General features: G+C 63.1%; 43 protein-coding genes, 1 other RNA gene, 3 pseudogenes and 1 riboswitch (2 of these 48 running past the window's edge). Of the genes and pseudogenes, 34 read left to right on the top strand and 13 right to left on the bottom strand.

Annotation, left to right across the window (positions count from 1 at the left end):
- The 3 genes and pseudogenes from XALGPE39_RS13120 to XALGPE39_RS13110 all read right to left on the bottom strand — a co-directional run.
- Positions 1-1,208, bottom strand: partial view of an FAD-linked oxidase C-terminal domain-containing protein gene (locus XALGPE39_RS13120; protein WP_045728560.1) — the 5' portion only. Its footprint begins 178 nt before the window's first position; only the first 1,208 of its 1,386 coding nucleotides appear in the window; the start codon lies at positions 1,206-1,208; the stop codon falls past the left edge of the window.
- Between the two features lie 156 nt (positions 1,209-1,364).
- Positions 1,365-1,733 carry a YraN family protein gene (locus XALGPE39_RS13115; protein WP_045728559.1) on the bottom strand — a complete coding sequence of 123 codons (369 nt, stop codon included), beginning with the start codon at positions 1,731-1,733 and terminating at the stop codon, positions 1,365-1,367.
- Positions 1,723-2,778, bottom strand: a pseudogene (locus tag XALGPE39_RS13110) (penicillin-binding protein activator); the annotation flags it as partial. The pseudogene XALGPE39_RS13110 and the gene XALGPE39_RS13115, both read right to left, overlap by 11 nt.
- Before the next feature lie 248 nt (positions 2,779-3,026).
- On the opposite strand from XALGPE39_RS13110, the gene rsmI reads away from it, so the two are divergent.
- The 17 genes and pseudogenes from rsmI (at position 3,027) to lpxC (ending at position 22,370) form a co-directional block, all read left to right on the top strand.
- On the top strand, positions 3,027-3,851 hold the full coding sequence (gene rsmI, locus XALGPE39_RS13105) for a 16S rRNA (cytidine(1402)-2'-O)-methyltransferase (RefSeq protein ID WP_045728557.1): 825 nt from the start codon (positions 3,027-3,029) through the stop codon (positions 3,849-3,851).
- A gap of 82 nt (positions 3,852-3,933) precedes the next feature.
- Positions 3,934-4,377, top strand: an RNA gene (gene rnpB / locus XALGPE39_RS14945) — RNase P RNA component class A.
- Between the two features lie 625 nt (positions 4,378-5,002).
- Complete coding sequence (locus XALGPE39_RS13100) at positions 5,003-5,458, top strand: division/cell wall cluster transcriptional repressor MraZ (RefSeq protein ID WP_152624975.1); 456 nt, start codon at positions 5,003-5,005, stop codon at positions 5,456-5,458.
- 14 nt (positions 5,459-5,472) lie between these two features.
- The gene (gene rsmH / locus XALGPE39_RS13095) at positions 5,473-6,474 is read left to right on the top strand and encodes a 16S rRNA (cytosine(1402)-N(4))-methyltransferase RsmH (protein WP_045728555.1); all 1,002 of its coding nucleotides are present in this window, start codon (positions 5,473-5,475) and stop codon (positions 6,472-6,474) included.
- The gene (ftsL, locus tag XALGPE39_RS13090) at positions 6,471-6,734 is read left to right on the top strand and encodes a cell division protein FtsL (RefSeq protein ID WP_045728554.1); all 264 of its coding nucleotides are present in this window, start codon (positions 6,471-6,473) and stop codon (positions 6,732-6,734) included. Before rsmH ends, ftsL begins: the two co-directional genes overlap by 4 nt.
- Positions 6,731-8,596: a penicillin-binding transpeptidase domain-containing protein gene (locus XALGPE39_RS13085; protein WP_045728553.1), complete on the top strand. Its 1,866-nt coding sequence runs from the start codon at positions 6,731-6,733 to the stop codon at positions 8,594-8,596. The genes ftsL and XALGPE39_RS13085 overlap by 4 nt, the downstream gene beginning before the upstream one ends.
- Before the next feature lie 8 nt (positions 8,597-8,604).
- Positions 8,605-10,077, top strand: coding sequence for a UDP-N-acetylmuramoyl-L-alanyl-D-glutamate--2,6-diaminopimelate ligase (locus XALGPE39_RS13080; RefSeq protein WP_200893925.1), 1,473 nt, complete (start codon positions 8,605-8,607; stop codon positions 10,075-10,077).
- Positions 10,074-11,609 (top strand): UDP-N-acetylmuramoyl-tripeptide--D-alanyl-D-alanine ligase, encoded by a 1,536-nt coding sequence (murF, locus tag XALGPE39_RS13075; RefSeq protein ID WP_045728551.1) that lies wholly within the window; start codon positions 10,074-10,076, stop codon positions 11,607-11,609. Before XALGPE39_RS13080 ends, murF begins: the two co-directional genes overlap by 4 nt.
- Positions 11,599-12,684, top strand: a complete 1,086-nt coding sequence (gene mraY / locus XALGPE39_RS13070; RefSeq protein WP_045728550.1) for a phospho-N-acetylmuramoyl-pentapeptide-transferase — start codon at positions 11,599-11,601, stop codon at positions 12,682-12,684. The genes murF and mraY overlap by 11 nt, the downstream gene beginning before the upstream one ends.
- Positions 12,684-14,006 carry a putative lipid II flippase FtsW gene (ftsW, locus tag XALGPE39_RS13065; RefSeq protein ID WP_045728549.1) on the top strand — a complete coding sequence of 441 codons (1,323 nt, stop codon included), beginning with the start codon at positions 12,684-12,686 and terminating at the stop codon, positions 14,004-14,006. The genes mraY and ftsW overlap by 1 nt, the downstream gene beginning before the upstream one ends.
- Positions 14,003-15,097: pseudogene (gene murG / locus XALGPE39_RS13060) on the top strand (undecaprenyldiphospho-muramoylpentapeptide beta-N-acetylglucosaminyltransferase); the annotation flags it as partial. The gene ftsW and the pseudogene murG, both read left to right, overlap by 4 nt.
- 179 nt (positions 15,098-15,276) lie before the next feature.
- Positions 15,277-16,713, top strand: a complete 1,437-nt coding sequence (gene murC, locus XALGPE39_RS13055) for a UDP-N-acetylmuramate--L-alanine ligase (RefSeq protein WP_045728547.1) — start codon at positions 15,277-15,279, stop codon at positions 16,711-16,713.
- Positions 16,710-17,669: a D-alanine--D-alanine ligase gene (locus XALGPE39_RS13050; RefSeq protein ID WP_045728546.1), complete on the top strand. Its 960-nt coding sequence runs from the start codon at positions 16,710-16,712 to the stop codon at positions 17,667-17,669. Before murC ends, XALGPE39_RS13050 begins: the two co-directional genes overlap by 4 nt.
- Positions 17,666-18,346, top strand: a pseudogene (locus tag XALGPE39_RS13045) (cell division protein FtsQ/DivIB); the annotation flags it as partial. The gene XALGPE39_RS13050 and the pseudogene XALGPE39_RS13045, both read left to right, overlap by 4 nt.
- Before the next feature lie 176 nt (positions 18,347-18,522).
- On the top strand, positions 18,523-19,758 hold the full coding sequence (gene ftsA / locus XALGPE39_RS13040) for a cell division protein FtsA (protein WP_012917280.1): 1,236 nt from the start codon (positions 18,523-18,525) through the stop codon (positions 19,756-19,758).
- Positions 19,759-19,980: 222 nt separating this feature from the next.
- Positions 19,981-21,207 carry a cell division protein FtsZ gene (gene ftsZ / locus XALGPE39_RS13035; protein WP_045728544.1) on the top strand — a complete coding sequence of 409 codons (1,227 nt, stop codon included), beginning with the start codon at positions 19,981-19,983 and terminating at the stop codon, positions 21,205-21,207.
- Between the two features lie 251 nt (positions 21,208-21,458).
- Positions 21,459-22,370 carry a UDP-3-O-acyl-N-acetylglucosamine deacetylase gene (gene lpxC / locus XALGPE39_RS13030; RefSeq protein ID WP_045728543.1) on the top strand — a complete coding sequence of 304 codons (912 nt, stop codon included), beginning with the start codon at positions 21,459-21,461 and terminating at the stop codon, positions 22,368-22,370.
- Positions 22,371-22,519: 149 nt separating this feature from the next.
- On the opposite strand, the gene XALGPE39_RS13025 is transcribed toward lpxC, so the two are convergent.
- Positions 22,520-22,996 (bottom strand): DciA family protein, encoded by a 477-nt coding sequence (locus XALGPE39_RS13025; RefSeq protein ID WP_045728542.1) that lies wholly within the window; start codon positions 22,994-22,996, stop codon positions 22,520-22,522.
- Positions 22,997-23,007: 11 nt separating this feature from the next.
- Here XALGPE39_RS13025 and XALGPE39_RS13020 point away from each other — a divergent pair, with 11 nt between their 5' ends.
- The 4 genes from XALGPE39_RS13020 to XALGPE39_RS13005 all read left to right on the top strand — a co-directional run bounded on the left by XALGPE39_RS13020 (position 23,008) and on the right by XALGPE39_RS13005 (position 28,494).
- Positions 23,008-23,955 (top strand): M23 family metallopeptidase, encoded by a 948-nt coding sequence (locus tag XALGPE39_RS13020; protein ID WP_045728541.1) that lies wholly within the window; start codon positions 23,008-23,010, stop codon positions 23,953-23,955.
- A gap of 162 nt (positions 23,956-24,117) precedes the next feature.
- Complete coding sequence (gene secA / locus XALGPE39_RS13015; protein WP_045728540.1) at positions 24,118-26,859, top strand: preprotein translocase subunit SecA; 2,742 nt, start codon at positions 24,118-24,120, stop codon at positions 26,857-26,859.
- Between the two features lie 139 nt (positions 26,860-26,998).
- Positions 26,999-27,373 (top strand): VOC family protein, encoded by a 375-nt coding sequence (locus XALGPE39_RS13010; protein ID WP_045728539.1) that lies wholly within the window; start codon positions 26,999-27,001, stop codon positions 27,371-27,373.
- 158 nt (positions 27,374-27,531) lie between these two features.
- On the top strand, positions 27,532-28,494 hold the full coding sequence (locus tag XALGPE39_RS13005; RefSeq protein ID WP_045728538.1) for a Nudix family hydrolase: 963 nt from the start codon (positions 27,532-27,534) through the stop codon (positions 28,492-28,494).
- Between the two features lie 326 nt (positions 28,495-28,820).
- Here XALGPE39_RS13005 and metF read toward each other — a convergent pair whose 3' ends face one another.
- Positions 28,821-29,663 carry a methylenetetrahydrofolate reductase [NAD(P)H] gene (gene metF, locus XALGPE39_RS13000; RefSeq protein WP_045728537.1) on the bottom strand — a complete coding sequence of 281 codons (843 nt, stop codon included), beginning with the start codon at positions 29,661-29,663 and terminating at the stop codon, positions 28,821-28,823.
- Positions 29,664-29,848: 185 nt separating this feature from the next.
- Between metF and XALGPE39_RS12995 the strand changes: the two genes are divergently transcribed.
- The 3 genes from XALGPE39_RS12995 to XALGPE39_RS15815 all read left to right on the top strand — a co-directional run bounded on the left by XALGPE39_RS12995 (position 29,849) and on the right by XALGPE39_RS15815 (position 32,409).
- Positions 29,849-30,769: a M14 family metallocarboxypeptidase gene (locus tag XALGPE39_RS12995; RefSeq protein WP_045728536.1), complete on the top strand. Its 921-nt coding sequence runs from the start codon at positions 29,849-29,851 to the stop codon at positions 30,767-30,769.
- Between the two features lie 156 nt (positions 30,770-30,925).
- Complete coding sequence (locus XALGPE39_RS12990) at positions 30,926-31,489, top strand: DUF3228 family protein (protein ID WP_045728535.1); 564 nt, start codon at positions 30,926-30,928, stop codon at positions 31,487-31,489.
- Positions 31,490-31,986: 497 nt separating this feature from the next.
- On the top strand, positions 31,987-32,409 hold the full coding sequence (locus tag XALGPE39_RS15815) for a hypothetical protein (RefSeq protein WP_152624909.1): 423 nt from the start codon (positions 31,987-31,989) through the stop codon (positions 32,407-32,409).
- A 267-nt stretch (positions 32,410-32,676) separates the two neighbouring features.
- Here XALGPE39_RS15815 and XALGPE39_RS14930 read toward each other — a convergent pair whose 3' ends face one another.
- A complete protein-coding gene (locus XALGPE39_RS14930; RefSeq protein ID WP_052690081.1) occupies positions 32,677-32,898 on the bottom strand; it encodes a hypothetical protein in 222 nt (73 codons plus the stop codon).
- Between the two features lie 1,174 nt (positions 32,899-34,072).
- On the opposite strand from XALGPE39_RS14930, the gene XALGPE39_RS12980 reads away from it, so the two are divergent.
- From XALGPE39_RS12980 to XALGPE39_RS12960, 5 genes are all read left to right on the top strand, one after another.
- Positions 34,073-34,468 carry a hypothetical protein gene (locus tag XALGPE39_RS12980; protein WP_152624908.1) on the top strand — a complete coding sequence of 132 codons (396 nt, stop codon included), beginning with the start codon at positions 34,073-34,075 and terminating at the stop codon, positions 34,466-34,468.
- On the top strand, positions 34,465-35,247 hold the full coding sequence (locus XALGPE39_RS12975) for a TorF family putative porin (RefSeq protein ID WP_235429815.1): 783 nt from the start codon (positions 34,465-34,467) through the stop codon (positions 35,245-35,247). Before XALGPE39_RS12980 ends, XALGPE39_RS12975 begins: the two co-directional genes overlap by 4 nt.
- 224 nt (positions 35,248-35,471) lie before the next feature.
- Complete coding sequence (locus XALGPE39_RS12970; protein WP_045728533.1) at positions 35,472-36,155, top strand: sulfotransferase family protein; 684 nt, start codon at positions 35,472-35,474, stop codon at positions 36,153-36,155.
- 569 nt (positions 36,156-36,724) lie between these two features.
- Positions 36,725-37,657 carry a sulfotransferase domain-containing protein gene (locus XALGPE39_RS12965; protein WP_045728532.1) on the top strand — a complete coding sequence of 311 codons (933 nt, stop codon included), beginning with the start codon at positions 36,725-36,727 and terminating at the stop codon, positions 37,655-37,657.
- A 122-nt stretch (positions 37,658-37,779) separates the two neighbouring features.
- Positions 37,780-38,547, top strand: a complete 768-nt coding sequence (locus XALGPE39_RS12960) for a class I SAM-dependent methyltransferase (RefSeq protein WP_045728531.1) — start codon at positions 37,780-37,782, stop codon at positions 38,545-38,547.
- 188 nt (positions 38,548-38,735) lie between these two features.
- Here XALGPE39_RS12960 and ahcY read toward each other — a convergent pair whose 3' ends face one another.
- Positions 38,736-40,181 (bottom strand): adenosylhomocysteinase, encoded by a 1,446-nt coding sequence (gene ahcY, locus XALGPE39_RS12955; RefSeq protein ID WP_045728530.1) that lies wholly within the window; start codon positions 40,179-40,181, stop codon positions 38,736-38,738.
- A gap of 34 nt (positions 40,182-40,215) precedes the next feature.
- A riboswitch (S-adenosyl-L-homocysteine riboswitch) is annotated at positions 40,216-40,315 on the bottom strand.
- A 244-nt stretch (positions 40,316-40,559) separates the two neighbouring features.
- Here ahcY and ppc point away from each other — a divergent pair.
- The 3 genes from ppc (at position 40,560) to XALGPE39_RS12940 (ending at position 47,977) form a co-directional block, all read left to right on the top strand.
- Positions 40,560-43,274: a phosphoenolpyruvate carboxylase gene (gene ppc, locus XALGPE39_RS12950; RefSeq protein ID WP_045729210.1), complete on the top strand. Its 2,715-nt coding sequence runs from the start codon at positions 40,560-40,562 to the stop codon at positions 43,272-43,274.
- Between the two features lie 341 nt (positions 43,275-43,615).
- Positions 43,616-46,399: a TonB-dependent receptor gene (locus XALGPE39_RS12945; protein ID WP_200893884.1), complete on the top strand. Its 2,784-nt coding sequence runs from the start codon at positions 43,616-43,618 to the stop codon at positions 46,397-46,399.
- A 333-nt stretch (positions 46,400-46,732) separates the two neighbouring features.
- Complete coding sequence (locus XALGPE39_RS12940) at positions 46,733-47,977, top strand: histidine-type phosphatase (RefSeq protein ID WP_045729208.1); 1,245 nt, start codon at positions 46,733-46,735, stop codon at positions 47,975-47,977.
- A 137-nt stretch (positions 47,978-48,114) separates the two neighbouring features.
- On the opposite strand, the gene metK is transcribed toward XALGPE39_RS12940, so the two are convergent.
- Entirely contained in the window at positions 48,115-49,326 is a 1,212-nt protein-coding gene (metK, locus tag XALGPE39_RS12935) for a methionine adenosyltransferase (RefSeq protein ID WP_045728529.1), read from the bottom strand.
- A 351-nt stretch (positions 49,327-49,677) separates the two neighbouring features.
- Between metK and XALGPE39_RS12930 the strand changes: the two genes are divergently transcribed.
- The gene (locus XALGPE39_RS12930) at positions 49,678-50,481 is read left to right on the top strand and encodes a UDP-2,3-diacylglucosamine diphosphatase (protein ID WP_045728528.1); all 804 of its coding nucleotides are present in this window, start codon (positions 49,678-49,680) and stop codon (positions 50,479-50,481) included.
- A 95-nt stretch (positions 50,482-50,576) separates the two neighbouring features.
- Here the strand turns inward: XALGPE39_RS12930 and dusB are convergent, their stop codons facing one another.
- From dusB to XALGPE39_RS12905, 5 genes are all read right to left on the bottom strand, one after another.
- Positions 50,577-51,575, bottom strand: coding sequence for a tRNA dihydrouridine synthase DusB (gene dusB, locus XALGPE39_RS12925; RefSeq protein WP_045728527.1), 999 nt, complete (start codon positions 51,573-51,575; stop codon positions 50,577-50,579).
- Positions 51,576-51,659: 84 nt separating this feature from the next.
- Positions 51,660-54,023, bottom strand: coding sequence for a glycoside hydrolase family 98 domain-containing protein (locus tag XALGPE39_RS12920; RefSeq protein ID WP_045728526.1), 2,364 nt, complete (start codon positions 54,021-54,023; stop codon positions 51,660-51,662).
- A gap of 399 nt (positions 54,024-54,422) precedes the next feature.
- A complete protein-coding gene (locus XALGPE39_RS12915) occupies positions 54,423-54,677 on the bottom strand; it encodes a hypothetical protein (RefSeq protein ID WP_235429814.1) in 255 nt (84 codons plus the stop codon).
- An 84-nt stretch (positions 54,678-54,761) separates the two neighbouring features.
- Positions 54,762-55,721, bottom strand: a complete 960-nt coding sequence (locus XALGPE39_RS12910) for a ribokinase (protein ID WP_045728524.1) — start codon at positions 55,719-55,721, stop codon at positions 54,762-54,764.
- 58 nt (positions 55,722-55,779) lie between these two features.
- On the bottom strand, positions 55,780-57,078 hold the full coding sequence (locus XALGPE39_RS12905) for a nucleoside transporter C-terminal domain-containing protein (RefSeq protein WP_045728523.1): 1,299 nt from the start codon (positions 57,076-57,078) through the stop codon (positions 55,780-55,782).
- Positions 57,079-57,271: 193 nt separating this feature from the next.
- On the opposite strand from XALGPE39_RS12905, the gene XALGPE39_RS12900 reads away from it, so the two are divergent.
- Positions 57,272-57,671: the 5' end (the start) of an aldo/keto reductase gene (locus XALGPE39_RS12900; protein WP_045728522.1), read on the top strand. 572 nt of this gene lie beyond the right edge of the window; 400 of the gene's 972 nt are visible here — the first part of the coding sequence; it begins with the start codon at positions 57,272-57,274; the stop codon falls past the right edge of the window.

Below are 57,671 nucleotides of genomic sequence, written 5' to 3'. Positions count from 1 at the left end.
AACAGGCGTGGCAGCGCGGCCTGCGCGCGGGCGCTTTCGTCGGTGTCGTCGGGTGCGTACATGATGTTGACGTGCAAGTTGCCGTTGCCGGCATGGCCGAAGGCGACGATCGGCAGTGCGAATTCCGCTGCCAACGCCTCCACGCCGGCGACCAGATCGGGAATGCGCGATACCGGCACCACCACGTCTTCGTTGATCTTGCCCGCACGGATTGTGCGCAGTGCTGGGGAGAGGGCGCGTCGCGCCGCCCACAGCCGGTCGCGTGCGCTGCCGTCGGCGGCCACATCCAGTGCCATCATGCCATCGCCCTCGGCGGCAGCGGCCAGCGCCTGCAATGCGTAGGGCAGGGTGTCGTGGTCGCCGTCGGCCTCGATCAGCAACATCGCGCCGGCCTCGGGCACGTCGCTGCCGTTCTGACGTAATAGGGCGATGGCGCTGCGGTCCATGAATTCCAGCATCGTCGGTGTGCTCGGCTGCGCCATCAGCCGCGACACGCCCGCCGCCGCGCTGGTGGCGTCGCGGTATAGGACGCGCAGGCCGGCCTGCGCCAATGGCCGTGGCGAGAGTTTCAGGGTCGCTTCCACGATCAGCGCCAGCGTGCCTTCGCTGCCAACCAGTAAGTGGGTCAGGTCGTAGCCGGTGGCATCCTTTGTGTATGCGCCGCCGCAGCGGATCAATTCGCCGCTGCCGGTGACGGCGACCAGGCCGAGCACGTTGTCGCGGGTGGCGCCGTATTTCACCGCGCGTGGTCCGCCGGCGTTGGTCGAGAGATTGCCACCGACGCTGCAGATCTCCGCACTGGAAGGGTCCGGTGGCCAGAACAGGCCGTGCGGTGCGAGCGCTTGTTGCAGGTCGCCGTTGAGCACGCCGGGTTCGACCACTGCGCAGCGGTCCTGCGGACGCAACTGCACGATGTGGTTCATGCGCGCGAACGACAGCACTACGCCGCCGGCGAACGGCACCGCCGCGCCAGCGGTGCCGGTGCCGGCCCCGCGTGCCACCAGCGGCACGCGATGGGCGCGACAGGCGCGCACGATCGCCTGAACCTGTGCGCGGGTCTGCGGCAGCGCGACCGCGTCGGCCAGCGCCCAGCGCCGCGAATCGTCCTCGCCGTAGTTGCGGCGACTGGTGGCGTCGGTGCGCCAGCCTTCGTCACCGAGCAGGGCGGCGAGCGTATCGGTCAAGGTGGCAGGCAGTGACGTGGTCATGGCAGTGACGGCGCAGAAGAGGAGCGGGGCGGCGGCAGTCGTTTCCAGGCGAGGATTGCCAGCCTCAGGGGCTGCCACACTCGGCGCTGTGCTGGCACAAGCGCGGCGGTCTTGAGCGCCAACGGAACCGCCGTGTGCGGGAAGAGGCCGAGCATGTCAGACATCGTCGGCGCGGAAGGCGTCGCGCAGCCAGGTCAGCCGTGGCGGCTCGCCCTCGGCCTCGACCACGTCGAAGCGGCACGGCCATGTCGCGTACTGCGGATGTGCGGCGAGGAATAACTGCGCAGCCAATAACAAGCGGCGGCGTTTACGCAGATCGACCGAGGCCGCGCCGCCGCCGAACGCGGCGTTGCGTCGGTAACGCACTTCGACGAACACCAGGCCCTGTTCCTGCTGCATCACCAAGTCCAACTCGCCGCCACGGAAGGCCACGTTCGCCGCGACCAGGCGCAAGCCGGCACGTTGCAGTTCGGCCCGTGCCGCCGCTTCTACCGCCTTACCGCGCTGGCGCCGATCAGGTTCCATCAGGTAGCGGAGTGGCCTGTCCACCGCTGAAGGTGGACCAGGCCGGGGTACGCAGGATGTTGCCGAGACCGTCCAGATGCAGCACGCCCGTGGCGCCGCGCAAGCTGCTTTCCTTGCCGGTTGCGAGTTTTTCCAGATAGGCGGTGATCTGCCAGGCGTCGTAGCCGAACGCGAACAGGCGCTGGCCCGGGCCGCGTGCGGTCGGCAGCATGTCAGCGACGCTGGTCGCCGCCGGCAGGCCGCCGATGCCGCGCACGTTCCACAGCTCGCTCGGATAGGCGATGCCGTCCAGTACCAGATCGTCCTCGGGTTTGCCGGTACCCAGCACCAGCTGCGAGGTCGCCACCCGGGTCTTGCCAGCGAACCCGGCCAGCGCCAGTTGTGGCGTCAGCGCGCGTGCGGTGTTGCCCTTCACCGCAAGGAAAACCGCGTCGGCGGCGACCGCATTGCGTAGCTGTGGGCCGATATCGCCGGGCGTTTCGGCCACGCTGACGCTGCCGGCGATCTTGCCGCCGCGTTCGCTGAAACGTTCGCGGAACGCGGCCGCCGCGCGGCGACCGTTGTCGTCATTGCTGCCGATCACCAGCGCATTACGACGCTCGTGGGCCAGCAGGTATTCGGCGGCGGCGATGCCGTCGTCTTCCGGCGCCAGCGAGAAGCCGGCGCTGCCACTGGGCGGGGCGCTGCTGCCGCGATTCAGCGCCAGCACCGGCACGGGCAGTGCGCCGCGTCCGAAGAGTGCGGTCACTTCGTCGCGGCCGAGCGGACCGACCACGAAATCGGCGCCGCTGTTGACCGCCTTCTGGTAGGCGGCCAGTGCGCCGGCCGGGGTGCCGGTGGTGTCGATGAAGTCGATTGGTGGCCGTCGCCGGCTCTCGCCGTAGTAGCCGGCGAGCAGCCCGTCGCGCACCGGTGCGGCGGCGATGGCCAGGTTGCCGCTCAGCGGCAGCAACACCGCCAATTTGGCCGGTGGGCGGTAGCCATCGCGTTCGGCCGGTGGCCGCTTGCTGGTGTCCACGCCCCATTGCGCGGCTTGGTTGCGATCGTTGCCGCTCGCACTGGTGGCCTGCGCTGGGGTCTGCTGCGCCGCGTTCCGTGCCTTCGCTGCTGCTTGGTTCGCAGAGGCGCTCGGCGTCACGCTGGTGGTGGCGCAGCCGGCGAACAACAGCGCCAGCAACGACAGGGCGGGAATCCTCGCGAATCGCTTGTTCATTTCTGGTCCATTCGGCTGGGCACGCCGGGCGTGCCGGGGAAAACCGCTACGATTCTACCCTTGACCACGGAACACCGTAGATGAGCGATCAATCCGGAACCCTGCATGTCGTCGCCACGCCGATCGGTAACCTTGCCGACCTGACGCCGCGTGCGCAGGAGGTACTTCGGTCGGTGGCGGCGATCTGTGCCGAGGACACACGCCGCAGCGGGCAGTTACTGGCGCATTTCGGCATCGAACGGCCGTTGCTCGCGCTGCATGAACATAACGAGGAGGCGCTGGCGCAGCGCATTGTCGCGCGCTTGCGCGGCGGCGAGTCGCTGGCTCTGGTCAGCGACGCCGGCACCCCGCTAGTCAGCGACCCCGGTTATCGGCTGGTGCGTGCCGCGCGCGTGGCCGGTGTGCGGGTCAGCCCGGTTCCCGGTGCCTGCGCGGCGATTGCCGCGCTCAGCGTGGCGGGATTGCCCAGTGATCGCTTCGCGTTCGAGGGGTTTTTGCCGGCCAAGGCCGCCGCCCGCCGCGAGCGTCTGGCGCGGCTGGCCGGCGAGGCGCGCACCCTGGTGTTCTACGAGTCTTCGCACCGCATTGCCGAGTCCCTGGCTGACTGCCGCGCCGCGTTCGGTGACGCCCGTCCAGCGGTGATGGCGCGCGAGTTGACCAAGCTGTTCGAGACCGTGCTCGACGGTACCCTGGCCGACCTGCACGCACGAGTGGAGGCCGACGACAACCAGCGCAAGGGCGAGTTCGTGTTGATCGTGCAGGGCGCTGGCGACGATGCCGACGCGCAACTGGCCGAAGGCCGCCGCGTCTACGCCAAGCTCAGCGAACACCTGCCGCCCTCCACCGCCGCCAAGCTGGCCGCCGAACTCACCGGCGCGGCGCGCAAGGCGTTGTATGGCGGATGAGGTGGGCCTGCCAGTGCGCAGGGTTGTCCATATATGCGCAAGAGGCGCATCGTGTTTGCCGACATGCGACAATACGCACGGCGGAGTCGGCCAGACAGTCGCGTCATTCCAGCGCATTTCGGTGCGGTGGGGTGCCGAGGAAAGTCCGGGCTCCACAGGGCAAGGTGCCAGGTAACGCCTGGGCGGCGCGAGCCGACGGAAAGTGCAACAGAAAGATACCGCCTACGTCCCTCGCCACCCCGCTGCCGCTGCTGGAGTGTATTGGCGATGCGCCGCATCGGCCAAGCGCGTTCGGCGACGGCAGCGGGGTGGCGAGGGGCCGGTAAGGGTGAAATGGTGCGGTAAGAGCGCACCGCGAGTCCGGTAACGGACCGGCACGGCAAACCCCACCTGGAGCAAGACCAAATAGGGACCTCATGGCGCGGCCCGCGTCGGGTCCGGGTAGGTTGCTCGAGCGTATCGGTGACGGTGCGCCTAGAAGAATGACTGTCCACGACAGAACCCGGCTTATCGGCCGGCTCCGCCACTTCCTCTCTTTTATCTGAGTCGCCGTCCCGGCCGCATGCCGCTCTCGGGCGTGGCGGCTTTTCGGATCGCCGGCTCATGCCTGCTGGGCGTGGTTGTTCTTTCCCGTCCGTCCTGCGAAATCTCCTGTCCAGCCCGAACCGACGCGCGTGGTTGCCAGCCGTTGGCGCGACCAGGGCGTTCACGCAGATGACGTGACCCTGGCTGTGTTCGCCCTAGAGGCGCATGCGCCACGCGAGTTGCTGCCGTCCCCTGGAGTGCGTGAACCATCAGGCCCATGCGGTCGAGTGCGCGGCCTTTGCGCAGTACGGCAGGAGTGGGCGATCCGCGATGACAGTTCTTCGTGGCGGTCTTAACGCGGCGTGCACAATGCTTTAACGCCACGTACACAGGGCTGAATTTTCGTTCAATATTAAAATTTCATCAGAAACAGTAACTTGTGGATAAGCCTTGAACAATTCTCTAAAGAGTGGCGCAAATCATTGATCCCGCAGGTGATTTGTTGTTCTGGAAGTTGTTGACAACCGGTCGCGCGCTGCTAAGGTGGGGACTTGGGGGGAAACCGGGTTTTTTGTGGTTTTTCATGGTTCAATGACCGCTCCAAGCGGAATCAAAAAGAAGAAGGTATAGGCGCTGTGTTTCAGGGCGAGACCGCGATCACTGTTGACGACAAGGGGCGTATGGCGGTTCCCACCGCATACCGCGACCTTGTTGCGCGCATGAGCGGCAATCGGCTGGTGCTGACCTACAACCCCTTCGAGGCCGGATGCCTGTGGCTGTATGCGGAAAAGGAGTGGGAGCGGGTCCGTGACGAGGTCATGGCCAAGCCCAATACCCAGCGCGTGGTGCGGGTCCTGCAGCAAAAGCTGGTGGGTTCATCCGCGGCGCTTGAGCTGGATGCCAATGCCCGTATCACCGTTCCGCCGAGCCATCGCGCTGCGGTGGGCATTGAAAAGCGCGCCGTGCTGTTGGGCATGGGCGATAAGTTCGAATTGTGGAGCGAGCAGGCTCATCGCGCATTGATCCATCAGACCTTGTCTGACGAGGATCTGGGCGATGGATTGCTCGATCTGAAGTTGTGAGTCGGGGTGTCCGGGTGCGCGGACAGGCGCAGGCCGGTCACCTCGCGGTGTCGCAATCATCGGCAGCGCATGTGCCGGTGTTGTTCGCGCAGGTCATGGACGGGCTGCAGGTGATCGAAAACGGAATCTATCTGGATGGCACGTTCGGGCGTGGAGGACACGCGCGCGGAGTGCTGCACAAACTCGGCCCAGGAGGCCGGCTGCTGGTGATGGACAAGGATCCCGAGGCGATTGCCGAAGCCGAACATGCGTTCGGCGACGACGCTCGCGTGTCCATCCGTCGCGGCAGTTTCGCCGAGTTGGGGCATTGGGATGTGGCAGCCGACCTGGACGGGGTGCTGTTCGACCTGGGTGTGTCCTCGCCGCAGTTGGATGTGGCCGAGCGCGGTTTCTCGTTCGGCAAGGACGGTCCGCTGGATATGCGCATGGATCCGCACGCGGGCGAGAGCGCGGCGCAGTGGCTGGCGCGCGCCGACGAGCGCGAGATCGCCGATGTGCTGTGGAATTACGGTGAGGAGCGGCAGAGCCGGCGCATCGCCCGTGCCATCGTCGCGCGTCGTGTCGAGCTGCCGTTGACCCGCACCGCGCAATTGGCCGAGTTGATCGCCACAGTGATGCCGCGTGGCGATAGCAAGACGCATCCTGCCACGCGCAGCTTCCAGGCGATCCGCATCCACATCAATCGCGAATTGGCCGATCTGGAGAGCGGGCTGGACGCGGCGCTGGCCAGGCTCAAGCCGGGCGGGCGTCTGGCCGTGATCAGCTTCCATTCGCTGGAAGACCGCATCGTCAAACACTTCATGCAGCGTCACGCCAAGGCGCCGCCGAGCAACCGGCGTCTGCCCGAGGCGCAGGCGTTTGTGCCAGTCCTGCGTTTGCACGGCGGCGCGATCAAGGCCGATGCCGATGAACTTGCTGGCAACCCGCGTGCGCGTAGCGCCGTGCTGCGGGTGGCGGAGAAACTGGCGCAGTTCGAGGCGCATGTCCCGGCGTCGCTGCACCGGAGTGGTACATGAGCCGCCTGCTGCTGATCGTGCTGCTGAGCTGCACCATCGCCTCGGCGATTGGGGTGGTGTACATGCGCCATCGGCATCGCCAATTGTTCGTCGAACTGGCGCAGTTGGAGCACGCCCGCGACGATTTGAATATCGAGTTCGGCCGGTTGCAGCTTGAGCAGGCGACCTGGGCCGAGAGCAACCGTGTCGATCAGCTCGCGCGTGAGCGCTTGGGGATGAAGTTCCCCGAAACCGGCGACATCGTGGTGGTGCGCCCATGAGCAAGGCCGGCCGCAACCGTTCCCGCAGCAACTTCAACCTGCGCGGCCGTCTGGCGCTGGTCGGTGCTGCGCTGGGGTTGTGCTCGATGACGCTGATCGGTCGTGCCGCTTATGTGCAGTTGATCAATACCGATTTCTATCAACGTCAGGGCGAGGCGCGGTTTTTGCGCGACCTGCCGATTGCGACTTCACGCGGCATGATCACCGACCGCAATGGCGAACCGCTGGCGGTGTCCACGCCGGTGGAATCGATTTGGGTCAATCCGCAGGAACTGCTACGTAATCCCGACCGCATCCCGCAGCTGGCACAGGCGTTGGAGCTGCCCGTCGATGAGTTGACCGTCAAGCTGTCGCAGAAGGTGGACAAGGAGTTCATCTACATCAAGCGTCGGATCAACCCGGACAAAGCGCATGCGGTGATTGCGTTGGGCATTCCGGGTGTGTTTTCGCAGCGCGAGTTCCGCCGCTTCTACCCGCAGGGCGAAGCGATGGCGCACGTGCTGGGCTTCACCAACATCGATGATCGCGGCCAGGAGGGGCTGGAGCTGGCCTTCGATGAGTGGTTGCGTGGTAAGCCCGGTGCCAAGCGCGTGATTCGTGACCGCAAGGGCGCGATCGTGGAGAGCATCGATCTGGTCAAGCCGGCGCAACCTGGCAAGGACCTGACCCTCAGCATCGACCGCCGTATCCAGTTCCTGGCGTACAAGGAATTGCGTAAAGCGCTGGTGGAAAACAAGGCGGCCGGTGGCTCCATCGTGATCATGGATGTGGTCACGGGCGAGATCCTGGCCATGGTCAATCTGCCGACCTACAACCCGAATGCCGTTACCGGCGTCAATCCGGACGCGCGTCGCAACCGTGCGCTCACCGATATCGTCGAGCCGGGCTCGACAATGAAGCCGCTGACCATCTCCACCGCGCTCAAGGCCGGTGTGGTCACCAAGGACACCTTGATCGACACCAACCCGGGCTACATGGCGGTCGGTCGCTTCACCATCAAAGACGTACCGCACAACAACGGCGTGTTGACCGTGACCGGCGTGATTACCCGCAGTTCCAACATCGGCGCGGCGAAGATTGCAGCCAAGCTGCCGGACCAGACCTTCTACGATCAGATTCACAGCTACGGATACGGCAGTGCACCGCACAGCGGTTTCCCTGGCGAATCGGCCGGTGTGTTGCCGTCGCCAGCGCGCTGGAGTGGTTCGTCCAAGACCACGATGGCGTATGGCTACGGCCTGTCGGTGACGCCGTTGCAGATTGCACGCGCCTATTGCGCGCTCGGCAACGGCGGCAGGTTGGTGACGCCGACCTTCGTCAAGGGCCAGCACGAGGAAACCAAGCAAGTGCTGGACCCGGCCATCGCCAAGGAAGTGGTGGCGATGATGGAGACGGTGGTGACTCAGGGCGGCGCCAAAGGTGCGGCGATTCTGGGCTATCACGTTGCCGGCAAGACCGGCACCGCACGCAAGACCGGCCCAGGTGGCTACGAGCGCGGTCACTACAACGCACTGTTCGCGGGCCTGGTGCCGGCGAGCCATCCGCGCTTTGCGACGGTCATCGTGATCAACGATCCACAGGGCACCAAGTACTACGGCGGTCTGGTGTCGGCGCCGGTGTTCCATAACGTGATGGAAGGTGCGCTGCGGCTGATGGACGTGCCGCCGGACGACATTCAATCGTGGCTGGCGGCGCAGGCCGCCGGCAAGAGTGGGCATGCGCCGCCGCCGGTGCCGACCGAGCCAGACCCGGCCACGGTGCCGGACGCCGCCGCCGAGGTCGATGCCGCACTGCCGAGTGTGCGTGCCACCGCGCCGACGTCGGCCGCGCTACCGACGCCGTTGCAGGAGACGCACCAGTGACCCGCACGCTGGCTTTGTCGCAATTGCTGCCGGACGTGGCGCTGCCGCGCGAGGTGCAGGTGTCCGGGCTGGTGATGGATAGTCGTGCGGTGCGTCCAGGCGATGTCTTTGTGGCGATTGCCGGTTTCGGCGCGCACGGGTTGAGTTTTGTGGAGCAGGCGCGCGCCAATGGCGCCGTGGCGATTCTGTTCGAGCCACCGGCTCCGGCTGATCTGGCGGTGCCGGCAGATGCCATCGCGGTGCCGGGCTTGCGCGCGCGCATGGGCGCGATGGCCGATCAACTGCACGGCTATCCGTCGCAGGCGATGACCATGGTCGGCGTCACCGGCACCAACGGTAAGACCTCAACCGTGCAACTGCTGACGCAGGCCTGGGATTTGCTGGGCACCTGCAGTGGCAGCATCGGCACGCTCGGTGCTGGCCTGTACGGACGCGTGTTGCCGACCGGCTTCACGACCCCGTTGGTGCTGCCGTTGCACGCGCTGCTGGCGCAGTTGCGCGATGCCGGTGCGCAAGCGGTGGCGATGGAAGTCAGTTCGCACGCGCTGGATCAAGGTCGCGTGGACGCGGTGCATTTCGACGTGGCGGTGTTCACCAACCTCACCCGCGACCATCTCGATTACCACGGCGACATGGCCGCTTATGGGGCGGCCAAGGCGCGCTTGTTCGCCATGCCGGGGTTGAAGGCGGCGGTCGTGAACCTGGACGATGCGTTTGGTCGCGAACTGCTGCATGCGCTGGATCCGGCGTTGCGGCGCATTGGCGTCAGTGCGCGTGGTCGCGATGATGCGATGGTGCGCGCCGAGGCGCTGCAATTGGATGCGCGCGGCATCGGTTTCGAGCTGATCGTCGGCACGCAGCGACATGCGCTGCAATCCCCCTTGCTGGGCCGTTTCAACGTGGACAACCTGCTGGCCGTGGCCGGCGTGCTGTACGCGCTGGACGTGCCACCGATCAGCATTGCCGGCACGCTGGCGCAATTGCAGCCGATCCGTGGGCGCATGAACCGTCTCGGCGGTCGCGACGCGCAACCGCTGGTGGTCGTGGATTACGCGCATACGCCCGACGCGCTGGAACAGGCACTGCAAAGCTTGCGAGATCATGCCAAAGGGCGGTTGTTGTGCGTGTTCGGCTGCGGTGGCGAACGCGATGCGGGCAAACGTCCGCAGATGGCGGCGATCGCGCAGCGTCTGGCCGATGATGTGTTCGTCACCGACGACAATCCGCGTGGCGAGGATGGCGAGCGCATCGTTGCCGATATTTTGGCCGGTTTCGACAGCATGGCGATGGTGCAGGTACAGCGCGAGCGTGCGCAGGCGATTGCCGCGGCGATCGCCATGGCTGGTGCCGAAGACATCGTGCTGATTGCTGGCAAGGGCCATGAGCCGTATCAGGAGATCGTTGGGATCAAACATCCCTTTGACGATGCCGAGGTTGCCGCCCAGGCCCTACGCAGACGCGTGGCGGAGGTGGTTCGATGAAGCGCTTGCCGTTGTCGATGATTGCGCACTGGGCCGGCGCCGACCTGCATGGCGATGACGTGGCAATCGATGCGATCAGCCAAGATACCCGTCGTCTGGCTGCCGGCAGCTTGTACGTGGCGCTGCGCGGGGAGCGTTTCGATGGACACAGCTTTGCCGCCGATGCCGCCATGCGCGGTGCCAGCGCGCTGCTGGTCGAGCGGCGGCTGCCGCACATCGAACTGCCGCAAATCGTCGCTGCCGACACGCAATTGGCCTTGGCGCGGATCGCGGCGGGCATGCAGCGCGGTCGCGCCACGCGGGTGGCCGCGATCACCGGCAGCAACGGCAAGACCAGCGTCAAGGCGTTGTTGCTGGCGATCCTGCAGCACGCCTGCCGGCTCGATGGCGGCAGCGTCTACGCCAATCCAGGTAATCACAATAACGAAATCGGCCTGCCGCTGGCGGTGATCGCCGCGCCAGACGAAGCTGATTACGCAGTCTATGAGATGGGTGCCGGTAAACCGGGCGATATTGCCTATCTGACCGACATCGCGCCGCCGCACGTGTCGCTGGTCAATAACATTGCGCCTGCACATCTGGAGCGCATGGGCAGCTTACTCGGTGTGGCGCAGACCAAGGGCGCGATCTACACCGCATTGCCGGCCGATGGGACGGCGGTGATCAACATCGACGATGCCTTCGGTCTGTGGTTCGAGCAACAGCTATCGGCCACCTCGCGGCCGCGCGTGTTGCGCTTTGGCTTGCAGCACGGTGCGCAAGTCACCGCCACGCGCATACGCATGGCCGCAGACCGGACTCAGTTCGTGCTGCTGACGCCGCAGGGCGAGGCCGAGGCCACGCTGCCGCTAGCGGGACGGCATAACTTGCTCAACGCACTGGCTGCGGCGGCGCTGGCACTGGCGTTGGACGTGGCGCCAGCACGGATCGCCGCTGGTCTGGCGCAAGTGCAGCCGGTACCCGGCCGGCAGATTTCGCACACCTTGCCCAGTGGCGTGGTGCTGATCGACGACAGCTACAACGCCAATCCCGGTTCGCTGGCGGCGGCGATTGACGCGCTGGCAGCGGTTGGCGGCGAGCGCTGGTTGGTGTTGGGCGACATGCGCGAACTCGGCGCCGGCGCCGAAGCGCTGCATGCCAGCGGCGGTTCCCGCGCACGCGCTGCTGGTCTGACCCGGCTGTACACCTTGGGGCCGCTCAGTGCGCATGCCGCGCAGGCGTTCGGCGAGAACGCTCGGGTGTTCGACAGTCATGCGGCGCTGGTCGAGGCATTGCAGCGGGATCTGGCGGCAGTGGTCGCCATCGGCACCGGTGAATTGGGGGCCGCGACCGACGCAGCGCCACATCAAGAGCAGGAAACAGAATCGATGTACGAGAACACCGGCGCGCCGACCGTTGGCGCGCTTCCACTGGTCCCGGGTCCCGGGTCCCGGATCCCGACGCTGCTCGTCAAAGGCTCCCGTGGCAGTGCCATGGATAAAGTCGTGAGCGCGTTGCTTGGTCACGCAGAGGAGGCGCCGCATGCTGCTTGAACTGGCGCGTTGGCTGCGACAACTCGATAGCATTTTCGGGTTGTTCGGTTATCTCACTTTCCGCGGCATTCTCGCGGCGCTGACCTCGCTGTTCCTATCGCTGTGGCTGGGACCGGCGGTGATCCGCAAGTTGGCGCAGTTCAAGGGCGGTCAGCCGATCCGCCAGGACGGCCCGCAAAGCCATTTCTCCAAGGCCGGCACGCCGACCATGGGCGGTTCGCTCATTCTGCTGACGGTGTTGCTGTCGGTGCTGTTATGGGGTGATCTGCGCAATCGCTACGTGTGGCTGGTGTTGGCGGTGATGCTGTGCTTCGGCGTGATCGGTTGGTACGACGATTGGATCAAGATCGTGCGCCGCGACCCGAACGGGTTGAAGTCGCGCTGGAAATACCTGTTGCAGTCGATCTTCGGTCTTGCCGCGGGTCTGTTCCTGTACTACACCGCCGACGTGCCGGCGGCGATCACTTTCTACATCCCGATGTTCAAGTCGATCGCGCTGCCGCTGGCGGGGATCAGCTTCGTCACCATCGCCTATTTGTGGATCGTCGGTTTTTCCAATGCGGTCAATCTCACCGACGGCCTGGATGGGTTGGCGATCATGCCCACGGTGTTCGTGGCTTGCGCATTGGGTGTGTTCGCGTATGCCTCGGGCAATGTGGTGTTCTCCGATTATTTGAAGATTCCCACCATTCCCGGTGCCGGCGAGCTCATCATTATCTGCGCGGCGATTGCTGGCGCGGGCCTGGGCTTTTTGTGGTTCAACACCTATCCGGCGATGGTGTTCATGGGCGATATCGGCGCGCTGGCGCTGGGCGCCGTGCTGGGCACCATCGCGGTGATCGTGCGTCAGGAATTGGTGCTGGTGATCATGGGCGGTGTATTCGTCATCGAGACGCTGTCGGTGATGATCCAGGTGGCCTCATTCAAGCTCACCGGCAAGCGCGTGTTCCGCATGGCGCCGATCCATCATCACTTTGAGTTGAAAGGTTGGCCGGAACCACGGGTGATCGTGCGCTTCTGGATCATCTCGGTGGTGCTGGTATTGATTGGTCTGGCGACGTTGAAGGTACGCTGATGAACGACACCGCACGTCAGGCGACAAGATTGGAGGCCATCGGCGGACGCTACGATGCGTGGCTGCTCGGTGCCGCCGTGACGCTGGCGTCGCTCGGCATCGTCATGGTCGGCTCCAGTTCGATCGAGTTGACCACCAGCCCGTTCTACTACTTGAACCGGCATCTGCTGTTCCTCGCCGGTGGTGTTGGCCTGGCCATCTGGGCCATGCGCACCGAGTTGAAGTACATCGAGCACTACAACCAGTTGCTGCTGCTTGCCTGTTTCGGTTTATTGATGGTGGTGTTCGTGCCCGGGCTTGGTAGCACGGTCAATGGCGCGCGGCGCTGGATCAATTTGGGTATCTCGCGCTTTCAGACGGTGGAAGCGGTCAAAGTGCTGTACATCGTGTGGCTGTCCAGCTATTTGGTGCGTTTCCGCGACGAGGTCAATGCCACCTGGCCGGCGATGCTCAAACCCTTGGGCGTGGCGGTGGCGCTGGTCGCGCTGCTGCTGCTGCAGCCGGACTTCGGTTCGTCCACGCTGTTGCTGGCCATTACCGCTGGCATGCTGGTGCTCGGTGGGGTCAACTTGCCGCGCATGTCGATGCCGATTGTGATCGGGTTGCCGGTGTTCGCCTTCATCGCCATCCTCGAACCGTACCGCCTGCGCCGCATTACCTCGTTCTTGGATCCGTGGGCCGACCAGCTCGGCTCTGGTTATCAGTTGTCCAATGCGCTGATGGCGGTGGGACGTGGCGAATGGTTCGGGGTCGGCCTCGGTGCTTCGGTGCAGAAGCTCAACTATTTGCCGGAAGCCAATACCGACTTCATTTTCTCGGTGATCGCCGAGGAGTTGGGGTTCGTCGGTGTGTGCCTGATCGTGGCGCTGTATGCGTTGCTGGTCGGTCGTGCGTTCTGGTTGGGAATGCGCTGTGTGGAGATGAAGCGTCACTTCTCCGGCTACATCGCGTTTGGCATTGGTTTGTGGATCAGCCTGCAGAGCTTCGTTTCGGTCGGGGTCAACCTGGGCATTCTGCCGACCAAGGGGCTGACCTTGCCGCTGATCTCCGCTGGTGGTTCCAGTGTGTTGATGACCAGCCTGGCGATGGGGTTGTTATTGCGCGTGTCCTACGAACTGAACCGTGCTGAGCGTCAGGTCGCGCTGGTACGTGGCGATGCGGCCGCTCCGGTCAAGCAGACTGTGGACAATGCGGCGGACCTGCATGCCGCGCGCGAGGCCAGCGCGCATGCGGTTGCTGCGGCGATTCAGTCCGGTGTGCCGGGGCGCGGTACCAGCCGGATGCAGCCGCGTGTCGAACCGACCTTCGGGAGGTTGGGATGAGCACGCCCGTGTCCGCATCCACGCGTGCAGCGTCGGCCCCGGTGATGATCCTCGCTGGTGGGACCGGCGGGCATATTTTCCCGGCACTGGCCGTGGCCAAGGTGCTGCGTGCGCGTGGCGTGCCGGTGGTGTGGTTGGGCGCGGCTGGACGCATGGAAACGCGGCTGGTGCCACAACATGGGATCGAACTGGACACCATCGAAATCGCCGGCCTGCGCGGCAAAGGTGCCCTGGCCCTGCTGGGCGCGCCGGTGCGGGTGTTGCGTGCGATCCGTGCCGCTGGTGGCGTGCTGCGCCGACGCGCGCCGTGTGCGGTGATCAGTTTCGGCGGTTTCGCCGCTGGCCCGGGTGGTCTAGCTGCGCGTCTGCAGAGGCGGCCACTGTTGGTCCATGAGCAGAACCGTGCCCCTGGCCTGACCAACAAGGTTTTGGCGCGAGTCGCGCGGCGTGTGCTGACCGGTTTCCCAGGTAGCTTCATCAGCCGTGAGGAAGCGGTGGGCAACCCGGTGCGTGCCGAGATTGCCGCGCTGCCCGTGCCGTCGCAGCGCCTGGCCGCGCGCGACGGTGCGCCGCGCTTGTTGGTGCTCGGTGGCAGTCAGGGCGCGCGCGTTCTCAATCAAGCATTGCCGCAGGCGCTGGCTGCGCTGGGGATGCGTGTGGATGTGCGCCATCAATGCGGCGAGGCACTGCGCGAGGAAGCCACGCAGGCGTATGCCGCAGCCGGTGTCGACGCCACTGTTGAGGCTTTCATCGGTGACATGGCGGCGGCCTATGTCTGGGCCGATCTGGTGGTGTGTCGTGCCGGCGCCTCGACCCTGGCCGAAGTCTGCGCGGTGGGAGTCGGCAGCGTGCTGGTGCCGTTCGCCGCCGCGGTCGACGACCACCAAACCCGCAACGCGCAATACCTGGCCGAGCGTGGCGCCGCCGTGCTGTTGAAGCAGGACGACGCCTTGGCCGGCCATCTACAGCGCGTGCTGGGTGAACTGTTGGTGCAGCCTGCGCAGCGCCTGGCCATGGCTGAAGCAGCGCGCCGCCTGGCCAAGCCGGATGCGGCCGAGCGCATCGCGGACATCGTGCTGGAAGAAGCCGGTAGAGCCGGGACGCGGCACCCGGGACCGGGGACGTTGGAAGAGCACACGCAAGAACAAGAACAAGAGCAAAAAAAGATGCACGTAGATGATTTCGGTGGCCAGGCGCGTTGCGCGGCCCCTTCGCTTTCCCCAGGCTCTCAGTCCCGTGTCCCCGGTTCCGGCGCAACAGGAGCCCGTGCATGATTCGTCGGCTTCACGACACCGGTGATCTGATGCGCGCGTTTCCACGCGTGCATTTCGTCGGCATTGGCGGTACCGGCATGAGTGGCATCGCCGAGGTCATGCTGACCTTGGGTTATGAAGTCTCCGGTTCGGACAATGCCGACAATGCCGCGACCCGTCGCCTGGTCAAACTCGGCGCACGCGTGCTGCGTGGGCATTGTGCGGCCAATGTCCTCGGCACCGATTGCGTGGTGGTGTCCAGTGCGATTCGCGAGGACAACCCCGAATTGATGGAAGCGCGCAGTCAGCGCATTCCGATCATGCCGCGCGCGGCCATGCTGGCCGAATTGATGCGCTTCCGTCGCGGCATCGCGGTAGCCGGTACGCACGGCAAGACCACCACCACCAGCTTGACCGCAGCAGTGCTCAGCGAAGGCGGAATGGATCCGACGTTCGTGATCGGCGGCCAGTTGCTTGCCGCTGGTGCCAACGCCAAACTCGGTGGCGGCCAGTGGTTGGTGGCCGAGGCTGACGAGAGCGATGGCAGCTTCCTGCGCTTGAATCCGCTGATCTCGGTCATTACCAACATCGATGCCGATCATCTGGAAAATTACGGTAACGACTTCGCCCGGATCCAGGCCGCCTTCGCTGAATTCCTGCAACGGCTGCCGTTCTATGGTCTGGCGGTGTTGTGCATCGACGATCCCGAGGTCGCCGCGCTGGCGGCGCAGACACCGCGTCATGTGATGAGCTACGGGCTCAGCGAGAACGCCGATGTGCGCGCCGAGGACGTGGTCCAGGATGGTTCGCGCATGCACTTCACTTTGCGCATGCCCGAAGGCAGCAGCACGGCGGTGACGCTGGCCTTGCCGGGTCGCCACAACGTACTCAATGCGTTGGCCGCCGCAGCGATCGGTTGGCAACTGGGGGTGACGCCGGCGGCGATCGCCAGCGCCCTGCAGAGCTTCGCCGGTATTGGCCGGCGCTTCAACGATCTGGGCGAGGTCGTCACCGCCAGCGGTGCGCGCGTGCGCGTGGTCGACGACTATGGTCACCATCCGCGCGAGTTGGCCGCCGTGTTCGCCGCCGCGCGCGGCGGCTGGCCAGACAAACGGCTGGTGGTGGCGTTCCAGCCGCATCGCTACAGCCGTACCCGCGATCAATTCGATGCGTTCGCCGCGGTGTTGTCGGAAGTGGATGCGCTGGTGCTCAGCGAGGTCTATCCGGCTGGCGAGGCACCGATCCCAGGGGCCGACGCGCGTGCATTGGCGCGTGCGATCCGTGCGCGCGGTCGTAGCGAGCCAGTGGTGGTCGGGCAGGTCGCCGAACTCGGCAGTGTGCTGCCGGATGTGCTGCAGGATGGCGATCTGTTGCTGATGATGGGTGCGGGCGACATCGGTTACGTTGCCCAGCACATCGCGCAGGACGGCTTCGCCAGCGGAGCGGGCGTATGAGCACGTCGTCCTTGCCGCCTCCGCGTTACACCGATCCGAGCGTATTTGGCCGCGTTGCGGTGCTGCTCGGTGGCGATTCCAGCGAGCGCGAGGTGTCGCTGACCTCGGGCGCCAACGTGCTTGAGGCATTGCGCAGTCGCGGTGTGGACGCGCAGCCGGTCGATGGCATTACGGCGTTGTTAGAGCGCATCCGTGCCGGTGCGGTTGATCGCGTGTTCAATATCCTGCATGGCGGCGATGGCGAGAATGGCGTGTTGCAGGGGCTGCTACGCGCACTGCAGGTGCCGTTCACCGGTGCGGACGTCCTCGGCAGCGCGCTCACCCTGGATAAGATCCGCACCAAGCAGGTGTGGATCGCCGCCGGACTGCCGACGCCGGGTTTCGCCCGGATCGCCGCCGATGCCGATCTAGCCGCGGCGGCTGCCGAACTCGGCTATCCGCTGTTCGTCAAGCCAGCTTGCGAAGGTTCCAGTGTCGGTGTGTTTCGCGTGCTGTCTCCGGCGGATCTGGCTCCGGTCCGTGCGTTCGCGGCTGATTACGCTGGAGAACTGCTGATGGAGCAGATGGTGCAGGGTGAGGAATACACCGTCGGTATTCTCGGCGATATGGCACTGCCGTCGATCCGCATCGTTCCCGCTGGTGATTGGTACGACTATCACGCCAAGTACATCGCCGAGGACACGCAGTACCTGTGCCCGGGTCTGTCGGGTGAGGACGAGGCGCAGATTCGCCAGCTTGCGTTGCAGGCCTTCGTCGCTGCCGGCTGTTGTGGTTGGGGCCGGGTCGATGTGATGCGCGATCGCGTGCGCGGCCTGCAACTGATCGAGGTCAATACCGCGCCGGGCATGACCAGCCACTCGCTGGTGCCCAAAGCCGCTGCACACCTGGGCATCGATTTGGCTGGCCTGTGCTGGCGGATCCTGGAGCAGACCCTGCCGGAGGTGGTGGCGCGATGAACGCTTCGCTGCGCATTTTCGCCTGGTTGCTGGCGCTGGCCTTGGTCGCGCTGCCGATCGTGGCCGTGCTCAATGGCTGGGTGGGGGCCGAGCGTTGGCCGCTGAGCCGCTTGCAGGTCAGCGGCGATTTCAAGCGCGTGTCGGCGGAGCAATTGCGCCAGGTGGTGCTGCCGTATGCGCGCAGTGGTTTCTTTGCGGTGCGCTTGCAGGATGCGCAGGCTGCGATCCAGCGCCTGCCTTGGGTAGAGAGTGCGCGGGTGCGCAAGCGCTGGCCGGACGTGCTGGAAGTGCGCGTTACCGAGCATCGTCCATTCGCGCGTTGGGGCGAGGATCGCATGTTGTCCGTGCAGGGTCGCATCCTCGCCATGCCCAACGAGTTGCGCAATGCCGCCTTGCCGCGTCTGGCCGGTCCGGATGCCAAGGCTGCGGAAGTGGTCGCGCTATACAACCAATCGCGCGGTTTGTTCGCGCCGCTGCGGTTGCAGGTCGCAGGCGTGGCGATGGACGCGCGCGGCAGTTGGTCGCTGGCCTTGGGCGATGGCGTGCAGGTGGTGATCGGGCGCGACGATGCACGTGCGCGCCTGGAGCGTTTCGCCCGTGTGTTGCCGCAATTGCTGCAACCCGGTCAGCCACCGCTGGAGCGTGCGGATCTGCGTTACACCAATGGATTCACGGTGGCGTGGAAGCCGGAGAGCCGCGCCCCGGAGCCGGGGGCCGGCGGGGCGAAGAAATCGGAGCCTGGAACCCGAAAATCCAAGCCCGAAACAAACTCAAACAATCGGGGCGTTGCATTTGCGCCGTTCCTGGTCCCGGGACCAGGCCCGACCCTTCCCACTCTACGTATTAGTCATACATGAACCGCAAAGGCGATAAATCCCTCATCGTTGGACTGGACATCGGCACCTCCAAGGTTGTCGCGCTGGTCGGCGAATATTCGCCCGGCAATCCGATCGAGGTGATCGGCATCGGTTCGCACGAGTCGCGCGGGCTCAAGCGTGGTGTGGTGGTGGATATCGAATCCACGGTGCAGTCGATCCAGCGTGCGATCGAGGAAGCGGAGCTGATGGCCGGCTGCGAGATCCGTTCGGTATACGCGTCGATTTCCGGCAACCACGTGCAGTGCAAGAACTCGCCGGGAATCGTGCCGATCCGCGATGGCGAGGTGACCTGGACCGACCTGGATCGCGTGCTGGAAGCGGCCAAGGCGGTGGCGATCCCTGCCGATCAGCGCATCCTCCATGCCATCCCGCGCGAGTACGTGCTGGACGATTCGCAGGAAGGCATCCGCAATCCGGTCGGCATGACGGGCGTGCGCCTGGAGGTGCATGCGCACCTGGTGGTATGTGCGCAGTCGGCCGCAGCCAACATCAGCAAGTGCGTGCAGCGTTGCGGCCTGCAGGTGGACGATCTGATTCTGTCCTCGCTGGCGTCATCGGTCGCGGTGTTGACCGCCGACGAACGCGAACTGGGTGTTGTGCTGGTGGATATGGGGGCCGGTACCACCGACCTGGCGGTGTTCGTGCAGGGCGCGATCTGCCACACGGCCTCGCTGCCGATCGCCGGCGATCATGTCACCAACGACATCGCGCACATGTTGCGCACGCCGACCCCGGAAGCCGAACAAATCAAAGTGCGCTACGCCTGCGCGTTGGCGCAGTTGGCTACCGCCGAGGAAAGTATCCAAGTCCCCAGCGTCGGCGACCGTCCGCCACGACGCATGCCGCGCCACTCGCTGGCGCAGGCGGTGCAGGGCCGTTACGAGGAGATTTTCGAGATGGTGCAGGCGGAGCTACGCCGCTCCGGCTTCGAGGAACTGGTGCGCGCCGGCATGGTGCTCACCGGCGGTGCCTCGAAGATGGAAGGCGTGGTCGAGCTGGCCGAGGAAATGGTGCAGATGCCGGTGCGCGTGGGCATTCCCCAGCACGTCACTGGCTTGGGAGAAGTGGTCGGCAACCCGGTGCATGCCACTGGCGTGGGCTTGCTGTTGATGGGCAGTCAGATCGAACACCCGCGTCGGCCATCGTTGCCCACCGGGCGTGCCGGCAGCTTGTTCAAGAAATTGAAAAATTGGTATCGCGGCGAGTTTTGAATGGCCGGGACTCGGGGCCTGTGATCCGGGGCCCGCAAAAGCAGAGAGCGGAAGGTTAAGAGAGAACGTGGGATTAAAGCGGTAGGCGGTAGGTAGTAAGCGGTACGCAACATCCATAAAAACGATTGCCGGTCCGAGTTTCGGGCCGGGTCCCGGGAAGTGGTTTTCCGGGTCCCGGGTCCTGGGCTCCGGGTTCCGGCTCCACACAAGAGGAAAACGGACATGGCGCATTTCGAATTGATTGAAAAGATGGCACCCAATGCGGTGATCAAGGTGGTTGGTGTCGGCGGCGGCGGTGGCAATGCGGTCGCGCACATGGTCAGCAGCAGTGTGGATGGCGTGGAGTTCATCACCGCCAACACCGACTCGCAGGCGATCAAAAACTGCGGTGCCAAGTTGCAACTGCAGCTCGGCACGAACGTCACCAAGGGCCTGGGCGCCGGTGCGAATCCGGAAGTCGGCCGTCAGGCCGCGCTGGAAGACCGCGAACGCATCATGGATGCACTACAGGGCGCGGACATGGTGTTCATCACCGCTGGCATGGGCGGTGGCACCGGCACCGGCGCTGCGCCGGTAGTGGCGCAGTTGGCCAAGGAGATGGGCATTCTGACCGTGGCGGTGGTGACCAAGCCGTTCCCGTTCGAAGGCCGCCGCCGCATGCAGGTGGCGCTGAAGGGGATCGAGGAACTGAGCCAGCATTGCGATTCGCTGATCACCATTCCCAACGAAAAGCTGATCACCGTGCTCGGCCGCAATGCCACCATGATCCAGGCGTTCCGCGCCGCCAACGATGTGCTGCAGGGCGCGGTGCAGGGCATCGCCGATTTGATCGTGCGTCCTGGCCTGATCAACGTCGACTTTGCCGACGTGCGCACGGTGATGTCGGAAATGGGTCTGGCGATGATGGGCACCGGCTCGGCGCGCGGTGATGACCGTGCCCAGGCCGCGGCCGAGGCGGCGATCCAGAATCCGCTGCTGGACGACGTCAATCTTGCCGGTGCCAACGGCATCCTGGTCAACATCACCGCCGGTCCGGATTTCACCATGGCCGAGTTCGACGAGATCGGTCGCACCATCGAGGGCTTCTCCTCGGAGGACGCGACGGTGGTGGTCGGCACCGTGCTGGATCCGGATATGCAGGACGAAGTGCGCGTGACCGTGGTCGCCACCGGTCTGAACCGCACGGTGTCGCGCCAGTCGCAGCGCCCGGAGCAGCGTGCGCCGATCAAGCTGGTGCGCAACGCCAGCACCGGCCAACCGGAGTTCGGCGATTTCGATTATGCCGGCGACGCCGTATCCAAGGCGGTCGGTGGCGCGATGGGGCTTGGGTTGCGCCGTCCTAGCAGCGACGCCATGAGCGGTGGATCTGCCGCTTCGGCGCCGCCTGCGGCGGATCTGCCCAGCGACTACCTGGATATCCCGGCGTTTTTACGCCGTCAGGCCGACTGAGGTTTGCTCTCGGCCGGCGTGCGCGCTGGCTCGTAATATCGTCGTCCAGGACTGTCCACCTGGCCGGCGTGCTGTGTTCCCTTGCTGCCGGGTCGTTGCGACCCGGCAGGTTTTTGCGACCCTGTAAGCCGCATCGGCCAGTGTTGCGCAAATGAAATGCTGTGACCAATTTATGAAAACCACGCTAAGCGCGTGATATTCTTGTGATCTGTTCAGTTCCTATCCGAACAGAGGTTCCCAGACTGTCTGCCATGACCCAGCAACGCACCCTCAAGAACACGATTCGCGCCACTGGCGTTGGCCTGCATAGCGGTGACAAGGTCTACATGACCCTGCGCCCGGCCCCGGTCGACCACGGCATCGTGTTTCGGCGTGTGGATCTGGATCCGGTGGTGGAAGTGCCGGCCGATGCCGAACTGGTGACAGAAACCACCCTGTGCACCGGGCTGAGCCGCGGCCAGGCCAAGATCCAGACAGTGGAACATCTGATGTCGGCGTTGGCTGGCCTCGGCGTGGATAACGCCATGGTCGAGCTCTCCTCGGCCGAATTGCCGATCATGGATGGCTCGTCCGGCCCGTTCGTGTTCCTGCTGCAGTCCGCGGGCATCGTCGAACAAGCCAAGCCCAAGCGCTTCATCCGCATCAAGCGCGAGGTCGAAGTGCGCGATGGCGACAAGGTCGCCCGCTTCGCGCCCTACGATGGCTATCGGCTGGGTTTCACCATCCAATTCGATCACCCGATGATCCCGGCCAAGCAGTCGCGCCAGGAAATCGAGTTTTCCACCATGGCCTATATCAAGGAAATCTCCCGCGCACGCACCTTCGGTTTTATGCGTGATCTGGAGTACATGCGCGAGCGCAATCTTGGCCTCGGCGGTTCCATGGACAACGCCATCGTGCTGGACGAGTTTCGTGTCCTCAACGACGACGGTCTGCGCTATGCCGACGAATTCGTGCGGCACAAAATCCTCGATGCCATTGGTGATCTATACCTGGCCGGCGGTCCGATTCTCGGTGCCTATGAAGGCTACAAATCCGGTCATGCCCTGAACAACAAACTGGTGCGTGCGCTGCTCGCCGAGCAGGCGGCCTGGGAATGGGTCAGTTTTGAATCGCCGTCGGCGCCAGCGCCGGTTGCCTATGCGAATGTGGCCTACGCCTGAGCCAGACGGGCCAGGCATCTCTACCCCAGGCCAGGGTCACGGAATCGGCAATCCGCCGCTCCTTCTTCATTTTTAACTTAAATTTAACTTCGCGATAACGACCTCGCGACGGGCGCCCGTTAGGATGCGTCGGGTCGCGGCGTATTTGTCTACGTGCGTCTACGACTGCGGTCGGAGTCCGTGGTCGTGCCTGGTGTCTTGGAACTGATGTCTTGCAGGGAAGCCAATGCCTCGCGCAGTCCTTTGTGCGTGGCTGCTGACACGGGTGTCGATGGACTCCTGGCCTGCTGCATTGGGGAATGCGCAGGCGTCGTTGCGGTTTTGACGGTCACTTTGGTGGCTTTCAGCCCGATGGAACGGGCGGCGACGAGGATGTCGGCTTCGGCAAGTCTGACCCGGGCGTGCCAGAGCGACGATTCAACCAAAAAAATGAGCTGTTCGCCGTTCACATTGGCCAGCCGGCAACGGGAGGCCAGGGGCGGCGGCAGATGGGGGCGTAATTGCCGGTCCAGCGCGTCGAGCCACAAAGCGCGGCGCAACGGGTTGCCCGCTTTGTCTGCCAGTGCGGCGTCCAACGCCTGCTGGGGCGTGGCGGTATGGGCTTCGCCGGATTTTCGCTTAGACATGAAAACTCGATATGGCGTTCAAGAAAATCGTAATCCGTTCCACTGCAACAGGAATCGAGACGCGGTCGTGGCGATGGCGGCCGTTCGCTGACCGGCATCCACTCGTCGGGCTTGGTGCGGTGCTTGCTATCGGCATGGTACTCGGCCTTGGTGGCGGTGCCGCAATTGGATGGGGCGGTTCGGCCTATCTGCGCGCCAAGCTGGAGCGACAGGACCGTGAGCTGGCGCAGGTGCGCCATGACGCGCAGACACAGGTCAACGCGCTAGCCGCGCGATTGGGTGAGTTGCAGGCGCAGGCGACACGGCTCAACGCGCTCGGCGAACGTCTCACCCGCATGGGCAAGCTGCAGGATGGCGAGTTCGATTTCGAGCAACCGGTTGGTGTCGGTGGTGGTGGCGACGAACCCAATCGCGATATTCCCGCAGCTCAGCTCGGCAAGGAATTGGATGGGCTGCAACAGAAATTTTCGATCTCCGGCCAACAACTGTCGGTACTGGAATCGCTGTTGTTCGACCATCAGCTCGACCAGAACGCGATGCCATCGCGGATGCCGATTCGCAACAGCTACATCACCTCCGGTTTCGGTGTGCGGATGGACCCGTTTGGTCGCGGCAGCAGTTTCCATAAGGGGCTCGACTTCCACGCCAGCGTGGGCGATCCAGTCCTGGCCGTGGCCGATGGCGTGGTCAGTTACGCGGGCGTGCGCACTGGCTATGGCAACGTGGTCGAGATCGACCATAGCAATGGTTACGTCACCCGCTACGCGCATAACTCGCGGTTATTGGTGAAGCTGGGGGATCTGGTGCGCGCCGGTCAGCAAATCGCCAAGGCCGGTTCTAGCGGCCTTTCTACTGGTGCGCACGTACACTTGGAAGTGTGGAAGAACGGGGTGGTGATGAATCCGGCCAAGTTCCTTGGCGACGGCGCACCTCGTGATGGCCGTCGCGGCCGGGGTTGAGCAAGCCTCCAAGTGCATGATCGATGCTTGAGTCGCCAAGCATCGCCCCAAGTTACAATGTGCTTTGCCATAACAGGGCGCCTCGCGCCCTGTTTCGTTTGCGGCCCAGCGATTCGCTCGGGGATGGGCCGTATGGGCGTTCCTTTCCAACCGGTTCCTTCAATGATCAACAGTCTGCTTACTCGCGTTTTCGGTAGCCGCAACGAGCGTCAGCTGCGTCAGCTCCACCGTATCGTCGCCAAGATCAATGCGTTGGAGCCGGAGATGGGGCAGCTCTCCGACGCGCAACTACAGGCCAAGACCCCGGAATTACGTGGGCGTATCGCATCTGGCGAAAGCTTGGACAAGGTGCTGCCGGAAGCGTTCGCGGTGTGTCGCGAAGCCAGCCGTCGTGTGCTGGGCATGCGTCACTACGACGTGCAGTTGATCGGCGGCATGGTGCTGCACCTGGGCAAGATCGCGGAAATGCGCACCGGCGAGGGCAAGACCCTGGTGGCGACGTTGCCGGTCTACCTCAACGCGCTGGAAGGCAAAGGTGTGCACGTGGTCACGGTCAACGACTACCTGGCACGCCGCGACGCCGCGCAGATGGGCAAGCTCTACAACTGGCTGGGGCTGAGCGTGGGCGTGGTGTATCCGGGCATGCCGCACAGTGACAAGCATGCCGCCTATGCCGCCGACATCACTTACGGCACCAATAATGAATTCGGCTTCGATTACCTGCGCGACAACATGGCGCTGTCCAGGGCCGACCGTTTCCAGCGCAGTCTCAATTACGCCATCGTCGATGAGGTGGACTCGATCCTGATCGACGAGGCGCGTACCCCGCTCATCATCTCCGGCCCGGCCGACGAGTCGCCGGAGTTGTACATCCGCGTTAACCGCATCGTGCCGCAACTGGTCCGGCAGGAGTCGGAGGAAGGCGAGGGCGATTACTGGGTCGACGAGAAAGGCAAGCAGGTGCATCTGTCCGAGGCGGGCATGCAGCACGCCGAAGAACTGCTGCGTGCCGCTGGCATCCTCGCCGATGCGGAAGACAGCTTGTATGGCGCGCACAACCTGAGCGTGGTCCACCATCTCAATGCCGCGCTGCGTGCGCATGCGATTTACCAGCGTGACGTGGACTACATCGTGCGTGACGGCGAAGTGGTGATCGTGGACGAATTCACCGGCCGCACCCTGCCGGGGCGGCGCTGGTCCGACGGCCTGCATCAGGCGGTGGAAGCGAAGGAAGGCGTGCCGGTGCAGCGCGAGAACCAGACGCTGGCCAGCATCACCTTCCAGAACCTGTTCCGCATGTACAAGAAGCTGTCCGGTATGACCGGAACGGCCGATACCGAAGCCTACGAATTCCATAGCATCTACGGCTTGGAAGTGGTGGTGATTCCGACCAACCGCCCGACCATCCGCAAGGATTGGCCGGACCAGGTGTTCCTCAACCGCAAGGGCAAATTCAATGCGGTGCTGGCCGATATCGAGGATTGCGCCAAGCGCGGCCAGCCCGTGCTGGTCGGCACCACGTCGATCGAGACCTCGGAAATGTTGTCTGAGCACCTGCGCAAGGCCGGGGTCAAACACGAGGTGCTCAACGCCAAGCAGCACGAACGCGAGGCGCAGATCGTCGCCAATGCCGGCCAGCCAGGTGCGGTGACGATCGCCACCAACATGGCCGGTCGCGGTACCGACATCGTGCTCGGCGGTTCGCTGGAAGCCGAGCTGCATGCGTTGGGCGAGGAACTGGACGCCGCCGAACGCGCGCGTCTGAAAGCGGCCTGGCAGGAGCGCCACGAGGTGGTCAAGGCGGCGGGCGGGCTACACATCATCGGCACCGAGCGTCATGAATCGCGGCGTATCGACAACCAGTTGCGCGGCCGCTCCGGTCGCCAGGGCGATCCGGGATCCTCGCGCTTTTATCTGTCGCTGGAAGACAATCTGATCCGCATCTTCGGCGGCGAGCGGGTCGTCAAGATGATGCGCTTCATGGGGATGAAGGACGAGGATGTCATCGAGGATCGAATGGTGTCTCGGGTCATCGAAAATTCGCAGCGCAAGGTGGAGGCGCATAATTTTGATACCCGCAAGAACCTGCTCGACTTCGACGACGTCAACAACGACCAGCGCAAGGTGATCTACGCCCAGCGCGACGAACTATTGGATGCCGACTCGGTCAAGGAGAACGTGGATGGCATCCGCGACGATGTGATCTACGATCTTGTTTCGCGCTTCGTGCCGCCCAATTCGGTGGATGAGCAGTGGGACCTGCCGGGTCTGGAAGCGACCCTGGACAGCGAGTTGGGTCTGTCGCTGTCGGTGAGCGAACTGGTCAAGCGTCACGAGGAGCTGGACGCGGCTGGCATCGTCGAGGCGGTACGCCAAGAGGTGGAGCGCCACTTCCGCGAGAAGGAGGAGGCGGTCGGCAGCGAAACCATGCGCGCGTTGGAGAAGCACATCATGCTCACCGTGCTCGACCAAAGCTGGAAGGAGCATCTGGCGCGCATGGATTACCTGCGCCAGGGTATCCACCTGCGTGGCTATGCGCAGAAGCAGCCGAAACAGGAATACAAGAAGGAAGCCTTCGAGCTGTTCTCGGAAATGCTGGAGCATGCCAAGCGCGAGGTGGTGACGTTGCTGGCGCGGGTGCGTATCCGCAGCGAGGAAGAAGTCGCTGCGTTGGAGGTGCAGGAGCGTCAACAGATGGAGGCGAAACTGCGCCAGGCGCAGTTCCAGCATCAGGAAGCCGGTGGCTACAGTGCCGAGGAGGAGGCCGAGCAGCCGTCGTCCGGGTCCAATGGCATGCCCGTCATGCAGGTGACCCGCGGCGAGATGCCGAAGGTCGGCCGCAACGACCCGTGTCCGTGCGGTAGTGGCAAGAAATACAAGCACTGCCACGGGCAGTTGACCTGAGTGGGCTGCCGCGTGCGTGCGCGGCAGCGTCCTGTGTCGGGAAATTATTGGGCGCCTTGCAGCGGCGCCTACCAGAGCCATTGCGCGTTACATGGCCGATGAGTAGCGTGACCTTTCCTGCTTAGCGCTGGAAGTTGCCGTGAAGCCCTGCCCCAGTCTTGAGTTGAAGGTGTTCGTGCCAGCACGCGACTACGCGCTGTCGCAGCGTTTCTACCGCGAGTTGGGTTTCGCGGTCGAGGAGCTCGGTGACGAACTCGCCTGCTGTCGCCATGGCGAACGCTGTGCGTTTCTGTTGCAGGATTTCTACGCGGAAGGGTTGGCGCACAATCTGATGCTGCACTTGCTTGTGGAAGAGGCCGATGCCTGGTGGCGGCGATGCGAGGCGGCCGATCTCGCCGGTCGCTACCGCGCGCAGTTGGGCAGCGTCGAAGACCGGCCATGGGGCATGCGTGATTTCACCCTGCACGATCCTTCCGGGGTGTTGTGGCGGATTGGCCACACTCTTTCCGGTTGAATCTGCCTTGCCATGGTGCGTCGCGCGGCGGACCATGCGCTGTCGTGTGGATTCCAGCTTGCGCAAGCTAAGCACTAGGTGAAGCGCATGGTGTGAATCGTCGACGTTGTGACGTCAATTGATTGCGCGAACCCTGCCGAAGACGGCAAGCTTGCCGCATGTCCGAACCGCTCCGCTCCATCCATGTCGTGGCCGCCGTCATCACCGATGCGCGCGGTCGTATTCTATTGAGCCGACGTACCGGTGGCAGCGATCTGGCCGGGCTGTGGGAATTCCCGGGCGGCAAACGCGAACCGGGCGAAACCTCCGAGCAGGCGCTGGTGCGCGAACTGTACGAGGAACTGGGCATCGACGCGGTGGTCGGTGCGTGGTTGATGGAGGTGCCGCAGCGCTATCCGGATAAACGGCTGCGTCTGGAAGTGCGTCAGGTGCAGTCGTGGAAGGGAACCCCACGTGGCCGTGAAGGCCAGCCATTGATGTGGGTGACGCCGGACAAGCTGGGCCGTTACGCGATGCCGCCGGCCGATCAGCCGGTGGTGGCGATGCTGCGCCAGCCCGACCGTTATCTGGTGACGCCGGAGCCAGACGATCCTGCGCTGTGGCTGGCCGCGCTGGAGCGCGCATTGGGGAGCGGCGTGCGCTGCGTACAACTACGTGCGCGCGGTCTGCCGGACGTGCATTGGTGGCCGCTGGCGCGGGCCGCTGCTGCGCTGTGTGCCACGCATGGTGCGCAGGTCTTGGTCAACCGCGATCTGGCATTGGCGCAGGAACTGGGCGTCGGCGTACACCTGGGCGCGGAACAATTGGCGCAGTACCAGGCGCGTCCACTGCCGTCCCCGCAGGTTGTGGCGGCGTCCTGCCACACGGTGGAGGAGTTGCAGACGGCGCAGCGGCTCGGGTGCGATTTCGCGGTAGTCGGACCGCTGGCGGCCACCGCCAGTCATCCCGATGCCACGCCATTGGGTTGGGAGGCGTTCGAGCGGCTGCGTGAGCAGGTCGCCCTGCCGCTGTATCCGATTGGCGGGTTATTGCCTTCGCAGGTGACCGAGGCGCGGCGTCACGGCGGGCAGGGCATCGCCGCGATCCGTGGACTGTGGCCGTTGACTGCCGACGTGGCCTGAGCGTCGGCGGCAGAGTGCGCGCCGCACGCGGGCCGTCCGCTATCCGGCCAAGACGACCTCGCGCGACACGATCTGCTTGCCGCTGACGGCTAATGCAAAGTACCGCGTAGGCTCCGGGCACTGATCCACTGGCAAGCGTGTCGCTGTCGTAGATCCAGCATGGCGGCGGTTGGCTGCGTGATCGGTGCAGGTTTGCCGTCTGCGTGTGGGTTCCGCCGCCTGCCCTTTAGCGATTGTTTCAGAGATGACCCCATCGTATCCAGGCGGTCGGGATGTGTTGCGTGGCAACGCATGCCCGTCTGCCGTCATCTTCGATACGGGCTCGCTCAGTCGTGCGCCGGCTCCAGTGCCAGCCGTGCCAGGATGCTGGTGGTCGGCTTGGCTAGATTGAGCGTGTAGAAATGCAGTGCTGGCGCGCCGCCGGCGATCAGGCGTTCGCACAGCGTGGCGACCACATCCGCGCCGAACTCGCGGATCGACTCGACATCGTCGCCGTAGGCCTGCATGCGCTTGCCGATCCAGCGTGGGATCTCCGCGCCGCACTGCTCGGAGAAACGTCGCAACTGGCTGAAGTTGGAAATCGGCATGATCCCCGGCACGATCGGAATCTGCACGCCGAGTTTGCGCACTGCATCGACGAAGTGGAAATACGCATCGACGTTGTAGAAATACTGGGTGATCGCCGCATCGGCGCCGGCATCGACCTTGCGCTTGAAGTGATGCAGATCGCTGAGCGCATCGGTGGCCTGCGGATGCGTCTCCGGATAGGCGCCGACTTCCAGGCGGAAAGTATCGCCATATTCGGCCCGGATGAAGGCGATCAAGTCTGCGGCATAGCGCAGGTCGCCAGGATGGCCCATGCCCGAGGGCAGGTCGCCGCGCAGCGCCACCAGGCGGCGACAGCCGATGGCGCGGTACAGCTTGAGTAGTTCGCGGATTTCCTCGCGGCTACCGCCCACGCAGGACAGGTGCGGTGCTGCCTCGAAGCCATGCTGTTGTTTGAGATGGCGCACCGTCTCGGAGGTGTAGCTCAGGGTCGAGCCGCCGGCGCCGAAGGTGCACGACACGTATTCGGGCGCGTAAGACTTCAGCCGCGCGGCGGTGCGGTCCAACTGCACGCGTTGCTCGTCGGTCTTGGGTGGATAGAACTCGAAGCTGATGGCAGTCATGGGCGTGACGCGGTGGGTGATGCGAGAGATTATATCTCTTCATCCGGATGAATGTTTAGTGACGTCACTGGGTGTCATGGGGGCGGTGCTGACCATGCGTCTATCTGCGCTGACGCGATGCTGGCCGATGGAGGACGCTTTGCTAAAGTCGCCAGCCTCATTTCCACTCTACGCGGAGCCATGCGATGCCCCACGCCGCCTTCTATCGAATCGGAACGCCTGGCGTGCCTTGGGGCGCGGCGGAGCGGGCGGCTTGGCTGGCCGAACAGCATCCCCGGCGCTGCTATGAGACCGAGGTGGCCGACGCCATCGAAGCGCTGCGTGGGCCGTGGGAGCTGGTGGAATACGGCGTGCTGAGCTACGCACAGTCACGCTATCGGCTCCTGGCGCTGCGTAGTTGCGATTGGGATGCCGCGTTGCCGTGCATGTTGGTTACCGGCGGTGTGCATGGCTACGAAACCAGTGGTGTGCACGGTGCGCTGCAATTCGCCTCACAGGAAGCGACCACGTATCGTGGCCGCGCCAATGTGCTGGTGGTGCCGTGCGTAAGCCCCTGGGCCTACGAACGCATTCATCGCTGGAACGCCGATGCGCTCGATCCCAATCGCTGTTTCCGCAACGATAGTCCGGCGCAGGAGTCGGCTGCGCTGCTGCGGCTGGTTGCGCCATTGCGTGCACAGGTGGCGATGCATATCGATCTGCACGAGACCACCGATAGCGATGAGTCCGAGTTCCGTCCGGCATTGGCCGCGCGCGATGGTGTCGCCTATGTGCCGGGCAGCATTCCGGATGGGTTCTATCTGGTCGGCGATAGTGAGAACCCGCAACTGGCATTCCAGCAGGCAGTGTTGGCGGCGGTGGCGCAGGTGACCCACATTGCCCAGGCAGACGCGGCGGGTGAACTCATCGGGACGCCGATTGCCGCGCCCGGCGTCATCCATTACCCGGTGAAGCAGTTGGGCCTGTGTGCCGGTATCACCGATGCGCGCTACACCACCACCACCGAAGTGTATCCGGACAACGCCAACGCCACGCCGGCGCAATGCAATGCGGCGCAAGCGGTGGCGGTGCGTGCGGCGATCGACTATGCGTTGGCACATCCTTGAGTGTGGCTAAAAAAACGTCGCCAGTCGCGGTTGGATGGGCGCCCAAGCGCAGTGCGGACATATCCGCGCTCTGCGCTGCCTCGGGTTATCGCGTGTCGGTGTGCGGTTGCGGCCTGACGCGCTAGGCTTACGTGTATCCCGGTTCGCATCTTCGCTATGTCCATCGTTCTCACTGCTTTTGCCCGCCCGCGTCTGTTTCCGCGCGATCGTCGTCGCAACGCGATCCAGGACTGCACGCCCGAGCAGTTCGAGCGCCACCTCAACGACACGGTGCCGTTACAGGTGCTGGATGGCTATGCACCGTTTTGCAAAATCCACGTGCATCGCAACTGGACCTCGACCCGCTGCCTGACCGTGCCGATCACCGATGCCAACCGCACGCTGCTGTGTTCTGGCTATGAAGCACGCAGTCGCGAGGAACTTCCCGTGCTGGTGCGCTGGTTCGAGGGCGTCGAGCCGCCGGTTGCCGATTATCTGCTGCCGATTCTCTACAGCCGCGATCAACTCGCGCACGAAGGCACGCCGATCGAAGCGGACTGGGGCGTGGTTGGCTGCCTGTATACCGCACAGCCGCAGGAAATTCCGATGGCGCCGATCACCATGCTGCGTAATGCGCTGGGTGTGGAAGAGGGCGGCTCCGGCGTGCCGCTTGACCGTGCCGCCTACCGGCGTAGCGTGGAATTTTGGCAACATCACGCGAACTGGCGTCCGACGTCGTAACCATTCTGAAAGTGCGACGAACGTGGCGGAGAATTGACCATGCCGCGCTTTGCGGCTATGCGCACGAGATGCGATATCGGCGTGATATTCACGCAGGCCTATTCTCCGGGGCATGCAAATGTGCAGCGCGCGAAGAGGTGTTGCTGGGCGATAAGTGGAGCGGATTCAGTCCATATACATTGGCTCATCACGAGCAGGACATCGTCTGCTTGTCGTGCACTTCCATGAAGGAAGATGAGATGCGCACCAAATTATTGATGTGTTTCCCACTGAAGAGCGGTGTCGCCACAGCGGCTGGTGCACAATAGGGATGCAATTATCATAAATCTGCGGGATTTTAATTAAAATGGTTGATGCAAGTGACGGCCAACCCCGCTCCAGGGCGTCGCGTTGCAAATGTCAGCGCCGCCGCGCGGGATGTATCCGGTGGCACGCATGTGCATGCTTCGCTTGGCAACCATGTGTATATCTACTTTAACACTTGAGAGGTCATTAACATGGCTACACGTTCGAGCGTTCGTTATTTCTGCAAAGCCGCGTTGTGCGCACTGGCCGCAGGTGGCTCCATATCGGCTAGCGCACAACAATTTGAGATACTTTTTATCAGAAATTATAGCATATCAAGTGGTGTGAGAGGTTTTTGGATGCAAAGCGACATTAATCCTAACGGATGGGCGTGTTTCCCTATAGATCCGCCGAAACTGTTGCCTGACGGCGAAGCAATCCCCAGTGTAAACAAGAGTCAGGTAGTAGTACAAAATATGTCTTACAGCTTTTATGCCTTGAGTTCAACTGACTGCTCGAACGGCGGTCAACGTATAAACAAGCTGTCCATGCGTCATTACAAGGTGACTAAGCTAAATGCGCATGGTTTAAATGTTAATATCACCGACTATGGATTGGATACTGGGCAAAATTAAACCATAAACTCGTAAGTTTATAGGCAGCAGCCGTTAATGCAGCGGGGTTGTCAATCGCGTCACGGGACAGCCGCGTTGCAGATGTCAGTGCCGCCGCGCAACATCCAAGCGGCGGCGGAGTTCTGAGGCGCATGATGCGACTGCCATGCACGTTGCTCCTCGTTTCATTGGAATGTAGAAAAATCATGATGTCCGCTGGCTTGGTTAATCTGGCATCCAATCGTCGCAGACGCCGTGTTCATGCCGTCGCCCCGGTCGGCAGTGCAACTATCCCAGGGTTTGCATGCGCGTCAGGTGGTAGGCCGTCATGCTCAGTAGGAACATCTGCTCCAGGCTGCGCATGATCGCCTGGCGGATCCAGTTAACTCTCTTGGTCCAGTCAACGCCCTGCTTGATCAACCTGCGCTTGCTCTGGGAGATCGCATCGCCCGCGCTTGCTTCTAGCGCATCTGCCCCGCCAACTGGCGACGGTGGGGTTTTTTGCGCCATTTGCTGCAAGGCCTCCAGCTCCTCCCTCGCTTGGATGCACTTGGCGCGGTGTCGTAGCCGTTGTCCATTCCCAATGCCGGCAGTGCTTCTGGATCGGTGGCCTGTCGGGCGTCGGCGCATCGCCCTGGTCGTTTCGCGTTCGGCACAACCGTCGGCACATGTCGCCCTTGCATGGGGGATCAGTCTATGGAGGTTGTCGCTCAGCGTGTCACCGATATAGCGCAGTTCGTTGGCTGTCTTGCCCTTGCGATGCAGTCGCGCATCCGTATCACTGGTGGAACTGTGCGTCTCGCTGCTGCGAGATTACCGGCGTGAGTCGCCGCCGCCTACGTCATTGCCGCCCTTACCCTGGAGCCTTGTAAAGGTCTGGATCAATATCCCATTCGCGCTGAAATGTTGGCTCGCTAGCCGGCTGCGTCCATCGACAGATCGCCGAACCAGTGGTGCCGTAGGTTGTACTGCACCTGCTCCATCAATTGCCGTTACGAACGAATGCGCTAGAGCACTTGCAGCAGCATTTCCAGCAGCTATTTCCCAGGTGAAATGCTCGGGGCCCTTGGTGTGACAGCCATCCATGCAGGTCAATAGATCCGCTAATCTGACCGACGCTTTCACGCATCCAATGGTCTGTTTATTTGTCCTGCTCAGCCTGTCGAAGATAAGGCTTTTCAGTGACTCGTTTAGGCCAGGTATCTGCGTTTCATCGAGACGTACAGATTCTTTGAATGAGATGAATGTCTCTTTCACAAGGACACATCGCTGGGCGATAGCGTGTGCCTTGCGTTCAAGTTTTCCGCTACGCGGACGATAGTGGCTGAACCAGAGCAGATTCGGTTCGCACGTATTCGCTCATCACGAACGGAACGTCGTTTGTTTGTCGTGCCCTTCCATGAGGGCAGATGAGGCGTTCACCGTGCGGCGATGTGTTCGGTATGCAGGTTGGGTCGATCAGAAGGATGCAGCGCGCTTGCGTTCCCATTCCAGTGGAGCGTCTTTTCGCGCGATAGCGTCCGTCTGTGTTCCAGGTTGCAACGACTGCGCTTCACCACTTTCAGGAAATCACTATGTTTCGCATTCCATTGGATTGCCACACCGTTGCCGAGGCGGCGACGTCACCGGAGGGATGTGATGCACGGGTCTGCTCGTGTTTTTCTGCGGTGGTCTGGCTGTGATGATGACTGATCGCCGTCGCCACGATGTTCTGTCCTCCACGTCTGGCAGCAATATCGACCTGTCCGGATTTGAAGCGCAACTTCGCTCGCACGAGTTCAAGCGTGCGAGCGATATGTCCGCTGCCCAGGTCAATGCCATCATCGCGATGAGCAGTCGCAGCAGTTACGCACTGCAGACGTTATCCAGCGTGCGCCATGCCGCTGGCATCGTGCGCGAGGTCGCCGCTGTTTCACCGCAAGACAGTGACGTCATCGAGTCCTCTGGTCCAACTCGCGCACCGATGGCGGAGCAGGCGCTGCAATGGCAGCGCGCAGCGGCCTTGTTCAAGTGGTCGGCGCAACAGCTTGCCGCTGGCGTGGGCGAGCCGGGCCATACGTCGCTGGAGATGGTGTCGTGAATGCACAGTTCAGATTGCTGGCGGCGATGCTGCTGAGTGGTGCGGTGCCTGCGTGGGCCGCCAGCGGCACCGCTAACGTGTCGGTCACTTCGAACTACGTTTCGCGTGGATTCGAGCAAAGTTGGGGCAAGCCGGTATTACAGGGTGGGCTGGACGTCGTCGCTGACAGCGGTTGGTATGCAGGCACTTGGGCCTCGGGAGTGAGCCCGTATTTCATCGAAGGTGGCCACATCGAGTGGGATGTGTACGCCGGTTATGCAGCCAATCTTGGCGATTGGGGCTGGCGTTCCGGCATCTACCATTACGCGTATCCGGGCGCGCTGATTACCGTCAGTGGTACCCACTACGACTATGGTGATGTAGTTGTCGCCGCACACTGGCGCACCATCGAGCTGTCCTATGCCAGTACATGGACGCGCGATTATGTAGGCTACAACAGCGCCTCGTTGGGGCTCGGTGGAGGGCAGCACTCGCGTGGGTCGGGTTATCTGGCGTTGGATGCCAGCTATGAAGTGGTGCCGTCCTGGCTGGCGAGTGTCCATGCTGGACGCCAGCACATCCGTAATTTTGCCGATTACAGTTGGACCGATGCGCGTGTAGGCCTGAGCCACATATGGCACGGCACCGAGTTTAGCTTGGCCTATGCGCGTGCCTGGAACAGCGCAGGCGTATATCGGCATTACAGCACGGGTGTGCCGGATGGAAGCGGCCGGATCCATGTCTCCAATCCGATCGACGGTGCCTGGACATTCACCATTAAGCGTAATTTCACGCTGTAGCGCTGTGCCCTGTCGCATCGGTTTGCGCGTAGGCCCGATGTCGTCGTGCTGCATTGTCGTCTCGCGCGCAGCGTGCCGATGCGCGTTACATCTGCGCAACATCTGCGCTAAATACAGCATGCGTATTGCACGCGTTTGAATATGTGCCCAGTCCAAAGTGCCCGTCAGCAGATAATTCGGGTGTGGTAGTTTCCGCCTGTCGAGATTGGACAGGAGCAGAACCCATGTCGTTGCAAGTGATCGGCGCTGGTTTGGGTAGGACCGGGACGCTGTCGTTGAAGTTCGCGCTTGAGCATCTTGGATTCGGCCCGTGTTACCACGCGACCGAAGTTGCCGCGACCATGCGCAAGGCGCTGCCGCTGTGGAATGCGGCCGAGCGAGGCGCTGCGGATTGGTCGGCGATCTTTGCTGGATACCGCTCGACGACCGACCATCCCGGCTGCTACTACTGGCGTGAGTTAATCGAGGTCTATCCCGATGCGAAGGTCATCCTGACCGTGCGCGATCCGGAGAGCTGGTTCGAATCCGTCACCCAGACCATTCTGGTGCCAGGTAAAAAGAGCACCTTTTTGGGCCCTGAAGGAGAGGAGTTCAGCAGGTTCTTGAAGCAACACTTTGCCGGTCGCAGCCAAGACCGCGTATTCATGACCGATTATTTCAAGCGGTGGAACCAGCAGGTCATCGAGACTGTGCCGGCAGACCGGCTGCTGGTGTTCTCTTCCCAGCAAGGATGGGCGCCATTGTGTGCGTTCCTTGGTGTGCCGGTCCCAGCGCATGCGTATCCGCACTTGCATGCGCGGCAGCGCTTGCGTTGGTTCACACGCGGCCTGCGCCTTCCTAAGGATGTGTCTGCGCGCGAGCAGCACGTGCGAGATTATCTCGATTACCTGCGTAAGGATTTATTTTAATGAATATATTTGGAATGATTTATTTGGATGAATGTGGCTGAATTCAGGGCTGGTTAGGATAATTGTGTGATTCTAATCGAAAATCCATCATTGGCGTGAAGGTGATGTCAAAAAAGAGATTGATATGGCGGCGACGGATTGCTAGCCTGAAATTGGTTGATCGTTCTTCTTCAACCAATATAAAAATTTCCGAAAGGTGAGTGTGATGAAAATCAAGAATGCAATTTCTATTGTCTTTCGCAAGATTCTCAACGTGTTCGGGCCGCGAAAGGTTGCCTATATCTATACGCAGTAACGGAATGCGCACGGACGGTAGCCTATGAAGGCCAGTCTTGGCAGGCTAGCAGAGTCGGTTGAAGCATGGGTGTTTTGTCAGCTCTGGCGGGATTCCTATGTGTTTCAAGATGATTGTGTTGCCTGCCAAGATATAGTTTGCGATAGATTCTTCTTGCGTTGGTGTCGGTAAATTTAAATTTTATTTAACATCACCCATAAGTGCGTGCTTGATGGCGCACTTAAATGCCGCATGATGCGCGTTACTCGCTAGAAAATTGCCAAAAGGATGCCGAGTGAGCATGCCTTCAAAGCAAAGGGAATATCCCAATCGGTTCTTCGACTCCACGGTATGGAACGATTTCTCTTTTCGTTCGGATGACATCGTTATCGCCAGCTACGCGAAGGCGGGAACGACCTGGGTCCAGCAGATCGTCGCTCAGTTGATCTTCGGCGGCGACGCGCAAGTCGAAGTATCCAAGATCTCTCCCTGGTTCGATTCGGTCTACCCGGATAAGGCGACGAAACAGCGTCTACTTGCCGAGCAAACCCATCGTCGCTTCATCAAGACCCATCTTCCCGCCGATGCGCTGGTGTTGTCGGAGAAGGCGCGTTATCTCTACGTTGCTCGTGATGGCCGTGACATCGTCTGGAGCTTGTACGATCACCAGCGTGCGGTCAGCGCCGATGCGCAGGCACGCCTGGATGCGCAGTCTCACAGTGACGGCAAGTTGAAGGTGATGCCGCCGCCTGCATGCCCGGTCGATGCGTATTTCCAAAAGTGGTTGCACGAGGATGGTGCGCCGCTCTGGCCTTTCTGGGAGGGGGTGCGCTCTTGGTGGGCCCTGCGCGATCACCACAATGTCCTGCTGGTGCATTACGCCCAACTATTGCAAGACCTGCCGACGCAGGTGCGGCGTATCGCCGCGTTTCTGGACATCCCCCTGGACGCTTCGCGCTGCGAGCGCGTGGTGGAGCATTGCAGCCTCGCTTACATGCGTGAGCATGCGGCGCGCTATGTGCCGCAGGGGGCTGGTTTCTGGCGCGACGATGGTCGTGCGTTTTTCAACCGTGGTTGCAATGGACGCTGGCGTGAGGTGCTGACAGAGGCTGTCAGTACTGCCTACCTGCAGCGTGCCGCGACGGAGCTCGGCACCGAGTGTGCACAGTGGCTAGCCACAGGCAAACGCCTCGATGGCGCTCGGGCGGATGTTGGCATGGTGGCTTAGCGTGGCTAACAATGCCTCGCCGGTCGCTGTCGAGTGGGCGCTTGCAGCGCGGCGGCGAGGTCGTTGTTTTGTTGGTTAATCTTAGGCGTAGCGCATCCTGAATTTCTTATAAAGTCCACGGTATGCACGCCATGTCAGAGAATACATACGACCGCATTGCGCACTACTACGACGGCCTGCGCGATGGGTTGTGGGCCTCGGCCAATACGTCGCAATGCGTGCAAGCGCTGTCTGCATTGGTAAGGACTGGAACGGCGCTGGAATTGGGGATCGGTACCGGCCGTATCGCTTTGCCGCTTGCGGCCAGCGGCGCAACGGTGTGCGGGATCGACAATTCCCAGGGCATGTTGGACCGGCTGCGTGCCAAGCCTGGCGCCGAGCGCGTGCGCTTGGTGTGTGACAATTTCGTCGATGTCCCGGTGGCCGGGGTGTTCGATCTGATCTATTCGGTATTTTCGTTCGGTTATCTGCTGGAGCAAAGCGAACAAGTACGCTGCTTTGCCGCAGTGCGCGAGCGTTTGTCTGCTGCGGGCGTGTTCGTGATTCAGACCTTGGTGCCGCCTGCGGACATGCTTCAGGTTGGCGGCAAGGTCTCTTCGGCGTTGGAGGTGCCGCCGTTGGATGCGTCAGGGGAGACGCCGGTGGTGTTGGTGTGTTCCAGCGCCGATCCGGTACGGCAACTGGTGCAGCAACGGATCGTGTTGATGACAGAGTCCGGCACGCGCATCTTCAATGATCGTTATCGCTATGTGTGGCCGTCGGAACTGGATTTGATGGCGCGTCTGGCGGGTCTGGAGCTACAGGAGCGCTGGTCGGATTGGACGCAACAGCCCATCGGTGCGCGGGCACGCTCGCAGATTTCGATCTATCGTCGGGCCGGATCGGCGTAACGACACCGGCAAGTGCTGGCCGGCGTGGGCGATGCGCGGCGGTGTGATCTTGGACAGTGGGTGTCCAACAGGTGCACCTAAAGCGTGTGTGACATGGCGATGCGCGTGACAAGCGCACAGGTCCATGGCCAAAACGGATCGGGCGCCCTGCGGCGCCCGATCTGCAATGACACTGGTGTGTCCGATGCTTAGTAGCGGTAATGCTCCGGCTTGTACGGGCCATCGATCGATACACCCAGATACGCGGCCTGGTCTTCGGTCAGCTTGGTCAGCTTCACGCCGATCTTTTCCAGATGCAGTCGCGCCACTTCTTCGTCGAGTTTCTTCGGCAGCCGGTACACCTGCTTTTCGTAGCTGCCCTTGTTGTGCCACAGGTCGATCTGCGCCAGGGTCTGGTTGGCGAAGCTGTTGGACATCACGAAGCTGGGATGGCCGGTGGCGCAGCCCAGATTCACCAAGCGGCCTTCGGCCAGCAGGAAGATCGCCTTGCCGTTGGGCAGCACGAACTTGTCCACCTGCGGCTTGATGTTGATCTTCTGCACGCCTGGCAGCGTGTACAGCGCATCGACCTGGATTTCGTTGTCGAAGTGCCCGATGTTGCAGATGATGGCCTGGTCCTTCATCTGCGTCATGTGCTCGATGCGGATGATGTCCTTGTTGCCGGTGGTGGTGACGTAGATGTCGGCGCGGCCCAGGGTGTCTTCGATGGTGGCGACCTCGAAGCCTTCCATCGCCGCCTGCAATGCGCAGATCGGGTCGATCTCGGTGACGACGACGCGTGCGCCATAGGCGCGCAGGCTGTGCGCCGAGCCCTTGCCGACGTCGCCGTAGCCGCAGACCACGGCGACCTTGCCGGCCAGCATCACATCCATTGCGCGCTTGAGGCCATCGGCCAGCGATTCGCGGCAGCCGTAGAGGTTATCGAACTTGCTCTTGGTCACCGAGTCGTTGACGTTGATTGCTGGCACCAGCAGGGTGCCGGCCTCGGCGAGCTGGTACAGGCGATGCACGCCGGTGGTGGTTTCTTCGGATACGCCCTTCCAATCCTTGACCACGCGCGTCCAGTAGCCGGGGCGCTCCACCGCCACGCGCTTGAGCAGATGCTTGATTACCTGCTCCTCGTGCGAGGATGCCGGTTCGTCCACCCACTTGGACCCGTTTTCCAGCTCATAGCCCTTGTGGATCAGCAGGGTCACGTCACCGCCGTCGTCCACCACCAGTTCTGGACCGGTCTGGGTGCCGTCGGGCAGGGTGAAGGTCAGCGCGTCGAGGGTGCAATCCCAATATTCCTCCAGGGTTTCGCCTTTCCAGGCGAAGACCGGGGTGCCGCTGGCGGCAATCGCTGCGGCGGCGTGGTCCTGCGTGGAGAAGATGTTGCACGAGGCCCAGCGCAGGTCAGCGCCGATATCCTTCAGCGTCTCGATCAGCACCGCCGTCTGGATGGTCATGTGCAGCGAGCCGGTGATGCGCACGCCGGCCAGCGGCTTGGCCGCTGCGTACTGGCGGCGGATCGACATCAGCCCGGGCATCTCGTGCTCGGCGATGTCCAGTTCCTTACGACCCCAGTCGGCGAGGGTGATGTCGGCGACCTTGTAGTCGCCTGTGGCAGAGAGGTTCTTGCGTACAGCGTTCATCGATAATGCTCCGGTCAATGGCGAGAAAACTCGCGAAGTCCGGGCGCCGTTGTCGCTTATGCCGTCCGCCGAGCCTGGCCGGGTCTGCACACGGGAGTTCCGGTCTAGACACGGTCGCAGCGCCCCTCGGCAGAGGGGAATGAATTATAGCGGCTGCCGGGGGAGGGACTTGAATGGGCCGCTTGAGCGGCGATGCCGCGCATGCCGATCCCGCCATCGGCCGCGCATGGCGGCGACCGTCGCGCCGGTGACGGCGTCGCAGGCATTGCCACATGTCGATGCAATTGTTCGCTTTGCAACCGTTATGCCCGCTGACAGGGCGTGTAATCGTTTTCGGTTAGGCTTGCCACGCCCCCACGCCGAGCCATGCGTTTTCCGATGAACGAGTCCCGCAGCAACATCGTCTTCGCCACGCCCGATCTTCCCCTACGCGACGACGTGCGCCACCTTGGTGCCCTGGTCGGCGAATTGCTCGCTGAACAGGTGTCCGGCGACTTCCTCGACGAGGTCGAACGCATCCGCACTGCGGCGATTGCGCGCCGCGAACGCGACGCACCGGCGTCCTTGCTCAGCGAATCCCTCTCCGGACGCACACCACGCGAGGCCGAAGCGCTGGTACGGGCCTTCAGTACCTATTTTCAGGTCGTCAACATCGCCGAACGAGTACACCGCATCCGCCGCCGCCGCGACTATCAGCGCAGCAGCGTCGATACGCCGCAGCCCGATGGCCTGCAAGACGCCCTGCGCCGGCTCAAGGCGCAAGGCGTGAGCTTGCAGGAGCTGGGCGATTGGCTGCCGCGTCTGGATGTGGAGCCGGTGTTCACCGCGCATCCGACCGAAGCCGTCCGCCGTGCGCTGTTGGAGAAAGAGCAGTTGATGGTGGCCAGCCTGGTCGATCACCTCGACGGCATGCGCACGCCGGGCGAACGTGCCACCGATGCTGCGCGTTTGCGCATGGCGCTGACCTCCGCGTGGCAAACCGCGGACTCCTCGCCGGTGCGGCCGACCGTGGAAGACGAACGCGAGCATGTCGGTTTCTACCTGACCCAGGTGCTGTACCGGGTGATTCCGGTGATGTATGAAACCCTGGAGCACGCAATCGAGCAGACCTATGGCGAGGCCTTGCACCTGCCGCGCCTGCTGCGCTTCGGTACCTGGGTCGGCGGCGACATGGACGGCAACCCCAACGTCGACGCGACCACCATCACCGCCACCCTCGATGCGCAGCGCCGCGCGGTGCTGGAGCGCTACCTGAAAGAACTGCGGCAACTTGCCAGCCTGCTCAGTCAGTCGATCATCCTGGTCGGGGTCAGCGCGCCATTGCTGGAGCAACTCGAACGTTACCGCCAACTGCTGCCGCAGGCCGCCGCCCGTTCGCGCCCACGTCATGCGGACATGCCCTATCGCTTGCTCAACGACTTGATGCGGGCACGGCTGCGCGCCACGCTCGACGATGCGCCGGGCGGCTACGCCGCGCCGAGCGAACTGGAACACGACCTGCAATTGATCCTGGACAGCCTGCGCGCGAACAAGGGCCTGCACGCGGGTTGGTTCGCGGTGCGACGCTTACTGTGGCGTGTGCGCAGTTTCGGCTTCCACTTGGCGCGCCTTGACGTGCGTCAGGAATCCAGCGTGCATGCGCGTGCGGTGGCCGCCGCGCTGGGAATGCAGGAGTGGGAGACGCTGCCGGCCGCCGAACGTGCGCGCCTGCTCGGTCCCTACGCGGGGGGCGAGGCCGCGTTGCCGGCCTGCGCCGATGCCGGCAACGCGCGGTTGGACGCGGTGTTTGCCGCGCTTGCCGATGCGCGTGCGCGTCACGGTGCCGACGCGCTGGGCAGCTACATCATCTCGATGGCGCACGACCGCGCCGACGTGCTGACCGTGCTGGCGCTGGCGCGTCGTGGCGGTCTGGTCGACGCGGCAGGCGCGGTGCCGCTGGATATCGTGCCGTTGTTCGAAACCGTGGACGACCTGCGCGGCGGCACCGCGACCTTGCGCGACCTGCTCGCCGATCCGGTCTACCGCCGTCACCTGGATGCGCGCGGCGACGTGCAGATGGTGATGCTCGGATACTCTGACAGTGGCAAGGACGGCGGCATCGCCGCCTCGCGCTGGGGCCTGCAGCGCGCGCAGATGGAATTGTTGGAGGCCGCCGCCGAACTGGGGATCCGTCTGACGTTCTTCCATGGCCGTGGTGGCTCGATCGTGCGCGGTGGCGGTAAGACCACGCGGGCGCTGGAGGCGGCGCCGCCCGGTAGTGTCGATGGACGACTGCGGGTGACCGAGCAGGGCGAAGTGATCCACCGCAAATATGGCATCCGTGCGCTGGCGCTGCGTTCGCTGGAACAGATGACGGGCGCGGTGCTGCTGTCGAGCCTGCGCCCGCGCCCGGTCGATGCGCGCGAAGCGCAGTGGCGTCCAGTGATGGAGATGGTGGCCGAGCACAGCAGTCAGGCCTACCGCCAGTTTGTCGGCGACCCCGAGTTCATGCGCTATTTCCGCTTGGCGACGCCGATCGACGTGATCGAACGGATGACCCTGGGGTCGCGTCCATCGCGGCGGCTCGGTCAGGATGCGGCGCTGTCCAACCTGCGTGCGATCCCGTGGGTGTTCGCTTGGAGCCAGGCGCGCGCGGTGATCCCGGGCTGGTATGGAGTCGGCAGCGGGCTGCAGGCCGCAGTGGAGGCTGGGCACGAAGCCGCACTGCGCGCGATGGCCGTCGACTGGCCGTTTTTCCGCACCTTTCTCGATGACATCGCCATGGTCCTGTCCAAGGGCGACCTCAACATCGCCGACATGTTCTCGCGCTTGGCCGGGCCGCTGCACGCGCGCTTCTTCCCGCGCATCCGCGACGAATTGGCGTTGACCAAACATTGGGTGAAAGCATTGACCGGGCAGGCGTCGCTGTTGCAACACGACCCGCGCCTGGCGCTATCGATCCGCCTGCGCAATCCCTACATCGATCCGATCAGCGTGCTGCAGGTGGACTTGCTGCAGCGTTGGCGTGCCACCGACGGTGAGGACGAGGAGCTGCTGCGCGCCCTGGTGGCGTGTGTCAACGGCGTTGCCCAGGGCTTGCAGAACACCGGCTGAGCTTCGCGCGCGGGCGTGTCGCGTCGCCGTCCGGGTGGGCGGCGGACGGCCGCTCACTGCTCCACGACGTCGCTGTCATCGGCAGGTTGTCCGTACCAAACGGCTGTGCGAGACAGGGTGATGTACAGCGCGGTTTTCGTCTACATTCGTGGACTTGTGTGCAATTTTAAGCGAACTTAGTGCGTAAATCTGCATTTTTAACGGAATTATAGCGTTGTCACGAAGACGTAGTGCTTCCAGCGAAGAATGCGCGCCGCCGCTACCAAGGTCGCGGTGCCTCTTCCTTCCATGCTCGGTCTGCGGACGACTTCCGCTGGTCTGGCCTATGTCCGGTATTCTTCATGTCCCACTCGATTCACCTTCAAAAACGCCTGTCTGTGGCGATCGCCGCCGTGTTGATTGGCGTCGCGCCGATGGCATTGGCGCAAGCGCAGGACGCGCAGCAGACGCAGGCCGCTGCCCCCAATGCCAGTGCAACGACCCTGGACAAGATTACCGTCGCGGTGACCCGCTATAACGCCGCGGACATGCAGATGGCGGCGACCAACACCGCCAACGTGCTCTCGGCCGAAGACCTCAAGTACACCGCCGTCCACAACATTGCCGAGGCGCTGGGCCTGTTGCCGGGCGTCAACGTGGTCAATACCGGGCAGTCGTATTTCGGCGGCGTGGACGGCGCCGCGCGCGGCGAGGGCATGTTCGCCTCGGTGCGCGGCCTCAATGCCGAGTACAACGTCAACCTGATCAACGGCGTCAACGTCGCCCAGGGCATGCCGTATAGCCGCAGCGTGCAGTTGAGCCTGCTGCCGCCGTCGGGTTTGCAGACCATCGTGTTGAACAAGACCTCCACCGCCGCGATGGACGGCGATGCGATCGGTGGCACCATCGATTACCGCACTCCCAGCGGCTTCGACTACAGCGACGCGATCGGCGGCAGCGTCACCGCCACCGGGCGCGTGGAAAGCCGTGCGCGTGACTACGACGAGAGCGGTCTGGGCAAGGGCGCGGCTGGCGAATTCCACGCCAAGTTCGGTGCCGATCACCAGTTCGGCGTGTATGCCAGTGCCTACTACGACGAGCGCAATTACGTGAACAGCGAAGTGGCCAACGCTGCCGCTGCGCGTGGCGACTGGAGAGGCAAGTATTTCTCCCGCACTACCGCCAATGGCAGCCCAGCGCCGGGTTACAACCCGCAAGACCTGCTGATGGCTACCGGCGCCAACATCGGCTACTCCGCCGGCGACACCAAGCGCTATGGTGGCAACGTCTCCTTCGACTGGCATGTCGATCCGAGCTTGCAGCTATATGCACGCACCACCTATGCCTACGCCAAGACCGAGCAGAACACCGGCTACACCCAGATGGTTCCGGCCAACGTCAGCCTGACCCAGATCGGCTCCACTGGCGTGTACCAGCCGCAGATCAACCGCGTGGCGGTGCGCTATTGGTACGAAACCAACCCGGAAGTGGCGGACCTGGCCACCTTCCAGTTCGGCGCCGACAAGCAGTTGGGGCAATGGACGCTGTCGCCGAATCTGTTCTACGGCTATGGCGATAACGATCGTCCGGACCACGTCGAAATCTCCGCGCGTGTGGACCAGTACACCTCCACGCAGTTCCCTTACGGCGCTAATAGTTTTTCCGGCTATGACGGCGAAGGCTTCCCACGGCCGCTGCTGACTCCGGCAATCCAGGCCCAGGCCAGCGACATCGGCAGCTTGTACGCGCGCCGTTACGGTCAGTTGAGCAAGTCCTACAGCGGTCAGCACAAGGGCGGGGCCAAGTTCGACGTGCGCTACGACGTCGATGGCGGTGCGTTGAACAATATCCAGTTCGGGGTGAAGTACATCGATAGTTCGCGCGAATTCACCTCGCGCGACTGGACCAACGCCAAGTTCACCGATGGCACGTTGCTGCGCGATACCGGGCTGGTGGTCGGTCAATACGATGCGGTGTATCCGGGCAAGTACGACCTGCCGACAGTCAAGCTCAGCAACGCTGGATTGAAGGCGATGATCGCCCAGCACCTGACCCCGGCCAGCTTCGACACTTGCGGCAGCCTGGCGATCAACAACCAGAACTGCGCGACCATGCGCGGCACCGAAGCGGTGGCCGCAGCGTATGCGATGGCGACGTTTAAGACCGGCGACCTGGAAGTGATTCCGGGCGTGCGTTTCGAGCAGACCCGCATCCGCAACACCTTCTGGACCATGCCGCAGGACAGTCAAGGTAACGAGTTGCCTGGCTTCTTCAGCAACAACCGCACCACCTACAACATGCCGTTGCCCAGCGTGTTCTTGAACTACCGTCCGGGTGACGGCAATGCGGTGTATCGCGCTTCGGTGTGGACCAGCTACACGCGGCCGGCGTTCGTGCAGCTCGGCGGCGGCGCGAGCTACGATGTGTCCAGCGACGGCACCACGGTGATCACCGAGGGCAATCCTGATCTCAAGCCGATCAAGGCGGTCAATGTCGATCTGTCCGGCGAGTGGGACAACGGCCATGGCGGTCACGCGATGTTGGCCGGTTACTACAAGCACCTGACCGACTACATCTACGAGAACGGTTCGAACGCGGCCAATGCAGGCACCACCACTGACGCTGCAGGGGTGCGCTACGTGCGTCCGCAGAATGGTGGCGACGGCAAGGTGCTCGGCATTGAGGCGGCGGTGCGGCAGACGTTGCAGGGCATGCCGGCACCGCTGGATGGTTTCGGCATCGGTGCCAACGTCACCCGTCAGACCACCCGCGTCGATCTGGGCATGGACGGCTTCCGCGACGAGCGGATCCAGAACGCGCCGAACCTGATGGCCAACGCCGAACTGTTCTACGAGAAGGGTCCGCTGTCGGTGAACTTGGCCTACCACTACTCCGGCGAGTACGTGTCGGTGTACGACTACTTCAACCGTGGCGCGAGCTGGGACGATCTGTGGGTCAAGCCGATCACCCGCGTCGACCTGCATGTGGGCTACATGGTCAACGAACACCTGCGCGCCGACCTGTCGGTGGCTAACCTGACCAATCGCCTGAGCTACTGGGCGCACGTGGGGCACAACAGCACCGCGATCTCCGACATCGTCGATGCCGGACGCACCACGTTGCTGACCGTGAAGTACACGTTCTGAGCAGTCGGCTCGCGGATGCAGGACAGCATCACCTCCAGCGCGGCCCAAGGTCGCGCTGGGGAGGGTGGCGTTGCTGTGTCGTGTGACGGCTGATGGTGGCGTGCGTGCCGAGTTCGGTACGCACGTTCACCGCACCGATGCGGACGTTGCGCTTGGACTGATTGCAACGGCTCGGATCGCATCATCATGCTCGGCTGCCATCCACCGCGCAGGTGCGATGGTGGCTGTAGCGATTGGTTTGTTATCGCGGCAGGATCGCGTTGCGACCGGATCACCGCTTGCGGTCGCGTTGACCCGCCGTGAACGGCTCTTTTTTTGTTTTTGGAAATGACGATGAACACAAGCATGCGCTGGATGGTGTGGAGCGTCTTGATTGCGGCGACGTTGGCCGCGCAGGCGCGGCCTGCTGTGAAGGTGGCGCCTGCGCCTAAGTTGCAGGTGGAGCAGGTGTGGATGCTGTTTCGCCACGGCGTGCGCGCACCACTGCCCGGCGAGGCGGCCGCCGCCACGTTGGCGCCGCAGCCATGGCCGGTGTGGACGACACCGCCGAGTCTGCTCAGTGCGCATGGGCGTGCGGCAGTGAAACTCAGCGGCGACTACACCCGGCAATGGTTATTGCGCGATGCTGTTCTGCCCGCTCATGGCTGCCCGGCGCAGTCTACGGTCAGCGTCTACGCCAATACCGATCAACGCACGATTGCCAGCGCGCAGATTCTGGCCGAGGCGTTGGCACCAGGGTGCAAGTTGCAGGTGGGGCACCAAGCCGAGGGCAGTGACGATCCGCTGTTCCGTCCGGTCGAGGCCGGTGCGGTGGACTTCGACGCTACCGCCGCGGTGGCGTCGATCCAGCGCCAGACCGGTGGTCCGGCTGCGCTGTTGGCACCGTATGCGAAAGAGCTGCAAACCATGCAGCAGATTCTCGGCTGCACGCAGGCGTGCGACTTTGTCCACATGCCGTCGTCGCTGACGCCGGGTGGCAACGGCCGCAGCCTTGCCTTGCACGGACCGTTGGACCTGACCTCGGGCACCGCCGAGGTGTTCATCCTGCAATACACCGAGGGCTTGCCGCTGGATCAGGTCGGCTGGGGCCGCGCCACGCTTGAGCGTCTGGGCATGGTGTCGCGGTTGCACGCGTTGTTGTTCGAGATCTATGCGCGTCCGCAGTACATGGCCGCGCGCGCTGGCGCACCCCTGGCGCGCCGCGTGCTGGATACGCTGGGTGTGGCTGACGCGCCACGGGTGAGTGTGCTGGTCGCCAGCGATACGCATATCGCCGCGCTCAGCGGCTTGCTCGATCTGCATTTCCACCTGCCCGGCTATGGTCGCGACGATGCGCCGCCAGGTGGAGCGTTGGTGTTGGAGCAACTGCGCGACCTGCGCAGCGGTCAGCATTACGTGCGTGTGCGTTACCAGGCGCAGTCGCTGGACCAACTGCGTGCATTGACTCCGCTGAGCTTGCGTGCACCGCCGTTGTTGCAGACCTTGCAGGTGCCCGGTTGCAGCGATCCCGCGACTGGCCTGTGCCCATTGCCGCAGTTCCAGGCACTGTTGAAGCAAGCGCTACAGCGCCGCGGTTGAGCCGAGGCGAGCGCATGCGCCGCCACACGCTTCATCTGTGCGATGCGTTTGTGCGACGCGTTTGGTTTACCGAATGCAGGAAATAAAAAACGGGCCGCATTGCGGCCCGTTCTTCGTGCAGACGTGGAGTCGCCGGCTTACTTCAGCTTGGCGTCCGCCCGCAGCGCCTCGGCGCGGTCGGTCTTCTCCCACGAGAACGCCGTGGCATGGTGCTGTGCGCCGGTGCCGTCGGTGTAGCTGAAGGCTTTCGGGGTGCGGCCGAAGTGGCCGTAGGAAGCGGTCTGCTGATACATCGGGTGGATCAGGTCGAGCATCCTGATGATGCCGAATGGACGCAGATCGAAGTGCTTGCGGATCAGCTTTTCGATCTTGTCGTCGGCGATCTTGCCGGTACCGAATGTGGTGACCGAGATCGAAGTCGGCTCGGCCACGCCGATGGCGTAGGACACCTGTACTTCGCAGCGGTCGGCCAGGCCAGCGGCCACGACGTTCTTGGCCACGTAGCGCGCGGCATAGGCTGCCGAGCGGTCGACCTTGGACGGATCCTTGCCCGAGAACGCACCGCCGCCGTGGCGCGCCCAGCCGCCGTAGGTGTCGACGATGATCTTGCGTCCGGTCAGGCCGCAGTCGCCCACCGGCCCGCCGATCACGAACTTGCCGGTCGGGTTGATGTGGAACTTGGTGTCCTTGTGCAGCCACTTGGCCGGCAGCACGGGCTTGAGGATTTCCTCGCGCACGGCTTCGATCAGGTGTTTCTGCTTGATCTCCGGATCGTGCTGGGTGGACAGCACCACCGCGTCGATCGCCGTCGCCACGCCGTTTTCATAGCGCAGGGTCACCTGACTCTTGGCGTCCGGGCGCAGCCACGCCAGCGGCGAATTCTTCTTCTTGCGCACCTTGGCCTGTTGCTCGACCAGACGATGGGAGAGGTGAATGGCGGCCGGCATGAAGCTCTCGGTCTCGCGGGTGGCGTAGCCGAACATCAGGCCCTGGTCGCCAGCGCCTTGTTCTTCCGGCTTCTTCCGGTCCACGCCCTGGTTGATGTCCGGCGACTGCTTGCCGATCAGGTTGAGCACGCCGCAGGTCTCGCCGTCGAAGCCGACCTGCGAGCTGTTGTAGCCGATATCCAGGATCACCTTACGCGTGACCGCTTCCAGATCGATCCAGGCGCTGGTGGTGATCTCGCCGGCGACGATGGCCACGCCGGTCTTGACCAACGTTTCGCAAGCCACGCGCGCGCGCTTGTCCTGGGTCAGGATCGCGTCGAGCACGGCATCGGAGATCTGGTCGGCGATCTTGTCCGGGTGGCCTTCGGAGACCGACTCGGAGGTGAAGAGATAGCTGGACATCGCGGCTATATCCTTGCATTCGGATGAAAAGATGGACATTCATGATACACCTGCGTGCGCAATCGTGCATTGCGTCGCGCTCGATGTTGTGCGGGGTTAACCGTTCGTGGGGCGCGTGGGGGCGTCATCGTGCCGTAGCCGGATTGCAAGAACGTTGTCGTTGCCGGCGTCCAAGCTATGTCTAAGTCAGCAATGGGGACGTGCTGTGCTCCGATTGGAACGCAGTGTTCAGAAATGCTTCGCCCATCTTGGCTGCGGCCGGACGCAGCCGCAGAGGCGATTCCAGTGCACAGCCGCCGCAAGTAGCGCGCCCTGCCGAGAGCGTCCCCGCGGTGAAGCAGGAGCAATCGCATGAATACGATCAGTCGCCTGTCACCACGGCGCGCGGTGTTCGTCTCCGACGTGCATCTCGGCGCGCCGCACTGCCATGCCAGCGAGCTTGCCGATTTTCTCGGCGGCCTGCGTTGCAATCAGGTGTATCTGGTTGGCGATATCGTCGATTTTTGGTGGATGGCGCAGCGGCGTGCGGTCTGGGGCGCGGGCCATCAGCGCGTGGTGGATGCGCTGCATGCGCTGGCGCGCAGTGGCACCGAATTGATCTACGTACCCGGCAATCACGACCGTCCGATCCGTCGCTTCTGCGGTTTGGCGCTGCCGACCATGCAGGTCCGCCGCCGTGCGGTGCATGCGACCGCCGACGGACGCAGGCTATTGGTGGTGCATGGCGACGATTACGATGCCATGACCCAGTTCGGTGGTTTGCAGGAAAAGTTCGGCGATTGGCTGTATTACCGCATTCTTACCGGCAACCAATTGACTAACCGCGTGCGCCGTCGCTTCGGCATGCGCTACTGGTCGTTGGCCGATTATCTGAAGCGGCAGAGCAGTGCCGCCGAGCGCTATATCGAGCGCTTTGTCAGCGCGGGCCTGGACGATGCGCGCCGCCGTGGCCTGGATGGTGTGATCTGTGGTCATGTGCACCGCGCCGGTTTGTTCGAGCGTGATGGGCTGGTGTACGCCAACGATGGTGACTGGGTCGAGAGCCTCACCGCGCTCAGCGAAGACCATCAGGGCCGTTTGCAATTGCTCTCACATACCGGGCAGGTATTGCAGACCCTGCCACCGCGCGCGTTGTTGCTGTCGCAGGCGGCGTAGCGCCAAGCCGGTTGTGGTGGAGTCCGTTCGTGCTCGGCGTCGTGCTGCCGTGCGCGCTGTGGGCACGCAGATGCGGTGTTCCCGGTGCATTTTGTTCAAGCCGCGCTGGAGAGCGCTGGCGATATGCCGGCGATTAACGCATCGAAATAATCGGCGGTCAGCGCCAATTGCGCTTGCGCGCTTTCTGCGCGGTTGACCACGGCGCGGAAGGCGGCGTTCTCCGGCCGGTCTTTGGCGTACCAGCCCAGATGCTTGCGCGCGATGCGCACGCCTTGCGCTTCACCGTAGAACGTGTACAGCGCGTGCAAATGATCGAGCAACGTGTCGCGCACGAATGTCAGCGATGGCGCTGGACGCATTTCGCCGTGGGCCAGGTAATGTGCGATCTCGCCGAAGATCCAGGGGCGGCCTTGCGCGGCACGGCCGATCATCACCGCATCGGCGCCGGTGGCCGCCAGCACCTGCGCGGCTTTGTGCGGTGAATCGATGTCGCCGTTGGCGATCACCGGAATGCGCAGCATGGCCTTGATCTGCGCGATCGTCGCGTACTCGGCCTGGCCGCTGTAGTGCTGGTCGCGGGTACGCCCGTGTACGGCCAGTGCGGCGATGCCGCAGTCTTCGGCAATCCGGGCGATGGTCGGTCCGTTGCGGTGGTCGCTGTCCCAGCCGGTGCGGATCTTCAACGTCACCGGTACGGGCGATGCTTTCACCACCGCGTCGAGAATGCGTGCTACCAGTGCTTCGTCGCGCATCAGCGCCGAGCCGGCCCAGGCGTTGCACACTTTCTTCGCCGGGCAGCCCATGTTGATGTCGATCAGTTGCGCGCCATGGTCGGCGTTGTAGCGCGCCGCGTCCGCCAATTGCTGCGGTTGCGTGCCGGCGATCTGCACGCTGATCGGGTCCGGTTCGCCAGCGTGGTCCATGCGTTGCAGCGATTTGCGGGTCTGCCAGAAACGCGGGTCGGAGAGGGTCATCTCCGACACCGCCAGACCGGCCCCCAGGCGTTTGCACAATAGCCGGAACGGCTTGTCGGTGACTCCGGCCATCGGCGCCAGGATCACCTTGGGGTCGATGGTGTAGGGGCCGATGCGCATGCCCCTAGTGTAGCGGGGCGGCCACGTAGATGCCTTCGTGGCCGCCAGTGCTGACTCCCAAGCAGGCCGGGTGGCGGCCTGCCTTTACTGGGAGGAGAGACGGATGTTGTCCAGGTACAGCGCTGCCGGCGCCGACGCCTTGGCGCGGAATTCGACGCGGTTACTGCCGGCGTTCAATGTCACCGGCTGTTGCAGCGTGGCCCAGTCGCTGGCCGAGGTGGTCTGCGCGAATGCCGGCGTGCCGACGTTGACGCCGTTGATGTACAGATCCACGGTGCCGATGCTTGCGCCGGCGGTCGAGTACCGCGTTTGCAATTGATACGTGCCGGCGCTGGGGACGTTGACGTTGGTGCGGATGCTGGCAGCGGGATTGCTGCCGAAGTCGACATAGCCCATCGCCTGGTAATTGTGCACGGGGCCGTATGCGCCGTAGGCGACCAGATTACGGATGTTGCGGAAATCGAAGTTCTCCGCCTCGTACTGCTGCACGCCGGTATAGGCAGGCGGCGCATCCGGTGGCTGCAAGGGGGTGATCGCCGGCGCTGTCTGGCCCGCGTTGGCGATGCCGGTGCATTGCACGGTGATATCCAGAGGGCCGTTGTGTGCCACGTTTAGTGTCAGTCCATTGGCTGTCGCGGTGCTGGTGACGATGCTGGCCTGGTGATCGCCGCGATCAGCAAAGGTGAAGGTTGGCGTGGTGATGGCGCCTTCGATATCGATCGTGTCGGTTTTCAACGCGCCGTTGGGGGAGTCGTAGTTGGTGAGGTAGATCGATAGTGTCTGCGGGAATTCCTTGATTACGCCGCTGGTATAGGGGCCATAGGTCAGGTTGAGCGTGGCGCAACTGTTGTATTTCAGTGGGATGGTGCCGCTGGCGCTCTGGTTGGTCTTGAACGGGTTGTAGGTGACCCAGGTGTTGTCTTGCCGCCCAGCGTAGAGGGTGCCGGTGTATTCCTGCGGGAACAGCGTGTTGAGTTCGTTGAGCTTGTCGTTGAGCGTGGGCCAGCGGGTTGCGTAGGTGCTCCTGGGAATCTGCACCTTGAACGACTTGGCGGTGTCGTCGGTCAATTGCCAGACGGTGGGAATGGCTGGATAACGACCGGTTTTCTTGTACCAACTGTGCTGGTTCAAATAAGTGCCATCGCCATCGAGCAGATACAGCCCGGTGAATAGCGACTCCGGTGAGGAATACAGGTTTCTGTCGTCGCCGCTAGTGGTGTCGTTGACGATCACCACTTTGGAGCGGTCGATCACTTCCTGACGGCTGAGGATACGCAGTGTGCCGTCGAGAATCTTGCGATAGATGTCCAGATGGATATTGCGGAAATGCGGATAGAACTCCCAGCGTCGGCTGGTGTAGCCGTCGGCGGTGGTCGCATTGGGCAGGTTATGCACCGCATCCAATCTGATTTGCTCGGGACCATCGAACACGGTCTCGCCGGTGAAGGTCAGGTGTTCGATCAAGTGCGGTGAGCCGGCCTGCACGGGATAGTTGTCGCTGTTGTCGCCTTTGCTGTCGTACCAGCCGCTGCGATCAGGCCGAATGCCGTAATGGCCGGCGAAGCCTGACAGGAACATGCCCAGGCTCACGCTCTCGATATCGTGATAACCGTAATCGGTGGTGAATTTTTCTTCGATGATGAAGTTCTGCGCGTAGTTGCTCAACGCATTGCGCAGGGTCTGGTCGCGCTTGACCATGGCCAGCGGATTGATGTTCGCACCCCAGAATCCACCGGTGAAGCTCACTGCCAGATAGCCGCCGTATTTGTTGGTGAGTTTGAGCAGGTTCGCCCAGTGCTCCCAGCGTTGGATGGCCGAGCCGGAACACGGTTCATCGAATCCCCAGAACTGCTCGGCATAGTTGAAGCCGATGAAATTCGGATAATCGTGGAAGAACTCGCCGTAGATGGTGGATTCCAGGTCCGCATCCGCTGGATAGTCGGGGAAATGGCTGAAGCCACCGCTGGAGGGCTGGATCATCGCCCACACGCCATTGGCGGCGGCGGTTTTGATCCAGGAACGCGCGGTCTCGAGGCCGTTCTTCACATGCACCCAGTTGCATTGGTTGCCGGTGGCGCCATTGTGAGCGATGGATAAGCTAATCAGCAGTACGGTGTAAGGCCGCAGATCGGTGGGAATCAGATCGATGATTTTCTGCGGGTCGGGGACGTTCCATGTATCGGCATGGATCAGGAACATCGGCTGGCTTGGCGACAGCGGCCGGCGCAGTGCAGTGCTGTTATCGGTCTGGCTGGTGACCTGGCGCGGCACGGTTGCCGCAGCCGGTGTGCGTGTAGTCGTCGACCACACGGTGGGCGTTGCCGCCGTTGTTTGCTGTGGGGTATCGGCGGCGCTATGTGTGTTTCCATCGCCGCCGCATGCGCTCAACAGCATGCTCAGGAATACGCACGGCAGCGCGCATTTATGCAACTCGCGTGGCATTTTCATCGGTGGTTTCCGTCTGCGGAGAGAGTGGCCTAGCTAATACACCCAAAGTGGTCGCAGCCTGCGACGCGACGGTGCATTTGCGCAGCGCCCTAATAGCCTAGCAAGCAAGTGCGGCTGCAACTGGGAACGTTGACACGTTGTACACCTGTGCTTACTCAGATGGCTACAAAAAGTGCCGCATGTCGGCTGGTCGCAGGAGAGTGCTGACGGCGTTGTCGCCTTGCAGTTTGCGAGATGTATGACGAACACATGACGTGCCACTGTGGCGGTGACTGTTGTTGGGTCACACGTGGCTGTGTCGAGGCAATCGGTCAATGTCCCACGCTTGCCGGAGACTGCGTTCCATCCATTTGCCTGTCACATCCCCATTCCGCCGTTACCTGATTTCGCCGCTTCGCGCTATCCACCGCACGCGTTGTATCGCTCCTTGGGGACATGCTTGCGAAAGGCGTTCCATCGGCATTGCTCGTTCAAGCCACTGTCGTGTGTTGCCAACATGGCATTGGCGAGCCACGCGATTTTGGCAACATCTTCAGAGATCGCAATGACGACAAAACCAACTGATGCTGCGTGGTCGCGCGATTGCGATTTGCGCTCATCGTGGCGCATCCGCGCATGCCGGATGTGTGCAGGCCGATGCGCCATGTCAGGCAAGTCGTGGTGTTCCTGGCTCGGATGCGGTGTCCAGGCGCTTTCGCAACTGTCCACTGCTTGGTCGAAGTTGCCGTTTGCGATGGGTCAGCCGAGGTCCGGGGTGATGTGCGGCATGGATGCCGAGGCACCCGCCGCCTCGGTCGAGCGGGCCGCGTAGTGGTTGGCGAAGCGCACATGGGTGGCGAAAGCGACGTGAGGCACCAACGCCAGCGAGGCGGCGAGAGCCCCGTTGAATGCGTCGCCGGCACCGGTGGTATCGACGGTGTGCGCGGCTTCGGCACCGATGCGGTAATAGGCCTGGGTGTCGCCGCGCAGGTGTTCCTCGGGGTGCGAGATGAAGGTGCCGACTGCACCCAAGGTCACTACGACGGTGCCGTCCGGCAGTAGTTTGCGGCACAGTGCGTGCAAGCTACCGCCGTCGGTGGCGGCGATGGCGTCGGCGTCCACGCGTTCGCCGACGTGGCGCGCGAGCAGGGCGGCGAACTCGGTTTCGTTGGGGGTGAGGACGTCGGCCAGATTGAGCAAGGCGATACTGGTCTGCGCATTCGCGGGTGCGGCGTTGAGCACTGTGGTCAGACCGGCCTCGCGTGCCAGGGCCAGGGTGCCTGCGATGGTTTCGATAGGCGATTCCAACTGTGCCAGCAGCACCCGCGCCGATTCCAACAGTGCGCGTTGTGCGTGTACGAACTCCAGTCGCAACGCGGCGTTGGCGCCAGGGCCGACAACGATGGTGTTGTGGCCGTGTGCATCGACGTAGATGCCGCCGGTGCCGGTCGGTTCGCTGCTGACTTCGGCGATCAGGGCGATATCGTCTTGTGCGGCCAGTGCGCGGGCCATCGCACCGCCAGCGTCATCGCCCAGTGCGCAGACAAAACTGGTGTGCGCGCCGGCACGGGCCGCGGCGACTGCCTGATTGAAACCTTTGCCGCCGGGGCCGGTGCTGTAGCGGCCGGTGATGGTCGCGCCTGACGCCGGCAGGCTGTCGCAGCGCCACACATGGTCAACATTGAACGAACCGACGACGATGACCGAACGCGTAGACATGGCTGTTTCTCGATTGGAACTGGAATAAAGAACGGGGTGCGTGGTGCGTGGATCCGGCTCAGGCAAAGTGCGACAGCACGCCGGCGATGGTGGCGGTCATGAAGGTGGCAACCGAACCGCCGAGCACAGCGCGCAGGCCGAAACGTGCCAGATCGTGGCGGCGTTCGGGAGCCAGGCCGCCAATGCCACCGATCTGGATCGCAATGGAGCTGAAGTTGGCGAACCCGCACAGCGCGTAGGTCGCGATCAGCCGGCCTTCTTCGCTCAGATGTGTGCCGGGAATTTGGCCTGTCACGATCTTGGACAATTGCGTGTAGGCCACGAATTCGTTGATGACCACCTTCTGCCCGATCAGCGAACCGACCGTGGTCGCATCCGTCCACGGTGTGCCGATCACCCAGGCGATGGGTGCCAGCACGTAGCCGAAGAGGGTCGCCAGGTCGGTGGGGTGGCCGATTGTCCTGGCCAGCCCGGTGATGTCGCCGAACCAGGTCAGCGGCGCATTGACCAGTGCGATCAATGCGATGAAGGCCAGCAGCATCGCACCGATGTTCAGTGCCAGGCGCAAGCCGTCGCCGGCACCGACGGCGGCGGCGTCGATCACGTTGCTGGTGGTTTTTTCCACTTCTATCTTGACCGTGCCGTGGGTCAGCGGTGTCGCCGTTTCCGGGATCAGCACTTTGGCGACGACCAGCGTGGCCGGCGCGGCCATGATGCTCGCCGCCAGCAGGTGCTTGGCGTAGAACGCCTGTTCGAGCGGGTCGCCGCCGCCGAGCATGCCCACGTAGGCGGCCAATACGCCGCCGGCGATGTGCGCCATGCCGCCGATCATCATCGTCAGCAGTTCCGATTCGGTCATCTTCCCGATGTACGGGCGTACTGTCAGCGGTGCCTCGGTCTGGCCGATGAAGACGCTGGCGCAGACGCTGGTGGTTTCCGCGCCGGACACGCGCATCACTTTGGTGATCGCCCAGGCCATCAGCCTGACCACCGTTTGCATCACGCCCAGGTGGTACAGCACGCCCATCAACGCGGAGAAAAAGATGATGGTCGGCAGCACTTGGAAAGCGAAGATGAAGCCGTAGGTTTTGCTATCCATCAGGGTGCCGAAGATGAAGCTGGAGCCATCGTTGACGAAGCTCAGCACCTTCACGAATCCCCGACCCAACCAGTCGAACACGTCGCGCCCGCCGGGCACCAGCAGCACCAATGCCGCGAAGCCGATCTGCAGGAGCAAGCCGGTCGTTACCAGTTTCCAGTCCACCGCGCGGCGGTTGTTGGAGAATAGCCAGGTGATTGCGATCAGCACCGCCAGTCCGAACAGGCCGAAGCCGATCCTTCCCAAACCTTCGACCATTTGCCTCTCCTGGCCAGCGCAAAGGAAGGAAGCCTAGTGCAGGGTGGCACATGCGGCAAGGCGCGTTGGTTGCCGCGCAGGCTTTTTTGCAACGCACTCCAACTGGCTTCGCACTCACTTCGATGTCGATCGCTCTAGACTGTGCAACCGTCCACCGGCCGTGTAATGGGCCGATATCGTAGGAGGAATTGCCATGCTCTACCGTCGCCTTGGTACCACTGGGTTGCAATTGTCGGCGTTGTCGTTCGGTGCCTGGATCAACTTTGGCGCAGAGGCAGGTCGCGACGAAGCGCGTAATCTGATCGCCGCCGCCTGGGATCACGGGATCAATTTTTTCGATAACGCCGAGATCTACGCGCACGGTCGCGCCGAACAGGTGATGGGCGATGTGATCGCCGATCTACGCCTGCCGCGTGATGGCTACTGTGTGTCCAGCAAGGTCTATTTCGGCGCAGTCGAGGCACCGCGTCCGACGCAACGCGGCTTGTCGCGCAAGCACATCACCGATGCCTGCCATGCCGCGCTCAAACGTCTGCGGGTGGAGTATCTGGACTTGTACTACTGTCATCGCCCCGATCCGGACACCCCGGTCG

Origin of the sequence: Xanthomonas sp. GPE 39, assembly GCF_000963005.1 — a bacterium.
Lineage (GTDB): Bacteria > Pseudomonadota > Gammaproteobacteria > Xanthomonadales > Xanthomonadaceae > Xanthomonas_A.
The sequence above is the reverse complement of the archived record's forward strand: the minus strand, read 5'-3'. Positions and strand labels throughout refer to the sequence as shown.

Bases quoted from the DNA above. Each gene is read 5' to 3' on its own strand.
- mraY (WP_045728550.1), top strand. From the start codon at position 11,599: ATGCTGCTTGAACTGGCGCGTTGGCTGCGACAACTCGATAGCATTTTC.
- XALGPE39_RS12910 (WP_045728524.1), bottom strand. From the start codon at position 55,721: ATGTCTACGCGTTCGGTCATCGTCGTCGGTTCGTTCAATGTTGACCAT.
- ftsW (WP_045728549.1), top strand. From the start codon at position 12,684: ATGAACGACACCGCACGTCAGGCGACAAGATTGGAGGCCATCGGCGGA.
- ftsZ (WP_045728544.1), top strand. From the start codon at position 19,981: ATGGCGCATTTCGAATTGATTGAAAAGATGGCACCCAATGCGGTGATC.
- XALGPE39_RS15815 (WP_152624909.1), top strand. From the start codon at position 31,987: ATGGCTACACGTTCGAGCGTTCGTTATTTCTGCAAAGCCGCGTTGTGC.
- murF (WP_045728551.1), top strand. From the start codon at position 10,074: ATGAAGCGCTTGCCGTTGTCGATGATTGCGCACTGGGCCGGCGCCGAC.
- XALGPE39_RS13025 (WP_045728542.1), bottom strand. From the start codon at position 22,996: ATGTCTAAGCGAAAATCCGGCGAAGCCCATACCGCCACGCCCCAGCAG.
- XALGPE39_RS12905 (WP_045728523.1), bottom strand. From the start codon at position 57,078: ATGGTCGAAGGTTTGGGAAGGATCGGCTTCGGCCTGTTCGGACTGGCG.
- XALGPE39_RS12980 (WP_152624908.1), top strand. From the start codon at position 34,073: ATGACTGATCGCCGTCGCCACGATGTTCTGTCCTCCACGTCTGGCAGC.
- murC (WP_045728547.1), top strand. From the start codon at position 15,277: ATGATTCGTCGGCTTCACGACACCGGTGATCTGATGCGCGCGTTTCCA.
- XALGPE39_RS14930 (WP_052690081.1), bottom strand. From the start codon at position 32,898: ATGGCGCAAAAAACCCCACCGTCGCCAGTTGGCGGGGCAGATGCGCTA.
- XALGPE39_RS13085 (WP_045728553.1), top strand. From the start codon at position 6,731: ATGAGCAAGGCCGGCCGCAACCGTTCCCGCAGCAACTTCAACCTGCGC.
- lpxC (WP_045728543.1), top strand. From the start codon at position 21,459: ATGACCCAGCAACGCACCCTCAAGAACACGATTCGCGCCACTGGCGTT.
- XALGPE39_RS12940 (WP_045729208.1), top strand. From the start codon at position 46,733: ATGAACACAAGCATGCGCTGGATGGTGTGGAGCGTCTTGATTGCGGCG.
- metF (WP_045728537.1), bottom strand. From the start codon at position 29,663: ATGACTGCCATCAGCTTCGAGTTCTATCCACCCAAGACCGACGAGCAA.
- XALGPE39_RS12990 (WP_045728535.1), top strand. From the start codon at position 30,926: ATGTCCATCGTTCTCACTGCTTTTGCCCGCCCGCGTCTGTTTCCGCGC.
- XALGPE39_RS13115 (WP_045728559.1), bottom strand. From the start codon at position 1,733: ATGGAACCTGATCGGCGCCAGCGCGGTAAGGCGGTAGAAGCGGCGGCA.
- dusB (WP_045728527.1), bottom strand. From the start codon at position 51,575: ATGCGCATCGGCCCCTACACCATCGACCCCAAGGTGATCCTGGCGCCG.
- secA (WP_045728540.1), top strand. From the start codon at position 24,118: ATGATCAACAGTCTGCTTACTCGCGTTTTCGGTAGCCGCAACGAGCGT.
- XALGPE39_RS13005 (WP_045728538.1), top strand. From the start codon at position 27,532: ATGTCCGAACCGCTCCGCTCCATCCATGTCGTGGCCGCCGTCATCACC.
- XALGPE39_RS13020 (WP_045728541.1), top strand. From the start codon at position 23,008: ATGGCGTTCAAGAAAATCGTAATCCGTTCCACTGCAACAGGAATCGAG.
- ftsA (WP_012917280.1), top strand. From the start codon at position 18,523: ATGAACCGCAAAGGCGATAAATCCCTCATCGTTGGACTGGACATCGGC.
- XALGPE39_RS12930 (WP_045728528.1), top strand. From the start codon at position 49,678: ATGAATACGATCAGTCGCCTGTCACCACGGCGCGCGGTGTTCGTCTCC.
- XALGPE39_RS12995 (WP_045728536.1), top strand. From the start codon at position 29,849: ATGCCCCACGCCGCCTTCTATCGAATCGGAACGCCTGGCGTGCCTTGG.
- XALGPE39_RS12960 (WP_045728531.1), top strand. From the start codon at position 37,780: ATGCACGCCATGTCAGAGAATACATACGACCGCATTGCGCACTACTAC.
- XALGPE39_RS12920 (WP_045728526.1), bottom strand. From the start codon at position 54,023: ATGAAAATGCCACGCGAGTTGCATAAATGCGCGCTGCCGTGCGTATTC.
- XALGPE39_RS12970 (WP_045728533.1), top strand. From the start codon at position 35,472: ATGTCGTTGCAAGTGATCGGCGCTGGTTTGGGTAGGACCGGGACGCTG.
- ftsL (WP_045728554.1), top strand. From the start codon at position 6,471: ATGAGCCGCCTGCTGCTGATCGTGCTGCTGAGCTGCACCATCGCCTCG.
- XALGPE39_RS13050 (WP_045728546.1), top strand. From the start codon at position 16,710: ATGAGCACGTCGTCCTTGCCGCCTCCGCGTTACACCGATCCGAGCGTA.
- XALGPE39_RS12945 (WP_200893884.1), top strand. From the start codon at position 43,616: ATGTCCCACTCGATTCACCTTCAAAAACGCCTGTCTGTGGCGATCGCC.
- ahcY (WP_045728530.1), bottom strand. From the start codon at position 40,181: ATGAACGCTGTACGCAAGAACCTCTCTGCCACAGGCGACTACAAGGTC.
- ppc (WP_045729210.1), top strand. From the start codon at position 40,560: ATGAACGAGTCCCGCAGCAACATCGTCTTCGCCACGCCCGATCTTCCC.
- metK (WP_045728529.1), bottom strand. From the start codon at position 49,326: ATGTCCAGCTATCTCTTCACCTCCGAGTCGGTCTCCGAAGGCCACCCG.
- rsmI (WP_045728557.1), top strand. From the start codon at position 3,027: ATGAGCGATCAATCCGGAACCCTGCATGTCGTCGCCACGCCGATCGGT.